Raw genomic sequence first — 56989 nt, 5'->3', positions numbered from 1 at the left:
ATCTCCTTGAAACTGGTTATACCCGCTCTGGTAAGTGCCTCTACCCTTGATGCAGAATACTTGCTGATGGTAAAACCGCAGTTTGAGGTAGGGCGCGAGAAACTAGGAGCCGGGGGCGTAGTGCGTGACCTGGAAGATCATTTTAGGACTGTTATGGGGGTAATCCTCTCAGCGTCAGAAAACGGGTTAGGGTTGAAAAGGGTGGCTGCCTCACCATTGCCTGGTCCATCTGGGAATGTTGAATACTTTATATATTTAGGGCGCGGGGTGGCTATGCCTAGTAATCTAAAGATTAAAGACATGGTAAAGGCTGCGATTGCCGCGGGACCTGCTGGTAAACCAGGCAATAATCTAGATGAACAGGTAAAGGAGGAAACCAATGAGTGAACGCCACGTAATGGTGATTCGGCATCTTTCACGACCTGAGTTGGCTGAAACTGCTGATAAAGTGGCAGCCGAGCTTCGCAACCATGGGATTACTCCGGTAGATGAAGACTATGATGGCTCCGTTGAAATTGTTATTGCCCTCGGCGGAGATGGTACTTTGCTGGGAGCTGCCCGCCCCGCCCGCACGCAAGCAGTACCCCTAATTGGAATTAATCTGGGGCATACCGGGTTTTTAACCGAAGTAGAACCGGATAAAATCTCAGAAGTCATTAACCATATAGTTGCCGGCTCCTACACGGTGCAACCACGGATGACAGTAGAGGTAACCGTAACTCTTCCTGACGGCAGTAAAATCAGTGATTGGGCGCTTAATGAAGCTGCGATTATGTCTACTGACCGTGCCCATCCTTCGCACTTAGGATTAGGAATTGATCAGCGCGGTATAACCACCTATGGGGCTGATGGTCTCATTGTCGCCACCCCTACCGGTTCAACCGCCTATAACTTTTCTGCTGGCGGTCCCATTGTCTGGCCTGATGTAGATGCGATGGTGGTTTCTCCCTTGGGGGCGCACGGTCTATTTACTCGTCCTTTAGTGGTTTCTCCTGATTCCACTCTGGAAATATCGGTACTACCCGATCAGCGCAGTTCCATGGAGCTGTGGCTAGATGGTCTCCACTGTCACAAAGTGCCTCCTGCTTCAATAGTGCACGCCACTAAAGGCAAAGCTCCGGTGTTGTTAGCCCGGATCCTTGATACCCCATTTTCCGGGCGTTTAGTGCATAAATTCCAACTTCCAGTTAAAGGCTGGCGTTCACTGGGGTAAGCCATGATTGACCAGCTATCTATCACTAATTTAGGGGTAATATCCCAGGCCGAGTTACGGTTTTCACCTGGTTTTACGGCGCTAACCGGAGAAACAGGGGCGGGGAAGACCATGGTACTTTCCTCAATTGAACTATTGTTAGGACAAAAGTCTAACCCTAACCTGGTTCGCTATGGGGAAACCGAGTTAGCGGTAGAGGGGATTTTTACCTCAGCCCTAGCGTCTGCACCGGCACAGGCGGTAATTGAGGCGGGCGGAATCGTTGAAGAGGACGAGATTATTTTAGCGCGTACGGTGCGAGCTAAAGGGCGTTCTCGCTCTCACGCAGGAGGACGCACGATTCCCAGCGCAATACTGAGCAAAATCGGAGGAGAGCTGGTTACTATCCATGGGCAAGCCGAGCAGCTCAACTTACGGACAGGCTCTAGGCAATTAGCTCTGCTGGACTCTTATGGTCAAGATGGTCATCGGGAACTGTTAAAACAGTTCCGGGAAAAGTATCACTCATGGCAACAACTGAAAGCAGACCTTGAGCAGTGGGAAAATCAGCAGCAGGCACGAGAAATGGAAGTGTCTAGGCTGCGAGAGGGGCTTGGTCTGCAAGAAAAGCTGCAACCCTATCTTGGGGAAGAAGACGAACTGTTACGGATAATTGAACGGCTAGGCAACATAGAGGAATTGCGGGAAGCTGCCGGTCGTGCCTACAGTTATCTTTCCGGCTCTGATGGCGATGGAAAAGATGCTGCCAGCCTGGTAGGGGCGGCAGTTCAGGCTCTAGAGCGCGGCGGTCAAAGCGATGAAGAACTATTACAGTTCGCGCAAGGAATTCGCGATGCTTCCGCCATTATTATGGATATATCTGCCGAGGTAGGTGCGTATCTGATTGATTTAGAGGCAGATCCTGGCGAATTAAATAGCTCCCAATCTCGACTCTCTCAGTTGCGTAATGCCTATCGTCCTTACGCTAAAGATTTAGATAGTTGGCTTAGCTGGGCTGAAATGGCGCGTCAGAAACTGACTGAATTATCCGGTCCAAATAATCAGGGCACGCGTTTGCGAGAAGAGTTGGAAAAAACTGGCAGCGAGCTGCAAACATTAGGCAGTGAACTTACCAGAAATCGCCAGAGCCTGGCAGAAGAACTACAAAAGAAAGTTGCAACGGAACTGGGCGGATTGCAAATGCAAAATGCCGGTTTTGAAATCCTGGTTGAAAGCTCTCCAAATCCCAGCATAAATGGCTATGACCAGGTGATATTTGGGCTTCGGCAAGCTAAAGGAGCGCCGGTTAGACCGGTATCCCAAGGAGCTTCCGGGGGAGAGCTATCGCGAATTATGCTTGCCTTAGAAGTAAGTTTAGCTACGCGTTGTCTATCCCAAGACACTCCAACTTTTATTTTTGATGAGGTCGATGCCGGAATCGGAGGGCAAACCGCGCTGGCTGTTGGAGAACGCCTGGCTCGCCTAGCGCAGCATACTCAGGTAATAGTGGTAACTCATCTGCCGCAAGTGGCAGCTTGGGCTGATAAACAGCTGGTAGTTACGAAAACAGGCAACCAGGCTGGGGTCAGGGAAGTAACCGGCGAGGAACGGGAAGCAGAAATTGCGAGGATGCTTGCCGGGAAAGCTCAGTCTAAATCTGCCCTTGACCATGCACGGGAACTGATTAGTAGCTGTCGCCTGGGGTAGTGTTATTGCGTGGGTATTTTTAAGCGATGCAAATTGCGAGAGGCAACATTAGCCTCTAGTTCGCGGGTGCGAGTTGATAAGAAAACAAAGCATCTAACTCAGCGACTCCAAGCCGGTGAAATCGCGGTTATTGACCATGCGGATATTGACCGGATAGCTGCGGAAACCCTGGTAGCAGCGGCTCCTAGTGCAGTGCTTAATGCTGCCAAGTCCACTACTGGGCGCTACCCCAATATGGGTCCTTCCATCATCGTTGATGCCGGAATAACCCTAATTGATGATTTAGGTTCCAGAATTATGAATCTTAAGGAAGGAACCAAGGTAACTATCGAGGGCAATTCGGTATTCCAAAACGGACAGTTAGTTGCCGAGGGGGTTCAACAAACTCCCGGCACTATTGCCGCCGATTTAGAAGAAGCTCGAAAAGGAGTATCCACTCAGATAGAGGCGTTCGCAGCTAATACGATGGAATATCTACGCCGAGAACGAGATTTACTACTAGACGGGGTGGGGGTTCCCGAGGTAAAAACCAAGTTTGCCGGTAAACACGCCCTAATCGTAGTGCGGGGATACCATTATCAAGAAGATTTGCGTTCTTTGCGGCCCTATATTCGTGAATATAAACCGGTGCTTGTGGGGGTAGATGGGGGAGCCGATGCCATCTTGGAACAGGGATACACCCCCGATATGATTATTGGCGATATGGATTCTGTGTCTGACCAGGCGCTACGTTGTGGTGCGGAAATCGTGGTGCATGCCTACCGGAATGGTAAAGCTCCCGGTACGGAACGATTAAAAAGAGAAGGAATCCCCCATGTGGTTTTTCCGGCTACCGGAACTTCCGAGGACGTAGCTATGCTGCTTGCCGATGATAAAGATGCGGAAATGATTGTGGCGTTGGGAACCCATGCGAGCTTGGTAGAGTTCCTGGATAAGGGACGTTCCGGAATGGCATCTACCTTCCTAACGCGCCTTCGGGTGGAGTCAAAACTGGTCGATGCCAAGGGAGTGTCCCAGTTATATCAACCGCGGGTGTCTACTTGGCAAACTTTGCTACTCGCCCTAGTAGGAGTGGGGGCTGTGGCAATTTCTTTGGCAGTTACTCCGGTAGGACAGACTTTTTACGGCATTGTCGCTATCTATTTTAATGATTTGATTGACTTTTTCCGTCAGCTTTTCGGGATTGCTCCCTCACTAAAGGGCTAACCAAGGTAGGAGAATAATGATTGATTTTCGCTATCACTTAGTGTCACTTATGGCTGTGCTGGTAGCCCTTACTATGGGGGTGGTACTGGGAGCCGGACCCTTACAAGGTAAAATATCCGATACCTTGTCGGGGCGGGTGGAAGCGCTTTCAAAGCAGCAAGCTGAACTGCGTCAGGTCAATGAAGATTTGGTGAAACAGGCAAATAGCGCTAGCGAATATATTGGGGTATTAGGACGTAAAGTTACTCCCGGTCAGCTGACGGGCAAGAAAGTCGCAGTAGTGAGAATGCCGGGGGTAAGTGACGAAGCATTTAATGGAATAAATGAGCAATTGAAAATAGCTGCCGGAACGATTGTGAACTCTGTGACCATAAAAGACAGTTGGTTCAGCGAAGAATTGCTATCTTATCGGGACACTTTAGCCTCAACTTTAGCCGGTAAACTCGCAGATAAAGTTGATGCTAAAGTTTCTAGCCAGCAGGTATTGGCAACTGCTTTGGGTATGGGGCTAACTAGCGCCGACAAAGAGATACAAGCGCTAGTAAGTAACCTTTCGGCTGGAGATACTCCTTTGATTTCTAAGGAAACGGTAACTGACCCGGCGCAGATGATTTTAGTGTTAAGCCCCATTTCTAGCGAAAAGGATACAAAGGCTGGGGGCAGTCAAATCGATTTAGACTTCGTTAAAGGTATTGATGGAGCCCTTCCCAAAGGAACAGTGATTGTTGGGAGCGCTAAGAATGAGACAGATTATTTAACGAAGATTCGCGCAGAAAAACTAGAAGTTACCACCGTAGATGGTATTGGTTCGGTTATGAGTAATACTTCGATTCCCTTTGCGCTTTTAGCAGATGAATCTGGAAATAACCAAGCCTATGGCAATGAGCATTATGCTAGCCAGCTTATTCCGCCCTTTCCCGATGCAGAAAAGGAGGAAAATAAATGACACGGGCAGCCCAGGGGGTATTACTGGCAAGTGCCGGGTTTTTCCTAGCCAGGAAGTATCTGGTGCAGCACCTTTCTCCTGAGCAGCTTCGCCGCTATGAACGCCAGAATTTTCATGGCAAAACCGTAAACCTTAGCGGGGGAATCAAAGTTGCAGCTGGCTGTTTGACCAGCGCCCTGGCACTTTCTGGCAATAGCGCCGCAAAATTTGGGGCAATAGTGCCGGTGGCAGCAGGAGCAGCCCTGGGATATATTGATGACACCCAGGCGCAAACGCCTTTTGATACGCGACCAGAAAACGCTGATTCCCAAGAAGTAACCATCAATAATGCTGAGGCTAATCCGGGACAGAAAACTGGCGTTAATACTGCTGCGAAGGGATTTCACGGGCATTTGCGAGCCTTAGCTCAGGGAAAAGTTACTACCGGTGCTTTGAAGATTGCCGGTATCGGAATCGGAGCCGGTATAGGCGCGGTTGGAATTGGTCGTTCCCGAGGTAGCGGTTTGCCCTCCTGGGCGCTAGATACAGTGCTAATTGCCGGTAGTGCGAATCTGGCTAACCTATTTGACCTGCGTCCAGGGCGTTGCTTAAAACTAGGGACTCTGATTAGCCTGCTACTTAGGGGCAATAAAGGTGCTGCCAAAATCTTAGGAAGCGGGGCGCTGACGGTTTGCCTCCTAGAACTACCTAAAGACCTAGGAGAAAAGGAAATGCTGGGGGATACCGGTGCTAACGCCCTCGGGGCGCTACTGGGGGTAGCGTTAGCGCAAAAAACTAAGCTACCTGGGAAACTATTGGCTGTCCTGGCGGTAGTTACCTTAAACGCCGCCAGCGAGAAAATATCCTTTTCCCAGGTAATCTCGGGTAATGCGGTATTACGGGCTATAGATAACCTAGGGCGCAGGTGTTGAAAAAACCGGGATTAGGCAACCGGCTGCCCGCCTTAGCGTCGGCTGTCGGGCTAATTTCTGTCCTCACTTTACTCTCGAGATTTTTTGGTTTTGGGCGTTGGCTGACCCAATCTGCTTGGGTAGGCACGGGCGCCTTCGCGAACGCCTACGCTACCGCTAATCAGCTGCCAACAGTTCTATTTGAGGTGGTCGCCGGGGGAGCGCTCGCGGGAGTAACTATTCCGATTCTTGCCGGTCCGATTGCCGATGAGTTAAGAGCCGAGGTGCAACGTATATCTTCGGCTCTCATTTCGTGGGCGTTGTTACTGCTCACGCCGATAGGGGTGATGGTTTATTTTCTAGTACCTTGGATAGGTCAGGTAATGCCTTGTCCCCAAGGGGCTGACCCGCAGCTGCAAGCCCATTTAATTAGCGTCTTTTTGCAAATGTTTGCGCTGCAAGTGCCCCTTTATGGATTGTGTGTAGTCGGCACCGGTATTTTGCAAGCCCATGAAAAGTTTTTACTGCCCGCTTTAGGTCCATTGCTTAATTCCCTGGTGGTAATCAGCACTTACGCGATTTTTGGTTACCTTACTCCCTCGGTTGCAGATCCTGAGCAGGTGGCTCATAACGCTATTTTGATTTTGGGGTGGGGGACTACCGCTGGGGTAGCGGCCATGAGTCTACCGCTATTTATTCCGATTTACCGTCTGGGGATTCGTTGGCGTCCCACTTTACGTTTGGGACAAGGGCGAGGACGGAAAGCTATGCAGCTAGCGGGGGCAGGGGTGGGGTCTCTAATTGCGCAACAGTTCTCAGTGCTGGTAATCATTTTGGTTACCCGCAGCTATGGCGTGGAAGGCTCTTTGCCTATCTACCAGTACTCGCAATCGGTATATATGTTGCCCTATGCGGTATTGGCGGTTCCGATTGCTACTGCGATGTTTCCCAGGTTATCTTGGCTTATCCATCGAGGCGATAAGGGGGCATTCAACCTGGAATGTGCATCTTCAACGCGATTTGTAACCGGAATCGGTCTTTTCGGGTCGGCGCTGCTGGTGTCGGTGGCTCGTCCGGTAACTGATATTTTTGCGCGAATTAATCCCGTTCCAGGAATGTTATGGGCACTGGTGGCAATGGCACCTGCCGTGGTGGGCTACGGATTGGTCTATCATCTTTCACGGGTTCTCTACGCTTTAGGAGGAGCGAAACAGGCGGTGATAGCAGCCTCTGCTGGGTGGCTGACGGTAGCGGCTCTTTCCTGGGGGTTGAGTGCCTGTTTATCTAGTATTTGCGCTAATCGCGCTAATGCTATTTTGCTTGCCTTGGGGTTGGCGCAATCGGTAGGTATGAGCGTGGGGGCGCTGGGACTGCTAATCGGTCTGCGGCAGATTGCGGGAAAACCAGCCTTAAGGGGCGTTGCCCCGGCTGCTGGTTATGGCTTTTTTCTAGCGTTAGGGGCAGGGGTGTCTGGTTGGTTTATTTCTGGTTATTTGATGAAGTTATGGGTGAATATATTTGGTACTTTTTTTGCGGCCGCCCTTGCGGGGATTGTGACCGTGGCTATTATGAGCCCGCTGCTAGTGCGCCAGTTGCGCGAGCGTAAAAATGATTTATCTACTTCCGGCAATAAATAGGCAGCTAGGTGCAGAAATAACCAAGGGGGGATAGGTTAGGAAGTGGGCGTGGTAATGGTCGAACCCTACCTAGATGATAAATCTGAACAGTAATCGAATAGCTTGATAGAAACTGAAAGTGAAACTATGCAACTGCGTGATGAAACCTATAAGTATCCGGTAGAAAAACAAGAACTGATTTACCACGGACAGGTGTTTGATTTTCAAAGTGACCAAGTGCGTCTGCATAAAGATGAGCCTGTGGTGCGTCGAGATTATCTTTCTCACCCCGGAGCAGTCGCGATTGCAGCGGTGCGCCCGGTTCAGGGAGCTGATGAATCTTCAAAGGAACTTGCTGATTGGGAGATTCTTTTGCTCCGTCAATATCGTCATCCGGTGCGTGCTTTCCTGTGGGAGATTCCGGCGGGTTTATTGGATAAACCGGGCGAAGATCGTTTGAGCGCTGCCCGCCGAGAGCTTTGGGAGGAAGCTAATCTTCAGGCAGCAAATTGGAAAGTGCTGGTAGATTTCTTCACTTCTCCCGGTGGTAGCAGTGAACATTTACGGATATTTTTAGCGCGCGGAATCTCTCCTGTGAGCGGTCAGCCTTTCGATAGGCGTGAAGAAGAACGAGATATGTGCCTTGCCTGGTTTCCTCTAGACCAAGCAAGAGATGCCCTACTCAGCGGCAGTCTACATAATCCATCGGCTCTGGCTGCGGTATTGGCGAGTATTGAGTCCTTGAGAAATGGTTGGCGTTCTTTGCGTAGCCCCTCTGCGCCCTTCATAGCTGATCCGCTTCTGCTTGAGCGCTAAAACGCGCGTCAGCTAGCCGTCTCCATTGGGGTTTTTGTTAAACCAACCGGTTTGTTGAGGGCGAATTCAACTTCATTTGTGTGTTGTACCCGCCACACTTCCCTTTAGTAGACATTTTTGCAAGTAACCTGTTTCTAAAATGCGTTAAAATAGCTAAGGTCTATTTTTAAGGAGGGGAAACGTGAGCGACACGGAACCGACTCGGCAAACAGTTCTAGATTTGATAGTCGAAAAAGGCCCCGTTACCGCCGCCCACCTGGCGAAAATCCTCCGGCTTACTACCGCGGCTATTCGTCGCCACATTACTGCTCTAGAATCCGCCCAGATGATTGCAGTATACGAAAGTGGACAACAGACCAAACGGGGGCGTGGTCGGCCGGCGCGTCACTACATCGCTACCGGTAAAGGACGGGAAGGGCTTAGCGAGGATTACTCAAAACTTGCAAGTCGGGCTCTGGGATTTATTGAGCAAGTCGCCGGTCCGGATGGAATAGACAGTTTCGCTGCTGCTCATTCGCGCGATATTGAACGTCGTTACGCGCCTTTGATAAAAGAAGCTGGTACAGACCCGAGGTCGCGTGCCCGCGCCCTCGCCGATGCCTTAACCGCCGATGGGTATGCCGCTACGGTGCGCGAGGTAGGCAATGGCGGTTTTGCAGTACAGCTTTGCCAAGGAAACTGCCCGGTGCAAGAAGTTGCGGGTGAGTTTCCGCAACTATGTGAGGCGGAAACTCAAGCGTTTTCCCGTCTTTTGGACGTACATGTGCAACGCTTGGCGACTTTGGCGGATGGGGAGCATGTATGTACCACCTCGGTGCCAATAGCTCTGCCCACTCCTAAATTCCCTATTAACCGCTAAACATGACACAGTAGAGCACAAGGAAACAACAAAAGAGGGATTGACACACAAATGACATCATCACCACCGGTGATTGCCACTAAAGAACAAAAAGAAGCTGCTGACCAGCAGGTTATAGACTCGATTGGCACTCAATACGAGTACGGATGGCATGATTCAGACGCAGCTGGTCAAAGCGCTAGGCGTGGTCTTGACGAGGAAGTAGTACGGTTCATCTCTGCCGAGAAAAACGAACCCGAATGGATGCTTAAACGCCGACTAAAAGCCCTCAAAGTTTTTGAACGTAAGCCGATGCCTACCTGGGGGCCTGATTTATCTGATTTGCAAATGGATCAGATTAAATATTTCGTGCGCTCGACCGATCGGGTAGCTAGCTCCTGGGAAGATTTGCCCGAGGACATCAAGAAAACCTATGACCGGCTAGGGATTCCGGAAGCAGAACGCGAAAGCCTGGTTTCTGGGGTGGCGGCTCAATATGAATCCGAAGTGGTTTACAACCAGATTCGCGGCGATTTGGAAGAACAAGGAGTTATCTTCCTAGATACCGACACCGCGCTGCGCGAACACGAAGACCTGTTCAAACGATTCTTCGGGAAAGCCGTTCCTGCTGGTGACAACAAATTTGCGGCTCTAAATACCGCGGTGTGGTCGGGGGGATCTTTTATCTATGTTCCCAAGGGCGTGCAGGTCGAAATCCCCCTGCAAGCATATTTTAGGATTAACACCGAAAACATGGGGCAGTTCGAGCGCACTCTGATCATTGCTGACGAGGGTTCTTACGTTCACTACGTGGAAGGGTGCACCGCCCCGATTTATAAATCGGATTCGCTACACTCTGCGATTGTAGAAATTTTCTGTCTTAAAGATGCCCGGGTACGCTACACCACCATTCAAAACTGGTCTACAAACGTCTATAACCTGGTAACCCAGCGCGCCATCTGCGAAGAGGGCGCCACTATGGAATGGGTAGACGGAAATATGGGGTCAAAAACTAATATGAAGTACCCCTCGGTCTATTTGAACGGGAAAAATGCGCGCGGAGAGGCGCTATCAGTGGCATTCTCGGGCGAGGGGCAAAATCAAGATACCGGTGCAAAAATGTTGCATCTAGCGCCCAATACGTCCTCTTCAATTGTCTCGAAATCTATTTCCCGTAACGGCGGGCGTTCGTCTTATCGGGGGCTGGTACACGTTGCTCCGCAGGCTAAACATTCCAAAGCATCAGTGGTTTGTGATGCGCTGCTGGTAGACCAAATTTCGCGTACTGACACCTATCCTTATGTGGATATTCAAACCGATGATGTCGAGATGGGACACGAGGCTACGGTGTCTAAAGTTAGTGCCGACCAGCTATTTTATCTGATGAGTCGGGGGCTTAGCGAAACGGAAGCAATGGCGATGATTGTGCGTGGCTTTATTGAACCAATCGCGCGGGAACTACCCATGGAATACGCCCTGGAGCTTAATCGCCTAATCGAACTACAAATGGAAGGATCGGTGGGGTAATGGCAAAGATGCTAAAACAGGCAGACCATAAAGTAGTCGCAGCTTCCTCCCGAGCTGACCGTCCTACCTCTTTTAATCTTGCTGATATTCCTATGCCGACCGGGCGGGAAGAAGATTGGCGCTTTACTCCGCTAGAGCGGATAAAGATGCTGCTTACAGAGACTTTAGAGGGAAGTTCTCCTACAGTTGAGGTTGAGGGGCAGGTTTTAAACTCAGGTAAACGCCTAAATCTGGGCGCGTCCTCGTATATCGAAATAGCTACCGACAGCGATATTCACGGTAAAATCGGGGCTCCCGGAGACCGGGCGAGCGTTGTCGAATGGAATAACCACCAGGAAATAGTAAACCTAGTTATTGCTGACCAGTTTCCCGAAGCATTGCGAATCAAAATAATTGGGGAAAACCCGACTCCGGCTGCCCAACATATCTGCATAGATGTGAAACCACAGGCTAAAGCCCTGCTAATTTTGGAACACAGCGGTGATGCCCAACTCAACCAGGGGGTTGAGATAAATGTTGAAAGCGGAGCCGAGCTAGAAATAGTTTCGATTCAGCAATGGGAACGCTCGGCAGTACACGCGGCTAATCACCGCATGAACGTGGAAAAAGACGCAAAGCTGAAACATATCGTAGTCACCCTGGGGGGCGATTTGGTACGAATCTGCCCCGATATCGATTTAGATAAACCGGGCGGGGAAGTCGAAATGTTAGGTGTCTACTTTACCGACACTGACCAGCATCAAGAACACCGCCTTTTCGTCAATCACATTGCTGAAAATTGCCGTTCCGATGTGCACTATAAAGGAGCGCTGCAAGGAACGCAGGCACATGCGGTCTGGATTGGGGATGTGCTGATTGGCAAACAGGCTTTCAATACCGATTCCTATGAGCAAAACCGTAACCTGGTGTTAAACCCGGGAGCAAAAGCTGATTCGGTACCCAACCTAGAGATTGAAAACGGAGAAATCGCGGGAGCTGGACATGCTTCTGCCACCGGGCGTTTTGATGACGAACAGCTCTTCTATTTGCTGTCGCGCGGTATTCCGGAAGATACCGCCCGAAAAATGGTGGTACATGGATTTTTTGCTGAACTTATCCGCCAGATTGGAATCAACGAGATTGAAGAACGCCTATTACAGGTGATTGACGCGCGGTTAGAACAAGGCTCGGGTGCGCTATGAGCCTAGAAAAAGTCTGTGAAGTGGACGCGCTAGAAGCCGGACAAGCACTACGCGCAGAAATAACCGATGAAAAGGGTAAAAGGATTCCAATCGCCGTTGTGCGTGACGAGGAAGGCGGCTGGCACGCGATAGATGCCCTGTGTACTCACGGGGACATAGCTTTAGACGAGGGCGAGGTAGAAGGGTGCGCAATTGAGTGCTGGGGGCACGGTGCCCAGTTCGATTTGAACACCGGGCAGCCTACCTTGCCTGCTACCCAGCCAGTTAAGTGTTATCAGCTTGAAATCAAAGGACAGGCGGTTTATGTTTCTGCCTGTAGCCGCAGTAAAGGAAATGAATAAATGGGGAAACTAGAAGTTAAAGACCTACAGGTTTCGGTAGAAACTCCCGACGGGATAAAGCAGATTCTGAAAGGCACCTCCCTAACGGTGAATTCCGGGGAAAAGCACGCGATTATGGGGCCGAATGGTTCGGGTAAATCTACTTTGGCCTATTCGATTGCCGGTCACCCCGGTTACCATATCGAGGGCGGGGAAGTGCTCCTAGATGGGGTTAATATCTTGGAATCTTCCCCAGATGAAAGGGCACGCGCCGGTCTTTTTCTGGCTATGCAATACCCAGTAGAAGTCCCAGGAGTCACCGTATCTAACTTCTTGCGTACTGCCCGGACTGCGGTTGATGGGCAAGCTCCGCCGGTACGTACTTGGGTAAAGGAACTAAAAGCCGCCATGGAGGATTTAAAAGTAGATCCAAAGTTCGCTAGTCGCGACCTCAATGCCGGTTTTTCTGGTGGGGAAAAGAAACGCCTAGAGATTTTGCAGATGCAAATCCTTCACCCCAAGTTCGCTATTCTTGACGAAACTGACTCTGGTCTAGATATTGACGCTTTGCGCACCGTATCGGCGGGGGTAAATCATGCTCACGAGAATCTTGGTTGCGGGCTGCTGGTAATCACGCACTACTCGCGGATTTTGAACTACATTAAGCCGGACTTCGTGCACGTATTTGCCAAAGGACGGATTGTGGACTCTGGGGGGAGCGAGCTGGCTGACAAGCTGGAGACCAGCGGATACGACTCCTATCTGTAAACAATCTCCGACCATAAAGCCCTGTTTCATTAGTTATTGAGAGGATGCTGCCAGTGCAATCGCCATTTTCCGATACGGAACTGGCGCGTTTGCGCGCCGATTTTCCGATTCTTTCCCGCACCGGACGGGGAGGAAAACCGATTGTCTATTTAGATGCGGCCGCGACCTCTCAAAAACCGCGTTCAGTTATCGAGGCGGAGAACTGCTTTTATGGAAACTCTAACGGGGCAGTGCATCGCGGTACTCACCTGCTGGCCGATGAATCTAGCCAGTATTTCGAGGATGCGCGTTGCGTCCTCGCCTCCTTTATCGGAGCAAATCCCAGCGAAATTGTCTGGACCAAGAATGCCACCGAGGCGCTAAATCTGGTGGCCTATGGCCTGTCTAACCCCGGGATGGATGGCGGGGCTCCCCTGATCGGTAAAGGTGATCGGGTAGTTACTACACGGGCAGAGCATCACGCCAACTTGGTGCCGTGGCAGTTACTTAGCCAGCGCACCGGCTGCGAGTTCGCCTATCTGGATTTGGATGATGAAGGTCGGATTGACCTGGAAACCCTGGATGCGATCACCGCGAACACCAAGGTAGTGGCAGTAACTCATGCCTCGAATGTATCGGGGGCGATTACTGATATAGCACCTATTATCCAGGCGGCTCACGCGGTGGGGGCTTGGGTAGTGTTAGATACCTGCCAGTCCAGCGCTCATATGCCCTTAGATATTAAAATCCTGGGCGCGGATTTTGCTTGCTTTTCCGGGCATAAAATGGCAGGTCCCACCGGTATTGGGGCGCTATATGGCCGGGGGGAATTGCTAGAGCAATTGCCGCCTTTCCTGGCAGGTGGCTCCATGATTGCCGATGTAAACATGGACAAAACCACTTTCCAACCTGTCCCCGAGCGATTCGAGGCCGGCTCGCAAGCGGTAGCCCAGATTCACGCTTGGGCGGTGGCACTTGATTATTTACAGAAAGTGGGAATGGAACGGATACGTCAGCATGAACTGTTCCTAACTCAGTATCTATTGGAGGGCTTAACGAGCGTTAAAGGTCTGCGGCTGCTAGGGCCTACAGATTACCGCGAACGGGTAGGACTCGCGGCTTTCGATTTCTTTGGTATCCATCCCCATGACGTGGGGCAGGTATTAGATGCCGCGGACGTGGCGATTCGGGTAGGGCATCACTGCGCCCTCCCGCTGCACGCCCACTATGGTTTACGTTCCTCTTGTCGGGCATCTCTTTCGCTTACTTCTTCGCGCGAAGATATTGATCGCCTAATTGATGGTTTAGAAACCGTACGTAGTTTCTTTAAAAGGGGGGAATAATGGTTTCGGCTCTTGATCAGCTATATCAGCAGGTGATTATGGATCATGCCGCGGAAAAACACGGCAGCTCTCCAGTAACGCCTTCAGATACCTCGTCCTATCAAGTTAATCCTACCTGCGGGGATGAAGTTACTTTAGCAGTTACTTTAGAGGGCGATACTCTGGCCGATCTTGCCTGGCAGGGGCAGGGCTGTTCCATTTCCCAGGCATCACTATCAATGATGAATGACTTGGTAGCGGGAAAATCTTTGGCGGAAGTGGAACAGCTTTGGAATGATTTCGACCAAATGATGCATTCGCGGGGACTGGAACTTCCTGACGAAGTGCTAGATTCCCTAGAAGATGCCGCCAGTCTGCAAGGAACCTACAAGTTTCCCAACCGAGTTAAATGCGCCCTCTTAGGGTGGATGGCGCTGAGAGAGTCAATCGCCAAAACGCAAGCGAGGCAAGAACATGAGTGAAGAACGTCCTTGGGAAAATACCTCGGAAGTGCCCCAGCGCTTTCAGGAAGTGGCTGCCGGTAATGAAAATGCCGGTCCCTATCTCCCCTCGAAAACCCATGTCCATGGGCATGATAGCGAAAACGGACGCTTAGATACCGATAAATCGGGCAGAGCGACAAGGTCCGGAGCAGCCCCTCAGCATTCCCCACAAGAGTTTGCCGAGCCTTCCCCGCTCACCCCGCAAAATGCGCTCCCTACCAAAGAGGAAATACTGGAAGCACTGAAAGATGTTATTGACCCCGAACTGGGGATTAATATCGTGGATTTAGGGCTGATTTATGGGGTTGAGCTGCAAGAAGATGGGACAGTGGTTCTCGAAATGACACTTACCTCAGCCGCCTGTCCACTCACCGATGTGTTGGAAGAGCAAACTCAGTGGGTGCTTTCGGCGATGGCGTCTCGGGTTCAAATCAACTGGGTGTGGATGCCACCTTGGGGACCAGATCGCATTAGCGAGGACGGACGTGAACAGCTGCGGGCTCTCGGCTTTAACGTTTAATGAGGTAACATAGGCTGTTAGAGAAATCTAGCAGGGGGAAGTCTATGACACTTGGGGTCTGGTCTGAAGTTGGTAGATTGCAGAGAGTTTTAGTACATCGCCCAGGTAAAGAGCTCAATCGCCTCACCCCCTCTAATCGAGACGAACTGCTGTTCGACGATATTTTATGGCTAGAAAAGGCGCGTGAAGATCACGATACTTTCACCGCTATTCTTAGCGCCGAAAATGCCGAGGTGGTTTACTTAGCGGATTTATTGGCGGAAACTTTAGATATAGAGGCAGCGCGTAAATGGTTGCTGGCGGAAACAATTAATGAGCGTCATTTCGGAGTTTCGCTTAGCGAAGGGTTACGCCAGTATTTGGATACGCAAGAAAGCTCACGTTTAGCACAGATTTTGCTCTGTGGACTTACGCGCCAAGAAATTGAGGAACAGCTGGGAAAAGTTTCCTCAGTGGTTTTAGCCCGGGTTAGTGTTGAGGATTTGGTTTTGGGGGCATTACCTAACCATTTATTTACCCGCGATACTTCTGCTTGGATTGGCGGGGGAGTTATGCTCTCGGCCATGAAAAAGACTGCCCGTCGCCGTGAAACCTTAAACTTGCAGGCTATCTACCGGTTCCATCCAGATTTTAGCGATAATCTTACCCAGTTTGGCGCAGGCGTAGCTGACAGCCCCGCCTCCACCGAGGGCGGGGATGTAGAAATACTCTCGGAACACTCGGTACTGGTAGGGATTTCGGAACGTACCAGCCCGGCAGGTTTCGAGCGCCTTGCTTCCCGCCTGCTCCGGGACTCGTCCTCATCAATAAATATGGTTACCGGGTTGTTGATGCCGATGGAGCGAGCCCAAATGCATTTAGATACGGTTCTGACGATGATTAACCGGGATACTTTCTATAAATACAAAAATTTGGGGATGTTGGAGAGCGTTACTGCTCGCCGGGGCGCAGACGGTCAAATCTGTTGGCAGATGCATCCGGAAGCCGAAATGCATGAGATTCTTGCTCAGGCGGCCGGAGTGAGCGCGGTTAATATTCTGCAAACCCCGCAATCTGATAGTGGCGCCGAACGCGGGCAATGGAATGATGCCTGTAACCTGCTGGCACTTCGTGAAAACGTGGTGACTTCCTATGACCGCAACTGGCAAACCATCGACTACTTGCGCTCCCAAGGGGTAAAAGTTTTAGAAGTTCCCAGTGCAGAGCTGGGGCGTGGGCGCGGAGGGCCGCGCTGTATGACCTGTCCGTTATCGCGAGCAGCTGTTGAATAAATAGCGGGGTCTGAATCGGGGAAACAGATTTAGCTCAATAGTAAGAAAAAAAATAGAAAGGTTAAACTGTGGCATTACTATCTGGTCGCCATTTTCTAAAAGAACTCGATTTCACCGCCGAGGAATGGCGGTATCTGCTGGATTTGGCGGCGCAGCTAAAAGCAGCCAAACGGGCGGGAAGTGAACAGCCTTATTTGAAAGGTAAAAATATCGCCCTGATTTTTGAAAAAACTTCTACCCGCACGCGCTGCTCTTTTGAAGTAGCTGCCTACGACCAGGGTGCCCATGTAACTTTTCTCGACCCGGTGGCCTCCCAGATTGGGCATAAGGAATCTATGGCGGACACGGCGCAAGTATTGGGGCGCTTCTATGATGGCATTGAGTTTCGAGGACGGCGTCAAGAGGACGTAGAGACTTTAGCGCGCCTATCGGGGGTGCCGGTTTGGAATGGTCTGACCGATGAGTGGCATCCCACGCAAATGCTTTGTGACCAGCTAACTATGATGGAACATTCCGGACGCGACTTGCAGGATATTTCCTTTGCCTATCTGGGTGATGCCCGCAATAATATGTCGAATTCGCTGCTGATTTCCGGGGCAATGATGGGCATGGATGTGCGAATTATCGGGCCAAAGCAGCTGTGGAATGAACAATGCTGGATTGATAAAGCCCATGAAATTGCGGCTCTAACCGGCGCGAGAATCACCCACACTGATGATCCGGCTGCTGGGGTTAAGGGTGCGGATTTCTTGTATACCGATGTATGGGTTTCGATGGGGGAGCCGAAAGAAGTCTGGGATGAGCGGATTAAGCTGCTCTTGCCCTACCAGGTTAATGCCCAGCTAATGGCGGAAGCCGGACAGCAAGCAAAGTTTTTGCACTGCCTACCGGCGTTCCATGACCGCGCGACCACCGTGGGGGAGGATATTTACCAAAAAACTGGTCTCGATGCCTTAGAAGTTACCGATGAGGTGTTCTGTGGGGAACGCTCAGTAGTGTTTGACCAAGCAGAAAACCGGATGCACACCATTAAAGCCGTGATGGTAGCTACTTTGGGGACGCTAACTGACTAGAATAATCAGGTACTGAAAGGGGAGGCGCCCGGCCAGTGACCGGGCGCCTCCCCTAATGATTTAACAGTCAGCTAAGTGTACTAACCAGACTATCCAAGTAGGGGTAGTAGATCCCCGATTCCGTTGAACACTGCCTTGGGGCGGTAGGGGAACTTCTGGATGTCCTCGCGGGAAGTTGAACCTGATAACACTAGGTAGGAATCCATACCGCTTTCTACCCCGGCGTGAATATCAGTGTCCATGCGGTCGCCGACCATGGCCGCGTCCTCGGAGTGGGCGCCCAGCTTATTGAGTCCCGCCCGGAACATTACCGGATTCGGTTTACCCACGAAATAGGGCCTCCGCCCGGTAGCCTTGGTAATCATCGCGGCTACTGACCCCACCGCGGGCAGGGTTCCGTCCTCGGAAGGACCGGTAGTGTCCGGGTTGGTGCAAATGAACTTCGCGCCCTTTTCGATTAGTCGAATCGCTTTGGTAATATTGACGAAATCGTAGAAGCGAGTTTCACCTAGAACCACATATTCCGGATTGGTTTCAGTCATAATATAACCGGTTTCATGGATTGCGGTGGTAAGTCCCGCTTCTCCAATGACGAACGCGGTCGAGTTAGGGGACTGGCTATTTAAGAATTCGGCAGTAGCGTTAGCCGAAGTCCAGATGCGGTCTTCGGGAACCTCTAATCCCGAGGTTTTTAATCGTGCAGCTAAATCACGGTTAGTAAAGATAGAGTTATTAGTTAGTACCAGGAACGGGATATTTTTCTTTTTCAGGGTTTCAATAAACTCGCATGCTCCTGGTAGCGCCACGGATTCGTGCACCAGCACTCCATCCATATCGGTCATCCAGGCTTTGGGTTTACGCAATTCACTAATATCGCTCATATCCTTATTTTAACGGGCAAAGACATCTATTTCTGGTCTGTTAAATCTGTAATCTAGCTATTTCATATCTGAGGTTCGGTATCTGCTTCGACCTACTCCTATCCTCGAAAATACGGGATAGTAGCGGACCAAGCAATAGCCGTATCGGTTTTAACTACGGTCAGCTCCTGGGTAGAATCGCGGGGTGATTAATGCGCAAGATATGGAAGTGCGGATCGGGCAGCGGCTCTTGGTCTCCCGCACCAATTTGCGGATTGATAAAGGGATGCGGATCGGTCTAGTGGGGCGCAATGGCGCTGGTAAAACCACTACTATGCGCCTAATCGCGGCGCTAGTTGCTCTCGGTAAACATCGCTCCAGCGGCTCTCTTAGCGAGGACGAGGCTCAAGAACTAATCGACAATATCGATTTTCAAGGCAAAGTTACTTCCTCCGGGTCAGTAGGGTATCTGTCACAGGACCCGGCGGTAGGGGTAAAGCAAAAGGACGGGATTTCCCGGATCATGGCGGTGCGGGATTTGGATCGCACTTTGCGGGCAATCGAGAACGCTCAAGAAAAAATGTCTACCACCAGCGGGGAAACCCAGGCCAGGGCGATAGAAAGATACGCCCGGCTGGATGAAGAATTTACTCGCCTAGGAGGTTATGCCGCCCGCTCTGAGGCTATGCAGATTGCCCATAACCTGGGGCTAGAGCAAGGCGCGCTCACGCAGCCACTAGCGACCCTTTCCGGAGGGCAGCGCCGCCGGGTAGAACTGGCGCGGGTACTTTTTTCCCAACCGGACGTACTGCTTTTAGATGAGCCCACCAACCACTTAGATCATGACTCCATTATTTGGCTCCGCGATTTTCTGCGCACCTATGTCGGCGGCTTTGTCATGGTCACCCACTCTACGGCGCTACTACAAGACACGGTAAACCAGGTGTGGTACTTGGATGCCTCCCGGGCGGTGATTGACCAATATAAACTCGGCTGGGACGCCTACCTGAAGCAGCGCGCTCAAGATGAGGCGCGGCGGCGCCGGGAGCGCCAAAATGCCCTGGCGAAAGCGCAGGCATTGCGTGAGCAAGGTGAAAAAATGCGGGCTAAAGCCACTAAGGCAGTCGCAGCGCAGCAAATGCTGCGCCGAGCCGAGGAACTGGTTAAAGAGGCCGGAAGCGAAACCAAGGCCGAAAAGGTTGCCCGCCTACGTTTTCCTACTCCACTAGCTTGCGGCAAAGTACCGCTTAATGCGCGCAGCCTCGCGAAATCCTATGGCAGCCTAGAGGTATTTTCCGGTCTAGATTTATCAATCGATCGCGGCAGCAAAGTGGTGGTTTTGGGGGAAAACGGCGCCGGTAAAACCACGTTGCTGCGCCTATTAAACGGGATTGAAGAACTAGATTCGGGGGAAGTTGTCCCCGGTCACGGCCTAAAACTGGGCTACTATGCCCAGGAGCATGAAACCTTGGATCCTGCCCGCACGGTTTATGAAAATATGACTGCGGCGGCTCCCGACCTGGATGAAACCCATGTGCGCAACATTTTGGGACAGTTCTTATTTTCGGGTGAGGACGCTTTCAAACCGGCCAGCGTGCTTTCGGGGGGAGAAAAAACCCGGCTAGCTTTAGCCACCCTGGTGGTAAGTGGCGCCAATGTGCTGCTGCTTGATGAACCTACCAATAACCTAGATCCGGCGTCCCGAGAAGAAATCTTGCACGCCCTCGACCAATACGAGGGGGCAGTGGTGCTGGTCACCCACGATCCGGGGGCCGTGGAGGCACTAAATCCGCAGCGGGTGTTGCTGCTCCCTGATGGGGACGAGGATTTATGGAGCGATGATTACCTGGATCTGGTGGAACTGACTTAGCTAGCAGCCGGCCTTACTCGTAATCTTGCTGGGGCTAGTGGGTAATTCGGGGACTAATCCAAAGTTGCCGTCTCGATCTCGCTAAAGGGAACTACCTTGGTGGGAAAAGAGCGATACGCCAGATATTGCCGCAAAAAATCAGCGTGTTCATCGCAAGTCAGCCAGGTTTTATGTACGGGGCGGGGAATCTTGGGGTTGCGCCACAATACCGCTTTGGTTGCCGGGTTTTCGCACCGGCGGGCTGAACAGATATTGTCTTCTGGTCCTTTAGCTAAAGCCATGTTCCTCCTTGTCCTTAGTTTTCATTCTAGAGGCTTAGCTAGGATGGAAGTATGAGCTACAAATTAACCCTGGTACGACACGCGCAGGCTGGTTACGGCCACGGCGACCACTCTCGTCCTTTAACCCCGGCTGGGGTGCGGCAGGCGCGAGAGCTGGGGACGTTATTGGTTAAAGAGGGCGTTGAAGCCGAGCTGATATTGCATTCTACGGCGACTCGCGCCACTCAAACTGCGAGGCAGCTGGGACAATTCTACCAAGGCGTTCAACTACTGGCAGAGGACGAGCTGTACCATTGCTCCCCGGAGCGGCTGCTGCGCCTAGTGGAAGAGTATGGACCGACAGGCGGTAAAACCATTTTGGTAGTGGGACATGAACCGATTATCTCGATGACTGCCCAACTGTTAACCCCAGACAACGCCAGCGTTCCCTATGGAGTATCCACCGCTACCGCTATTGCATTTCACGTTCGCTCCTTTAATAATCTTGGCTCTGGTAGCGGGCAGATAACCGGGGTTTTCCACGCCCCGCTGCGCCAATAGTCTTGGGTTTAATTGGGAAGTATTAGAGAATTGAAGAAATTATTTAGCAGTTAGAGGTGCTGAAAGCGGTACAGAGGACTTGAAAGAAGCGTCTTCAGTACTGGAATAAATTTCTGTATCAAAATTCAGTCAAGCCTAAAATTTGCTAGTTGTCCGGGTTTTACAGGAAAATAATTCTGAGTTTTCTATCTAAAGGATGAATAATAATGAGTCAATTTAACCCCAATCCCAATCCAAATAATAGCTCTAATCCCTACCCGCCAAGCTCGCCGACGCAGCCTCAGGTGGGGCAGCAACCTAGCTACGGGCAGCCCCTGCCACAAGCTCCTATACAGGGTTATCAAAGTGGGGGAGTAGCAAGTCCGAATGCCGAAGACACCGGTAGTTTCGGCTGGGCAGTTCTGGGGTTCTTTATTCCCATTGCAGGGTTGGTTCTTTGGTTGGTGTGGAAAAATACCAAGCCTAAGACGGCAACCCAATGCCGTAACGGTTTTATCGCTGGTCTGGTTCTAACCGTAGCTTTCTATATTTTCAGTTTTGCAATTATCGGCTCTTTGAGCAGTGGTATCTAAGCTAAAAATCGGCTAACTATCTGGCAAGAAAACGGGCAATAGCCTGGGTATTAGCCCTAAAATCTGGTAGACCAATCAAAAATGGGTGGGGCAGATATGAAACCATATCTGCCCCACCCATTAGCTATTGCTAGCGTTAAATGGGCTATTCGTTTACCACTGTTCCCTTGGGGACTACCGTGATTCCGCCCTCGGAAACAATAAAGCCCCGCTCGCGGTCTCTATCGTGATCGACACCGATTTGTACCCCCGGTCCGACTCGAACATTCTTATCTAAAATAGCGTTGTGAATCACAGCGGAGCGTTCAATATCAACCCCATGCATTAGTACCGAACCATCAACATGTGAGTAGGAATGTAAATGCACCATCGGGGAAAGCATGGAACGTTCCACCAGAGCACCCGAAATGATAACCCCAGGAGACACAATAGAATCTAGCGCCTCACCGCGCCGACTCTCATCATTAAAAGTGCTTTTAGCAGGAGGTAACCAGGCATCTAGTTTGGTAAAAGTTGGCCATTCATAGTTGTAGAGGTTAAAAACTGGCGACACCGAGAGTAAGTCTTGATGAGCGTCATAAAAGGCGTCAATCGTACCCACATCCCGCCAGTAATCCCGGTCGCGGTCAGTAGCGCCTGGAACCTGGTTCTTTATAAAGTCATAGCAATTAACCCCGCCATGCTCAACGAAATAGGGAACTAAATCTCCACCCATGTCGTGTTTAGAATCTTCGTTTTGCGCATCTGCTTGCAGCGCGGCTACTAAATCTTTAGTAGTGAAAACATAATTCCCCATAGAGGCCAAGAACTTAGTTGGGTCATCCGGCAGTCCCTCGCAGGTGTCCGGCTTTTCTAGGAAACGCTTGACCGTGCCACCGTCCTGGTCTATTACCCCGAAACTGCTTGAGAGTTCGATTGGCTGACGGATACCGGCAACCGTGCAAGGCAAACCAGATTTAATATGGTCATCTACCATTTGGGAAAAATCCATCCGATAGATGTTATCTGCACCGATAATAACCAGGTATTTCGGATCTTCATCGCGAACGATGTTGAGAGACTGGTAAACAGCGTCTGCACTGCCTAAATACCAGTGTTTTCCTCGCCTTTGCTGGGCTGGTACCGGGGCTATATAGTTGCTGAGCAAATCCGACATTCTCCAGGTGGTCGCCAAGTGGCGGTCTAAAGAATGGGATTTATATTGAGTTAGCACTACCGAGCGTAAATACCCCGAATTGACCACATTGGAAAGGGCAAAATCGATGAGACGATAGATTCCCCCAAAAGGAACCGCGGGTTTCGCGCGATCTAAGGTTAGTGGCATCAGTCTTTTACCTTCACCACCGGCTAGAATCATGACCAGTACATTGTTCTTACGCATATTTTTAGGATAGGACACATTATTTCTTTTGGGGGCGGGTTTGGAATCAAAACTTCGTTCCCGCCCCTATAAATGTTGATTCTATTAATCTAGTAAATAACTCTTAAATCGTTTTTTAGAAAGGCGTTCCCATGCGTGTCGATTTGCTAAGTCGCGAGTATCCCCCTCATGTCTATGGTGGGGCTGGTGTTCACGTTACTGAGCTAGCGAAAGTGTTAGCTGAACGAATCGAAGTGGGGGTGCATTGTTTTGAGGGAGCGCGTCCTACAGATGAGCAGAAAATAATAGTTAATGGATATGAGTATTGCTCCGAGCAAGAGGGGGCTAATCCGGCGCTTAGAACCTTGGGGATTGATTTGCAGATGGCGCAGCATTGCGACCAGGCTGATTTGGTGCATTCCCATACCTGGTATGCCAATATGGCTGGTCATTGGGCCAAAAATCTCTATGAAATCCCCCATGTGGTGACCGCTCATTCCTTAGAGCCGCTGCGTCCTTGGAAACGAGAACAATTAGGTGGCGGTTATAACCTCTCCTCCTGGGCAGAAAAGACTGCCTATCTGGCGGCGGATGCGGTAATCGGGGTTTCTCATGGGATGAAGGATGATATTTTGCGCTCCTACCCGCAAATAGACCCAGATAAGGTGCATGTAATCCATAATGGGCTGGATTTGGCGGACTGGCAGTTGCCCAGTGATTCTCAGCTGGTTTCCCACACCCTAGCTAAATATGGAATCGACCCGGATTTACCTACTGTGGTATTTGTAGGTCGGATAACCAGACAAAAGGGACTGCCTCACTTTTTGCAGGCAGTGAAACAGATTCCGGATAGCACCCAAGTAGTGCTTTGCGCGGGTGCGCCTGATACTAAAGAGATAGAAAAAGAGGTACGGCAGCTGGTAGACCAGCTTAGTGGGCAACGTTCGGGGATAGTGTGGATTGAAAACATGATGCCACACGATGACCTGGTACATATTTTGTCCTCCGCTGATGTTTTCGTCACCCCTTCGATTTACGAGCCGATGGGGATTGTTAATTTAGAGGCCGCCGCCATGGAACTTCCGGTAGTGGGAACCGCTACCGGGGGGATTCCGGATTGTATTGCCGAGGGCGAGACCGGATATTTAGTGCCTATTGACCAGCTAACTGATGGCAGTGGTACTCCCACTAATCCCGCTAAGTTCCACCGAGATATGGCCGAGAGAATCACCGATTTGATTGAGCACCCAGATCGGGCAAAACAGATGGGTAAAGCGGGACGGGTTCGAGTAGAGCAGAAGTTTTCTTGGCAATCGGTAGCCGATAAAACCGTAGCGCTTTATCGTTCGCTTTTGTAGTTTTCAGCTGCGGGACGGTTTTAAGCAGGGCGAGCATTTGGGGAAGATGCTCGCTCTTGCCCCTTAAATGCCTCCTCCAATAGTTAGGATTAGGTTATGGATACTCTGCTGCGATTAAAACACGTGGATTTTATGCGTGGGAGAAATCAGATACTTGATGATATTTCCTTTCAAACTAAAGAGGGCGAAAACTGGGTAATCCTAGGTCCTAATGGGGCGGGCAAAACCTCTTTGGTTTCTATTCTGGCAGCTCGTAACTATCCCTCGCGGGGGACAGCGAAAATCTTGGGGCATCACTTAGGTAACGTGCCGGTACAAGAGTTACATGAACGGGTAGGGTATTGCTCTTCTGATGTTCTGCGTCTGATTCCCGGACAACAAACGGTAAAGGCACTGATTCTATCGGCGGCTTACGGCACTATAGTCCGGGGACGCGATCACGATTTCGAGGACATTGATTATCAGCGCCGCGCTAATTTGATGGAACTATTTGGGGTAGATAATCTGCAAGATCGCTGTCTATCTACTCTTTCTGATGGGGAAAGAGGGCGGGTTTTGATTGCTCGTGCTTTGATGGCAGACCCAGAAATCTTGATATTAGATGAACCGGTAGCTGGAGTTGATTTACAGGCTCGCGAACTGTTGCTATGCGCCCTAGATGAACTTAGTTCCGATCCAAAATCTCCCCAAATTGTGATGGTCACGCATCATTTAGAGGAAATCCCAGCTTCTTTTAACCGGGCAGCCTTGATGAAAGCGGGAAGAATCATTGATGCGGGTGCAATAGATGAGGTACTGACCAGTGAGCAGCTTTCTAAGGCATTCTCCTTGCCTTTAAAATGTGGACGTGGAGATAATAACCGCTGGTGGGCGCACGCTCGGTGAAGAGATAAGCAGGGCGTCAAATATGAAACTCCAGCAGGAAATAAACCGACTAAATAGCAAACGAAAAGGTTAAAAATAATGGATTCAGCACAAGAGGATGTATTACAAAAAATTGCTGAACTGGGCGTAAAGTTCATACGCCTGTGGTTTACCGATGTGTCTGGCTCGTTAAAATCGGTAGCGATTGATCCGGCAGAACTTGAGGATGCCTTTATAGAGGGTATCGGGTTTGATGGTTCCGCTATCGAGGGATTCACCCGGGTTTACGAATCTGATATGTTGCTACGCCCCGATGCCTCTACCTTCCAAATCTTGCCTTGGCGCGGGGACGATGGTGAAGTCGGACGAATGTTTTGCGATGTTTATACCCCTGATTTGCGCCCTGCCCGCTCAGATCCGCGCCGGGTATTAGAACGCCAACTTGAGCGTGCAGCCGATTTAGGATTTACCTTTCGCATTCACCCGGAAATCGAGTTTTACCTGTTTAAACCACTCACTTCGCTAGATGAGCCCCTGCGTCCTATCGATAATGCCTCCTATTTTGATCATGTGCCTAACGGGGGAGACAACTCTTTTCGCCGCCGGGCAGTGGCGATGCTGGAAGAAATGGGGATTTCGGTCGAGTTTTCCCATCATGAAAACGGTCCGGGACAAAATGAAATCGACTTGCGTGCCTGTGATGCGCTCACCGGTTCCGATAACATCATGACTTTTAGGATTCTGATTGAAGAAATCGCGATGCAAGAAAACCTGCTGGCTACCTTTATGCCGAAGCCGATGGCGGGGCAGGCGGGCAGTGGAATGCATATCCATATGTCTTTATTCGAGGGCGAAGAAAACGCTTTTTATAACGCGGGCAGCGATATTTATCAGCTTTCCGATACTGGGCAAGCCTTTACGGCTGGTTTACTTGCTCATGCTCGCGAGTACTCGGCGATAGTGAATCAACACGTTAATTCCTATAAGCGTTTGTGGGGAGGTTCCGAGGCGCCCTCCTATATCTGTTGGGGGCATAATAACCGTTCTGCCCTGGTGCGCGTCCCCCTATATAAACCAGAAAAAGCTGGTGATGCCCGCATCGAGTATCGCGCAACCGATCCGGCCGCTAACCCTTATCTGGCTTGTGCCTGTCTGCTAGCTGCCGGGTTAGACGGGATTGAAAAAGAGATGAAGCTTCCTTTAGAAGCAGAAGATGATGTGTGGCGACTTTCGGACGCGGAACGGCGCGCCCAGGGAATCCCGACTTTGCCTTTGACTTTAGAGGAAGCCATCGGGGAACTGCGTCAATCTGAGTTTATGGCGAAGGTGCTGGGGGAGGAAGTTTTCGCGTATGTACTGCGAAATAAAGAGCGGGAATGGCGTGAATACTCGGCGCAGATAACTCGTGGAGAGTTGGCAAAGTTCTTGCGGGTGTAAAGCGGGCAGCTATGGTCAGGGAAGTTACTTTAGCCTCAAGGCTGCGAGCTAGCGGGGTCAGCGAGGTCGAACGCGCTGAAAAGTGGCTTGCTAGCGACGGATTGGCTCCTCTAGTCGAGCGCGAAGATTTCTGGCGCGACCTGGCTGCCTGTGCGCAACCTGACCAGGTGTTACTTTGTTTAATCAACCTGTTCGAGGCAGTAGATTCAGCGAAAAGCCTCTTGGACGATAACCCTCAGCAGCTTTCCCTAGTTATTGCTTTATCTGGTTTATCTAGGTTTTGCGCAGACTACCTGATTGCGCACCCCTCGCTGCTGGAGCAGCTTCAAGTCAAATCCTTGCAGAGCTATTGGGACGGGGAACGATACCTGGTAGACCAAGAGCTTGCTATGGTGTTTCGGTTCCGCGAGATAGCCCGAGAATATATTTTGCGCGCGATTGGGGCTAGAGAAATCCGGGAGGATACTTGGGTAGCGCAAGGCGACCTTAATGATTTACGGCGGGCTTATCGCTTTCAGCTGCTACAAATTGTTGCCGAGGACGCGCTACACCCTGACCCATTAGCTTTCTTTTCAGTGGTCGCCGCTAAACTTGCCGCCCTTACTGACGCTACCTTAGAGGGGGCTCTGGCACTTTCGCGTACCCAATACGATCCGCAGGGAGAGGTAGATTTTGCGGTGATTGCCCTGGGGAAAACTGGGGCGGGGGAGCTTAATTATCACAGCGATATTGACCTGATTTATGTTGCCGAACCGGCTGCTGGCAGCAATCTGAACGAAGAGGAAGCGCTTCGGGTTGCGTCTCGTCTGGCGATTGGGATTTCGGCTGCCTGTTGCGGCCCGGGAATCGAGATGCCACTGTGGCCAATCGATTTAGCGTTGCGTCCCGAGGGGCAGGATGGGGCTACTTGCCGCACGGTAGCTGCCCACGCTAAATACTATAAAAAATGGGCTAAGACCTGGGAGTTTCAGGCACTACTGAAAGCTAGAGCGGCCGCCGGGGATAAAAGAGTGGGGAAAGCCTATATCGACACGGTGTGGCCAATGGTGTGGAGCGCCGTGGAACGGGAAGGTTTCTTTACCGACACTCGAGCAATGAGACGCCGAGTTGAAGAATCTATTCCTGCCGAAACTGCTGGTCGGGAAATAAAATTAGGTCCTGGCGGGCTGCGAGATATAGAGTTCTCGGTGCAGCTGATGCAAATGGTTCATGGGAGAACTGATGAGAGCCTACGGGTTCGCCCCACTTTGCAAGCCTTAGATGCTCTTGCCCAGGGGGGATATATCGGCAGGGATTCTGCGCGCAAGCTAGCAGATGCCTACCGTTTCTTACGGGTAGTAGAGCATCGAATGCAGATGCAGAGAATGAGCCGTACCCATTTATTTCCCCAAAACCCACAGGATGAACGCCGAGTGGGCAGGTCTTTGGGAATAGACCGCTTCGGTAAACGGGGGCAATTGCGCAAGTATTGGGAAAAGTTGAAACCGCAAATACGTGCTTTGCAGCAAGACATTTTTTATCGCCCTTTACTGCCGGCAACTGCTGGTTTATCTAAAGAGGAAGCTGCTTTGAATCCACAAGCGGCCACCGATCGTCTACGGCTTGCCGGTTATCTAGATCCGCGGGGCGCTCTGGGGCATATTGGGGCGCTCACCTGTGGGGTTTCGCGACGTAGTCAAATCCAACGACACATTTTGCCGGTGTTGCTTGGTTGGTTGGCGGAAGGTCCTTCTCCTGATGCCGGATTGCTTCGGTTTCGCCGTCTTTCGGAATCTATTGGGGAATCTCACTGGTATATGCGTCTTTTGCGTGACTCTTCCCGAGTTGCCCACCGCTTGTGTATCATTTTGTCACTCAGTCCTTATATTGCCGAGCGTCTGGAACATGTTCCGGAAGCGGTGCAGTGGCTAGATGATGATGAAAAGCTCACTCCGCGCACTTTTAGCCAGCTTTTCACCGAGATGGAGGCACTATCCCGCCGTCACCAAGCTACTGGTGAGGCGATTGATCGGATTAGGCAAGCTCGGGGACGGGAATTGTTGCGTTGTGCCCTTAGAGATGTTGTGGATTGTCTAGATCCGATTTCTTCCCAGGCAGCGATTACTGACATTAACGATGCCACTATCGCTACCGCCAGTGAAGTTATTTTGCGAGAGCTGGCGGAAAAAGAAAAGCTATTGCCTCGCATTGCCCTGGTGGCGATGGGGCGCGGGGGAGGACGCGAATGTGCCTATGCCTCAGATGCTGATCTTTTGGTGGTTCATTCCCCTCTGATTGATTCGCGTTGGAGTAGCCCTGGGGCGGTGACTTCTACTTTGGCTCCTATTTTGACCCCAGGGGCATCTCCCACTGTCTTGCGGTCAAATGCTAAACTTCCTGCTCCGGAGGCTGCTAGGATTGCAGCTTTGTTTGCTACCCGTTTGCAAGAGGAGATGAATCGCTCATCTACTTCTCCCAGTCTAAAAGTTGATTATTCGCTGCGCCCCGAGGGAGCAGATGGGGCGTTATCTCGTTCTTTGGATGCTTTGCGTGACTATTATGAACGTTGGGCTGAGCCCTGGGAGTTGCAAGCCTTGCTGCGAGCTCGGGTATTTTGCGGGGATCGGGATTTAATGGATAGCTTCACCAAAACTATTAATCCGATTCGCTACGGAACGGCAATAGACGAGGGTGGCATTCGGCAGATTCGCCTACTCAAGGCACGTATGGAAAATGAACGGGTTCCGGGAGGGCAAGACGCTTCTTTACATGTGAAACTCGGCCCGGGAGGGCTTAGTGATGTGGAGTGGATTGCCCAATTATTACAGTTGCAAAACGCAGCTTCTTGCCCCAGCTTGCAGGTAACCGGTACTTTGCAGGCACTAGAAGCGGCCAGGGCGCAAGGTTTAATATCTGAGTCTGCCGGTTCTTATTTGCGGGATGCTTGGATGATGGCGTGCCGAGTTCGCTGCGGTAATGTGCTGGTAACTAACCGCATCAGCGGCAATAAACTTGATTATTTACCTACGGCAGCCGGATATGCTCATGCTTTGGCTCGGCTGCTCGGATATTGTCCGGGAACCGAAAATGATTTACGGGAAGATTATTTACGCCGGGCGCGCCGGGCTCGCGCGGTAATGGAAAGAGTGTTTTACAACTCGTAAAGGAGCGGTTATGAAACTGGTGTTAATGCGTCATGGGCAAACTAACGCCAATATTACTGGTGCGCTTGATACTGCCGAGCCAGGTTCTCCACTTAACGCGGAGGGGGAGCGGCAGGTGCAAGCAGCAGTAAAGACTTGGGAAGAACTCGGTCTGCCAGACCCTCAACTTATTGTGACTTCTAATCTGATTCGCACCCATCAAAGCGCAATCCCCTTTGAAGAACATTTCGGTCTTGTCCATGTGGAAAGCGCAGATGTGAACGAGATCCAGGCGGGGCGCTTGGAAATGGCTACCGATATGGAATCGGTTGAGAAATATGTGCGCACGATTGGCTCCTGGATGCAGGGGCAGACCGAGTTACAAATGGAGGGGGCACAAACCGGTGTTCAAACTTTGACTCGCTTTAATCGGGTAATTGCTAAGGTCGCGCAGCAGGTAGCTAGTGATGGCTGTGCGCTAGTTATTGCGCACGGGGCTATTATTCGTTACTGGGCTTATATGAATACCTCGGAGATTACTTTTGCCCTTGCGGCTACGAAACCGGTTTCTAATGCGTCTTTATCTGTTTTCGAGGGCGAGCCGGGGCGCTTTTCTGCTCGGATTTGGTCTTCGCGTCCGGTAGAGCAGTGGCAGGTAGATGAGAACCTTACGCAGCTGCGAACTTCAAAAGAACTATTGGATAAACTGCTGGGCAGCCCCAAAACGCCTGGAAAATAGGTAAGACCAGTTGGGGCTGCCCAGTTTTTCAGTTCTTGATTTAGCGGGCAGATATGCGACTATTAATTTCGCGCGAAAAGCCTATTTAGCTTATTTTCCGCGCAGCATTCTCCGGTTTATCTTAGTTTTTGCCGGATCAACCCCACCAGGTAGGCGATATGCCTTGTTCTGTAAGGATTGAAGCCTTTGGGCAACGACCGGCACTTCGTCCTTACTGATTTCTTTCTTTAGGCGATTAATAGTTTTTAGCAGTTTAGCTAGAGGAACTTGGTTTTTGCCCGAGCCGGATTGGACTTTATGAATCGGTACGGAGGGGGCTACCCGGTGGCATTTGCGTTCTTGCTCATTTAGCAGTTCACTGGCACGCGAGGAGGGACCTTCCGAAATTAATACGATACCCGGTCTGCCTACTAATCGATATACCAGGTCTTGTTTACGGTTAAAGGCTACCGGTTCTTCCTCTACAATCCAGCCGCGTTTAATGGAACGTAAAATCGCATAAACGTTGCCTTTTACTCCCTCTAGCTGTTTGTACATGGCGCTATTAGCTAGCCGGGTGAGCAGGGTAGTAGCTAGCAGCATTCCCAGCGACAGGGCGATAACCATATAAAAAATGGTGCGACCGACGCTTAGTGAGCTGATTAGACAGATTACCAGCACTATTAGGGGTACTGACACAATTATGGCGAGCAGTGCCCAGCCAATCCAGGAATAGGAACGTTTAGTTACGCGGTAAATGTCCGCGAGGTTATTCCACCAGTGTTTCTTTTTCTGCGGGTTATTTTGTGTAGTCATGATGGTCTAAGCCTATCGAAAAAATTGGGAATTCTGGTATTAGCGAAGTAATCCCCAGGCACTGATTGCTGTGAGCGCTACTGGAGCCTGTGGAAAACAAGGTGAAAGCAGGAATCGAATCTGCTGGGGTGAGGGTATGGAAACTAGATGCATACTCAAAAATGCCGCTAACCCCAAAGTTAGGGAACAAGAAATTAGGACGGATAAATCGGGCAGACAATGGCTTGCCATTTCCGTCGATACTAATGCCTTATCGATTTTGCAACAGATAGTGCCGAGCGGAAAACCGCATTTTCCCTGTCCGCATCTCATAGAAGACGCGCAAGGAAAGAACTGGCTGCTGCGACCAGTTTTAAGAACTGGAAAGGGAGGAGGCGAGGACGCAATTGCGAAACCTCCTTCCAAGGGCAGGGAGATAGAAAAGTCTATGTTTTTGGCATCGGGTTCTGCTCGGAAAGAAAGCACTGCTAACGTTTTAGACTCTACTGTTTTGGTGGGTGATAGTTCTTCTCCAAGATTACGGGAGAATCTCCAGGATTTACCCGCTCAGGGTGCGCTTGAAAAAGATGCCGCAAACCTTTTAGAGCCAGCTGCTATACCCAAAACTTTCTCCTTTGTGCCCGCTAAACCTAGTAATAGCCCGTTTTCTGAAGCTAAAAAAGCACTTCCTGACCCAAGGGGGAATCCTGGCGCTTTGAGGGGGAAAAATTCGCTATTGCATAGGGCGGGTAATCCCCTGGTCATTCAGACGGAAAAGCCCTCACTTTTCGGGGCGTCTCCTGCGGGTAGTAAACGACCATCTTCGTTTGCTCCCCAAGTCGCAGTAAATGAAGCGGGGGCGATAGCTCCGGCAAGTTCTAAAAAGAAACCGGTTGTGGGACTGGGTTTTACCGATTCTTCAAATTTGGAGGATGACTGTTCAGTAAATGCCGCTGAAACCTATCTAGTTAAACCTGCTTGGGAGCGCCTGAAAACAAAAGCGAGTGGGAAAGCATCCAGTAAAGCAGCTGGTATAGGCGGGGGCGATAAGGTGGCAATAGTTGCTGAACCCCTAGAAGCCTGGAAACTGTGGATGCGTCCTTTCCTTGCCTTTATATCGGTAGTTTTAGTGCTAGCGGGTTCTTGGCAGCTAGCAGGAGGTCTATAACCAAACCTCCCGCTAACTGTGAATTTTTTTAGGTAATATCCGGCATTATTCCCCTTGACCAGCAGCTTTTATACCTGCGACTAGAGAGTTACGGATTTCTTCCATAGTGTTAGTAACTCCATTTGGATTGGAGGGCAACATCAAGGTTTGGGACTTGGAGTATTTTGCGACCTCAGCCAAGGTGTCGAAGTATTGTGTCATTAACAGGATTTGCTGCGCCTGATCCCCAATGCCGGCATCACGCAAGGATTCATACTGTTCAACCAAGCCTTCTACGATAGCGCGCCTTTGTAGGGCGATTCCTTCACCTTGGAGACGTTTCGATTCGGCGTCCGCTTCTGCTTGTTTAACCAGTTTGATTTTATCGGCTTCTGCTAGTTGGATAGCCGCTTCCCGTTCACGCTGTGCCGCGTTGATAGAGTTCATAGATTCCCGAACCCGTTGATCGGGATTTATGTCGGTAACCAGTGAGTTTACGATTTTGAATCCGTAACGTGCCATCTGCTCTCCCAAAGAAATCTCAATCTCTTGGGCAATCGTGTCTTTAGAGGAAAATGCTTCATCTAAGTTCAGCTGGGAGAGGGAGGAACGTACCCGGTCGAAAACGTAGGAAGTAATCTGTTGGTTAGGGTTGGATAAGGAATAGAACGAGGCCGCCGAATCTTGCACCTGGAACTGTACTGATACCGGAATAGACACAAACACGTTGTCTTTGGTTTTGGTTTCCACCACCAAATCAAGTTGCTGGATTCTCCGTTCTACTTTCTTTGCGATTCGGTCAATAACTGGGATTTTGATATGAAGCCCAGGGCTGCAAACTCGTTTGAATTTTCCGAACCGCTCGATTATGGCTTCGGTTTGTTGCTTAACGATGAAAATAGCTGAGAACAATAGGCAGACCAGCAGGAGAAGAACAAGGATCATAATGATTGTGTGCGTACTGCTCTGAGCAAAGATTGCATTTAATGTTTGGAACAAACGAGTTCTCCTTTAAAACGAGTTTTCATACGGACAATTGCAGAATATCAAACTAGGTTCTTTTTCCCGCGTGCAGTTTCACTACGGTAGTTTCTCCCAGGCTCAGTCGGTATTGAATGATAATAGGTGAATAATCCAAGGTAAGGGCGGCTGTGAGCAGCCCCACGCAAAGTCAGTTTGGCAAATCTAAGGTCTTTGTAGATATACTTTCATACGCAACGCGGATGTAGCTCAGTTGGTAGAGCATCACCTTGCCAAGGTGAGGGTCGCGAGTTCGAGTCTCGTCATCCGCTCGTTTTAAAGGGCGTCGCCAAGCGCGGCGCTCTTTGATTATGGTGGGTTGGTCGAGTGGTTAGGCAGCGGCCTGCAAAGCCGTGTACACGGGTTCGAATCCCGTACCCACCTCGGGCGATTGGCGCAGCTGGTTAGCGCGTTTCCTTGACACGGAAGAGGTCGCTGGTTCGAGTCCAGTATCGCCCACCAAGGCTGGTTATTACCGGCTATCTATCTGCTCTCCGCCCTCTTTTAGGTGGATTAGCTCTAGAGACCTAGAGGCGGGGGTAGCGTTTTAAGCAGGGTCAAGATCTAAAACCAGGATTGCTTACTTAGAGTAATCAGCTCCTTCAACGGTGTCTCCTGGTTTTGGGGAGACGCTGTTTTTTAGGGCTTGCCCGGAATCGCTAGCAGCTTGTGTCCAGGCATCTAGTTCTTCCTGTATGGTTTGACGAATCATTTGCTTGGGGTTGTAGCGAGAAAAATTGATATTGCGCAGCATTTTTAGGTTTTCTAAATCTTCAGGGGTGAGTGCGCTAAAGTCTCCAGAAGACTCCCGTCGCATTTTTGCTGACCAGGCTTGTATAGAGGCTAATAAATGTCGTAGCCCTGTCAGAGCTTGCGCAACATTTTTCGGTCCTAAAACCAAAGCGGCAATCACCGCCAGTACCAAGAACTCGCTACCACTGATGCCAAACATTACGCATTCACTCCGCTAGCAATATGCATAAAACTACTCTAGGTTAGTTAAGAGATTTTTTACCAATAGAAAATACTGATTTTGAACTAAAACCGATATTTATAAACATCCGCAATAGATATAGATAACGAAACCTGTCTCGGGTCACCCCAAAAGTGCGCGGGAAGGGACTTGAACCCTCACGACCGTTAAGTTGGTCACTAGCACCTCAAGCTAGCGCGTCTACCGATTCCGCCACCCGCGCTCAAGGACACCAGAGAGATTAGCACACCTTGTAGCTTGCATGAAAAATGAAACCTAAAATATGAGCTGGGACACTATATGGAAAAGCGCTTTACTGAGCCTTTGTGAATTGCGTAAGCACAAAAATGCCTACAATAGGGCAGGGAGTCACGTTCTAGAGCTATTTACCTCGGGATAGAAACGGAAAAGCGGATGGAAAAGCATACTTTCGACACTGTGGTGTTCGATATGGACGGTACTTTGACCGATTCGGTTCCCCTTATTACCCAGGGAATTAGAGAAGTTATTTCCCACTATAATCTTCCCAGTCAAAGCCCTCAGCAGCTAAAACGGTTCGTAGGTCCGCCGCTGCGTCTAGGATTTAAAACCTATCTAGATTTAGAAGAAGACCGACTTGATGAAGCTGTTGAAATATACAGGCGTTTTTACCGTCCTCGGATGAGGCAGACTCCGCTCTTTGCGGGGATTAAAAAAATGCTTGCGCAACTGCACTCGGCAGGTCTAAAAACGGCGATTGCGTCCTCTAAACTTGAGGAACTGGTAATCGAGATAGCTCGCGCTAGTGGGATAAGTCCCTACCTGGATGTGATTGCCGGAACCAGGGAAACCCCCGGCACTAGCGCTGAAAATCCTAGTGATGTTGCTAATCCGCTAACTCGGCGCGGCAAAGAAGGGGTTATTCGCTATGCCCTGTCCCAGCTGGGCAATACTTCCCAGCTGGAAAAGACAGTGCTGGTTGGAGATCGCCAGGACGATTATCGGGCTGCAAAGAATATCGGCATTGAGGTAATCGGGGTTTCTTGGGGCGCTGGAACCGCCGCGGAGTTCCCGGGAGCTACCTGGGTTAAGTCTGTGGAAGAGCTTACGGACATTTTGCTTTCGGGAAATAATAAAGAAAGGGATAATTTTGATTAACGAGGACGAAGAACGAACCTCAGCGAATGCGGCTAACTTGGGGCTAAACCTGCCTGATTCGCACCGCCCCGAGGATTTGGTGCGCCAATTCCACGAGGTTTACGGACTGCCGATTCAGCACGGGCCGGCCAGTATAAATCACGAGCGGGTTCATATGCGGATGCGTCTCATTTTTGAGGAAGTGTGTGAATTAACCGGGGCTGTCTATGGGGATAAGGCTCGCGCCCTCCTAGAGGAGGCTATTTCTTCCCTACCTGATGACAATACTCGCGACACTATCGAGGCCGCGGATGCTCTGGCTGACCTTACCTACGTTATTTATGGAATGGCGCTTGAATGTGGGATTTCACTGCCAGCGGTACTTCGGGAAGTGCAGGCTTCCAACCTGTCAAAGCTAGATGGTGCGGGCAAACCGATTTACCGTGAGGACGGAAAAGTTCTAAAGGGCGAGAATTTTTTTCCTCCGGACATCAAAAAGGCGCTAAAACACCAGATTCCCTAGTAGGATTAAGACCAAAAGAATATTTCTTTTTGATAGCGTAAGATAGACTAAAACCGAAGGAACGATTTTTAGATTGCTAACCTCTTCTCTCGCTGCCGGTAGGGTGGCATCTGACAGGTTACGGTCTAATCCGGCTCGCATCTGCTTCATGGGGATACTTGAAGCGGGCAAAGGGAGGTAACGTGGCTAAAGTAGTAGTCATTGGCGGCGGTTATGGTGGTATAACCGTAGCGGGTGGGCTAGATGACGTAGCCGATGTCACGTTGGTCGAACAGAAAGACCAGTTTGTTCATCACGCCGCCGCGCTCAGGGCGGCAGTAGATTCCGTGTGGGGACACACCGTATTTATGCCCTACAGCCGGCTACTTGAACGGGGGCGGGTCGTTCACGGAACCTGTATGCGGGTGGATGGTCGCACGGTTTATGTAGCTGGACATGACCCTATCGAAGCTGATTTTTTGGTGTTAGCAACCGGAACTACCTACCCATTCCCTGCAAAACACATGGTTTCCCAAGCTTCGGTTGCAAAGGCTCGTCTTGATCAAACGCGCGATAACTTAGCGCGTGCCAAACGAGTAATGCTGGTCGGAGCGGGTACTGTCGGCGTAGAATTCGCGGGCGAGCTAACCTCCACCTACCCCAATATGAAAATCATTATGGTGGATAAAGAACCCTATATCCTGGGCACTCCTGGATATTTAGATTCTTTGCGCGAAACCATGACCAAGCAACTAGAAGCACGCGGTATTGAACTGGTACTCGGCGCGCCTTTGGCCTATATGCCTCCCACCGATGTGGGTATACTTTCCACATTCCAGGTGGAAACCCTCGCGGGACAATCCGTAGAAGCCGATATGTGGTTCTTGTGCTATGGCGCTCAAACGTCCTCCGGCTACCTACACGGATCCTATTCCCAGGTTATGCATGCTAATGGCACCGTTATGGTAGATGAACATCTGCGGGTTAAAGACATGGAGAATGTCTATGCAGTTGGTGACATCACCGATGTGCCAGAATCAAAGCGCGCAGATGCTGCCCGCGCTCACGCCCGCGTGGTAATCGCGAATATTCGCGATCAGCTATCGGGGCGTACTCCTTCGACAACCTATGCTCCGGGTAAGGAGTGGGTCATTTTGCCGTTAGGTCCTGATGGCGGGGCCTCACAGCTGGTTGATCCGGACGGTACAACTAGGATTGTTGGACCGGAAGAAACCGCCGAAATCAAGGGTACCGATTTGATGGTAACCATGATTCGCGGGCAACTTCACCTACCCTAAGCAGGAAGGTTGTATAGAAGCTAAGGGGGTAGTCTATCGTGGCTGACCATTTACAGGTGACCTTTGATAGTTTTGTTGCAGCGTTGCAAGCGCATTTAGAAGCTGCCCGGCGAGCAGCTGACCCAGATTCTGACCCACAGGTAGCTAAAGCGAGCCAGGCATTAGAATCAGCCTTTTCTACCTATGATGAAGCGCTCTATTCGCAGCTTGGCTGTGATCTTCCCCTAGATGTGTTTGAATACGAAGATATTGATTCCGACACTCTTTTCGAACATATTAACCGAGTTTTAGATGATGAAGAATCTGATGACTATGACTCAGATTTTGATGATGAAGAATACGACTACGAGGACGAAGACGACTCGGATAAACAGCTAGATGAAGCTGAAGCAGCCCTCCTTGAAGACTACGACTTTGACGAAGAGGACGAGGAAAACGAAGATTAGTTAGCTTTACCGCGCTTAGCTTACCGCGCCTTCCCGCTAACCCTTCCTGGCTCTTGCTTTAGAAGTTTCCGCTATTATTTCAAGTTCGCCAGTTATCTGCTTTGGCTTAGGCACTAACCTCATCGAGTGCCACCCGGATTTGGTGAGGAACATGGGCATCAGCTGCTTTAAGTACCGCCGCAAATTGCCCAGCGCTACGTGCTCCGGTCAATGCGCTGGTAACTCCCGGTGCGTCCTTTACCCAGGCTAAGGCCAATTTTAGGGGCTCCCATTCTAGTCCCTCAGCCCCGGCTAATACCGCTTGGGTTATCGGTTCGTACTCTTTTGAGAGGTAGGGGGCAACGAAGCCTTGTAAATGCTGAGACGCAGCCCGCGAATCGGGGGGAACGCTGGTTTGATATTTACCGGTCAATACTCCTCGCCCTAACGGTGACCAAGCGATAAAACCAGAATCAAAATGAGTGCTTGCCGGCAGAATCTCGTCCTCAACTTGACGATTAAGTAAAGAGTATTCCCCTTGGACAGCAGCAACCTCGTAGCGGTCTTGCCCCAGCAATACTGCCAGTTCTGCCATTGCCCAGGCCGGATAGTTAGACACCCCTACGTAGCGGGCACGCCCAGAACGCAGTGCCATCTCCAGAGCGGTAAGGGTTTCCTCTACCCGCACAAACGGGTCATAGTGGTGTACAAACCAAACATCAAGATAAGAGACTCCTAAACGCTCTAAGGATTGATCTAGTCCGCGCAATAAATTTGCGCGGGAGGCATCAACACTGGGAGGATCTCCTGGTCGCACCCCTGCCTTTGAACAAATAACCAAATCATCGCGGGAAAATTTCTCCTCAAGGAGATTGCCGATGAGTTTTTCTGACTCGCCCTCACCATAGGTGGCGGCGGTATCAATCAGGTTACCCCCGGCATCTAGGAACATTTGAAGCTGCTGACTTGCTTGCTCAAAATCGGTGTCTCGTCCCCAGGTCAGGGTGCCAAGCCCCAGGGTGGAAACCATCAGTCCGGTACGTCCTAGTCTTCTCTTTTCCATATCCCCAGGTTAAGGGGAATCAGTCTTAGATGTTTTAGGCACGGCGACTAAACTTAAAAACTGTTAGCTACCGAGCTGATTTTTATAGGGATAACCGGTGGCTTAAGGGATTTTGCTGCCCAAACAATGTTGCTAAATACCCCGATTTTTGCCGAAAACTGCCAGGGGTGAGAGAAAACACCCACAGTGGCTGCCACTATTTAATCTCTAGGCTATAGGCTTGGTGGACGTGGGTATTTTTGAAGCCATAATTATGGGGCTAGTTCAAGGTTTAACCGAGTTTTTGCCGATTTCTTCCTCGGCGCATCTTAGGATTGTAGGGGCATTATTTGGTGATGATCCTGGCGCAGCCTTCACCGCGATTACCCAAATCGGTACAGAAAGCGCAGTTCTTATCTATTTTTGGAAAGATATCAGCCGGATAGTTTGTAAATGGTTTCAAGCTTTCGTCCCAAAGCGTAGCGGGGTAACTCAAGCTGATTCGGATGTGCGCATGGGGTGGATGATTATTGTAGGCTCCCTCCCGATTGGCATTTTGGGGTTGCTAGGCCAAGATTTTATCGAAAGTCAGCTTCGCAATATGTGGATTACGGTTTCTATGCTGGTCATATTTGCTTTAATTTTGGGGGCAGCGGATCGCTACGGCAAGAAAGAAAAAACTTTAGAGCATCTGTCGTGGCTGCAAGCTATCCTTTTTGGTTTCGCGCAAGCCCTAGCCTTAATCCCGGGAGTTTCCCGTTCCGGTGGGACTATTACTGCTGGTCGGCTAATGGGCTTTACTCGGGTGGCGGCGGCTCGCTATTCGTTTCTGCTGGCGATGCCGGCGGTTTTCGCTTCCGGGTTTTTCGAGGCTGCTAAATCAGTAGGGAATAATCCTGCCGGTTGGGGCGCAACCATTCTTGCTACCGCAGTTGCTTTCGCGGTGGGATATGCGGTTATTGTTTGGTTTATGCGTCTTTTGGAAACCAAGACCTTTACGCCTTTCGTTATTTATCGTCTGCTTTTAGGGATTGCGGTTGCTGTGGCGCTGGCTACTGGCGCTTTATCGGCATTGGCATAAGCAAATACGGGATTTTCAGCTATGGGCGCGGTTCTTTTTGATATGGACGGAACTTTGATTGATTCCGAACCGCTGTGGCATCGTGCAGAAGCACAGATTGTTGCGGGTTTCAATCAGGAATGGAGTGTAGAGGACGGGCAGGCTTTAACTGGTAACTCACTGTTTGATAGTGCCTGTATTATGATTCAACGCAAGAATCTGCCGTTAGCGCCGCAGGCGGTGATTGAGATGATGGTCTCGGCAATGCACCAGTTCTATGTTACTCAGGGGATACCTTGGATAGAGGGAGCCAAGTCGTTATTAAGCGAGTTGGCATCGGCAAATATTGCTACCGCCTTGGTTTCGGCTTCCTATGACATTTTGGTTCAGGATGTGTGTCGTAGTGCCCCGAAAGGTTCCTTGAGCATCATGGTGACTGGTTCTGAAGCCGATATCCGGCAAAAACCGTTCGGAGATCCCTATCTGCTCGCAGCTAAACGACTGGGAGTGCCGATAAACGAGTGTTTAGTGGTGGAAGATTCTACTCCCGGACTGAAAGCTGGAAAAGACGCGGGGGCGCGCCTGGCTTTGGTAGGGCAGCGGGAAGTTAGCGGAATTGAGGCGGCGCGTTTTAGCTCGGTAGGTCAAATGACGCTAAGCGATGTGCAGCGTTTGTTAGCTTAAAGCAGACCTGCGTCCTTAGATGTTAGCTAGCGTCAGTTTACCTGCGTAGATAATAGTTTTTGGACGCCCTCTTCAGAGATTTCGGGCGGGTTTGCCCCCAGGAGTGGACAGTGTGCCCGGTAGTCACACCAGTTACAAAGGGGCGAGCGACGCGGTGGAAAATCCCCGGAGCGCGCTTGGGAAGAAATCTGTTCCCATACAGCCAATATTTCCGCGTTGGTGGCATCTATATCTGCAATCGTGGGGGTATAGGTGTAAACCTGCCGGTCTTTGAGGAATAACAATTGTAAGCGAGCCGGTAAGTCTCCTTGGGTTAAATACCAGATTAGCGCGTAAAATCGGATTTGAAACTGGTAGGGACCGATATAGCGTTCGGCGGGTGCTTTGCCGGTTTTGTAGTCCACAATCCTAACTAACCCGGTGGGGGATATATCTACCCGGTCGATATATCCATGCAGCCTCAGATGGTCTTTATTGGTTACCCGCAAGTATTTTTCCCGGTGAGCCGGGTTCAACCTATCGGGGTTTTCCATTAAAAAATAGTTGGCAAGCAGCTCGCGGCATGATTCTAGGAATTGATTTTCTTCGCTTTTGTCACCCTTAAATAGTTCGGCATACAGCTCGGGATTTTCATCTATAGTGTCCTCCCAGATTTCATAAATCTTCTGGTCAGCGCTTTCAAATCTGCGTTCCTTTGCGGGCAAGTCAAACAGGTTTTCTAGAACTGAATGAACCAAAGTTCCTCGCCGGCGAACTGGGCTTTCTTTGGTGGGAAGTTTATCTATCACTTGGAATCGGAACTGCAAGGGACAGTTGCGGAAAGTACCGATACGGGAGGGTGAGAGGGCGGCGGAGTGATCAGCGGAAGTCATACCCTTATTCTAGGACGTTCTGGCGCGCGGTCTGGATAGTTAATAACAGATAGAATAGGGAAAATGAGCTTTAAACTACCAGCAGAGGGTGGCAAAATCCCTCATTCTGTAGCTGAGGGGACAACCCCCAGCCGTTCGCGAGGGGTTTTCCGCCTCGGAGATCGGGTACAGCTGCAAGGAGCGGCGGGGGATTTATATACAGTCACTGTCACCGAGAAAGGTTGGTTTAATACCGCTAAAGCTTCATTTGCCCTGGCACAGTTAATAGGACGTGAAGAGGGGAGCCTGGTTCGCTCCCGGGAGGGGCGGGAGTTTTTAGCTTTCCGTCCTCGCCGTTTGGATTACACCTTATCCATGCCGCGAGGGGCGGCGATTATTTACCCGAAAGACGCGGCTCAAATTCTCCAATCTGCGGATATATTTGCTGGTGCCCGCGTTTTTGAATGTGGGGCTGGTTCGGGGGCTCTCAGTATATCTTTGCTGGAGATGATTGGAGATAGCGGTCAGCTAGTTTCGTTGGAGGCGCGGGAAGATTTTGCCGATATTGCCCAGGCAAATGTGGATTTGTGGTTTGGTACCTCTCACCCGGCGTGGCAGCTTCAGCGCGGCAGGCTCGGTCAGCTTGATTTAGTGAGCCTTTACGGAAAGCACTATTTTGATCGGGCAGTCATTGATTTGTTGGATCCTTGGCAGTATCTGGATATTTTGCATCAAATATTGGTTCCCGGTGGGGTGCTTTGTTGCTATGTAACCACCGTTACCCAGATGTCTACCCTGGTAGAGTCCTTAAGGGAACATGGGGGTTTCGGGTTTACTCAAAGTGAGGAAACTATGCAGCGTCTGTGGCACACCGAGGGTCTAGCGCTGCGTCCGGAACATCACATGGTTGGTCACACCGGGTTTTTAGTTACTACCCGCAGTTTATCTGCGGGTGCTAGACGTCCGAAAAAACTTGGTTCTACCCCAAAAGAAGCCAAAATTAATGGTGGGCAGTGGGGAGTGGAAGCTAACTGGTCAGAGGTTGAGCTGGGGCAGCGCCGACCTTCTGAACGTAAAACCCGCCGGGTGCGCCGCGATGTGGTTAGGCGCGCCGATTATTGGGTGCGGGGAAACCAGGGCGAGGACGGTTGCCCGCCTCCGGAACCGTCCTCTAGTTCTCATGCGCCCTCTTAAGGTGTTAAACAGCGTATTTATGATGGTTTACGGGTTTTTTATAGGCTGGAGAGGCTTTGGGGGAAAGGAAAATAATGCCTAGGGATAGCGCTGAGGATATACAGGCGCTGAAAAGGGAAGTTACTTCCCTTAAGGGGAAGAATAAGCGACTTTCCTCAGCTTTGAGCGCGGCTCGCGAGCAGGTAGTGCAGTTGCATCAACAATTGTCACTTTTAGCTAAACCTCCCGCAAGCGTGGCATTAGTGGCGCAAGCGCCTAGTGTTAAGGGCGAAGTTAGGGTTTTTCTGGGTGGTAAACCGATGGTTCTTCCGCTGCATCCGCAGATTAACCCCACCCAGCTGCAAATAGGTTTAGAGGTGCTGGTAAATGCGGAAATGGTGGTCACTAAAATCCTGTCTTACCCCACTAGCGGCACTTTGGCACAGGTAAGAGAGGTTCTGCCTAATGGGCGTGCCTTGGTGCAATTAGGTAATACTGATACCGAGGTGGTGCCACTGGCCGCACCCCTAAGGGGAGCGCTTCAGGTGGGGGATTCAATTCTGCTTACCCCTCGCAGCCGGATAGGCATCCAAAAGATTCAAAGAGGAGAAGTCGAACAGCTCTTAGCTCCCCAAATCCCCAATGTTTCCTATCGCCAAATTGGGGGATTGGACAAGCAGATTGAAACTATCCGGGACGCGGTGGAATTACCGTTTCTCCACCCGGAGCTTTACCACCAATATGGACTTCGCGCCCCGAAAGGTATTTTGCTATATGGACCGCCTGGTTGCGGGAAAACTCTAATCGCGAAAGCGGTAGCCACTTCCCTGGGGAGCAGCGCTAATGGAAAATCTTCCTATTTTTTGTCGATTAAAGGGTCCGAGTTGCTCTCTAAGTTTGTGGGAGAAACTGAACGGCAGATTCGCGCTATTTTTTCGAGGGCGCGTCAGCTTGCCAGCAATGAGCATCCGGTAGTTATTTTCTTTGACGAAATGGAAGCGCTTTTCCGCACCCGTGGATCGGGTATTTCTTCCGATGTGGAAACGATGATTGTTCCGCAGCTGCTCGCAGAAATTGACGGGGTAGACACCCTATCTAATGTGATTGTTATTGGGGCTTCCAACCGTGAGGACATGATTGACCCGGCGGTGCTTCGTCCGGGCCGACTGGATGTGCGGGTACGGATTGGCCGCCCCCATCTGGTTCAGGCGGGAGAAATCTTTGATATCCATTTAGGGGACTCGGTTCCGCTGCAAAGCGGTGAAGAAACTTCGCCAAGCAGCACCCGCCAGCAGCTTCGCGAGAAACTGGTGGCGCTGCTGGGGGAGGAATCTAGTCGTACCCAGCTTTACGAGGTCGCCTATGAAGATGGGGGACGCGAAATCATTTATGCGGCGTCCTTGCTTTCAGGGGCAATGATTGCCTCTATTGTTGAACGGGCAAAGAAAGCAGCTATTAAAGACTCTTTGCAAGGACGCAAGGCAGTTAGCGGCTTGAGCTGGGCTCATGTTGAATGGGCTGCCTTAGAGGAAATCCGAGAAACCGCCGCTTTGGGCACTTCTAATGACCCGGGAGAGTGGGCTAGAACCCTCGGGGTTAGGGGAGGACGAATCGTTGATGTACGCAGCTTGCAATAGGAGAATCGGATGATAGTTAGTGCTGTTAAACGCCCGATGGGAACCGAAACCGAGTTTGGGATTATCCAGGCAGGGAACATTTATGCTAATCCGGTAGCGATTTCTAGCCAAATCGTTTGTGCCTACCGTGACCATTCGCGTCCAGGCGAAGCCGTTAGCTGGGATTACGACGGAGAAAATCCCCTGCAAGATATGCGGGGTTTTTCGATTAGTCCCCGGGAAGCTGATCCCTCGCAACTGACCAATAATCCCGAGCAGCTGGCGCCTTCCGGTCGCGAACTTAGGGCAGTAGCGCGTCCAAGTCAGCAAGAAGCCGCAATGCCTAAGCCAAGCGCCTGTGTACTTACTAATGGCGCGCGCCTCTACGTTGATCACGCGCACCCAGAATATTCCTCGCCCGAAACCCTAAATCCTCGCCAAGGCGCGCTCTATGATGCGGCCGGGGACGAGATTGCTCGTCGCGCGATGGAGCTGGCAGAGCAAAATGGCGAAAACATTCAGCTTTTTAAAAACAATGTTGATGGCAAAGGAGCAGCCTATGGCACTCACGAAAACTATCTGGTACGCCGTGACCTCGATTTTCATAAACTAGCGCAGTATTTGATTCCGTTCCTAGTGACCCGTCCAGTTATTTGCGGAGCAGGGAGGGTTGGTATCGGGCAGCGTTCGCAAATCCCCGGGTTTCAAATCTCTCAACGCGCCGATTATGTAGAAAACGATATTGGTTTAGAAACCACGTTTAACCGTCCGATTGTTAATACCCGGGACGAACCGCACGCTGATGCGAGCCGGTGGCGGCGGCTTCATATTATTGGCGGGGACGCGAACCGTTTCCACTATTCGACTTATATCCGTTTAGGTACTACCGCTGCTTTTCTTTGGTTAATCGAAAACGCCGATGCTGCCCAAATAGGCGCCCTAGAAAACCTGAGAATCGTTTCTGACCCGGTGGAAGAAACTTGGGCGGTATCTCATGATTTGACGCTAACCCACCGTATCCAGACCGCTTCCGGCCAGCTCACCGCTTTAGAGATTCAAAATGCTATTTTAGAGACGGTCGATACGATGGTTGCTCAAGCTGGCGGCGCTGATGAGGACACCAGTGCCCTTCTTAATAGCTGGCGCGCCCTCTTGAAATCCTTAGGAACAGATCGCCAGCTAGCTGCTCGCCAAATAGAGTGGGTAGCAAAATACCAGTTGCTTTCCCGAATGCGTGAACGTTTAGGGTGCGGGTGGGATAACCCTAAAATCCAGGCATTAGATTTACAGTGGGCAGCGCTGCGGACGGGAATATTTGAACAGCTTTGCGCAGCCGGAATGGTTGAGCAACTGTTTAGCGCCAAAGAAATATCGCAAGCGGTTTCAGAGCCTCCTTCGGTCGGAAGAGCCTGGGTGCGTGGTATGGCAGTAGCGAAACTTCCGCAGGTAAAGAAAGGATCTTGGCAATCACTGCTTCTAGATTTAGGGGGCGAACACCTTTTACGTTTTCCCTTAGGAGACCCCGACCGAGAAGCAAGCCAAGAGCAAAGAGAGGCCTTGCGCCGCGCCGATGCACTGGCATTTGTTAAAACCGCCGGTCAAAAGGCTTGATAGGAAAAAATCGCAGAAAAATCGTAGGCTTAACCCATATTAGGAGGACAAAATGGTTCAGGAACAAATAAATGCCCCCGGCGGGAATGGTGAAAACAGCGAGCAAGATTCGCTAAATGGTCAAGCACAGATAAACGTACCCGCTATTGACGCCCTATTAGAGCAGATAGATACGGTACTACAAACCGATGCTCAAGCCTTCGTAGAGGGCTTTGTACAAAAGGGCGGACAGTAACCTTGCGAAGAATTTTCGGGATTGAAACCGAGTACGGTATTACCTGCGCTGCCTCCAAAGGACACGCTCCTTTAGATGCGGAACAGGCAGCCCGCCGCCTCTTCAAACCGGTAGTTAATCGCCACCGCTCCTCCAATGTATTTTTAGGAAATGGAGGTCGCCTCTACCTGGATGTAGGATCACACCCCGAATATGCCACTGCCGAATGCGACAATCTACGCGACCTCTTGGCACAGGACAGCGCCGGTCAGGCACTTTTTGCGGATTTGCTGGCAAAAGTAAACCAAGAACTCAAAACCGAGGGAATCGATGGGCGCATTCATCTTTTCAAAAACAATCTCGACTCCCAAGGCAATTCCTGTGGGTGTCATGAAAACTATCTTTTGCATCGCTCCGCTGATTTTATGGGCATGGCCGATGGACTAATTACCTTTTTTATAACCCGGCAAATACTGGTGGGAGCAGGGCAGATAGACGAAAATGGCGACTATCATTTTTCCCAGCGCGCCAATCAAATCTACGACCCGATTTCGGCTGCCACCACCAGGGCACGCCCTATTATTAACACCAGAGATGAACCGCTCGCGGACTCGAACCAGTATCGCCGGATGCACGTAATCGTTGGGGACTCCAATATCTGTCAAGCCACCACTGCCCTGAAAGTGGGGATGACTGTAGCTTTACTTGATGCGCTTGATTGTTCATTGACATTGAACGATTTGGCGGTGTCTGACCCGATGAACGCGATTCGCGATATTAACGCTGATTTATCGGGGATGACTGTGTTACAGCTGAAACAGGGGGGTTCTTCCAGCGCAGTTCAGATTCAAAACTCCATTTATCAGCGAGTAATGAATACTTTAAGTGATGCGGGGGAGTTGGAAGCCACCCGTGAACGGATAACGGTCGCGGGTCTTGATCCTTTAGAACTATGGGGTAGGGCGCTCAAATGTTTTGAAACCCAAGACTTCAGCCAGGTAAATACCGAGCTTGATTGGGTTATAAAGAAGAATCTTTTGGAGCAAAACGCTAAGCGCCTGCAAGTAGCTATGAATTCTCCGGTAATTTCCCGCCTGGATTTGGCCTATCACGATATTGGTTCTAAAGGTTTATCGCCGGTCTTAGAAACTGCCGGTTTGATGCGTCAGTTAATCCCACTCAAAGAGATTGAGACTGCCCAAAGCTGTCCTCCGACTACTACCAGGGCAAATATCCGGGGCACGATTTTGCAGGCGGCAGCCAAACAGCGCAAAGATGTTTCTGTAGACTGGCTGCACGTACGAATTAACGAATCTAAACTTCCTACTGTCACCTTGGGCGATCCTTTTGCCAGTGAGGGGGAAGTTTTAGATAAGCTGCTGGGAGAGCTGCAGGAATGAATATGGACAATCAACCGCCGGTTAAGGATTCTACGTACCTTACCGAGGAAGAATCTAAAGCTTCCCAGACCCCTGAAACTATTTTTGGCTCCCCACTTCCGCAACCAACCCCGCTGACTCCGCCTAAACATCCTCATCTATCCCCAATTAAGGTGAGCTATCGACGTTTTCCCTCTAGAAAAGCTGAGGTAACCGCAAAAAAACCCTCCGCGTCCTTACATATTTTGAAATGGTGGTCAGCTTTAGTGGCGATAGCTGTGGTAGCGGCAGTGGTAATTTCCGGGTTTTACCTGTGGGAAGCATATCGCCTAGAGGCTACGAGCGGGGTATCTACCGAGTTAAAAATCAGCGGGAATCTGGGAGAGCAACCGGTACTTGAACTGGAAGGACAGTTGCCTTTTACTTTACCGAAATCTCACGCCGTGATTACTGGTACCGGTCCGCTTGTACAGCAAAGTGGCGACGTGCGGGTAATGGTCAGTGTCTTTGAGGGCGATACCGGCAAGTTTGCTTGCAAGAACGGGAAACCGCATCTGTATGCTGGTAAAGCTAATGCCCAGACTCTGCCGGGAGGACTTTTATCGGAGGTAGTAGACAAACGAGAAGGAACTCGTTTAGTTCTGCGCCGTCCAGCTAGTAATAGCAACGGGAAAACAGCAATGGAAATTGATGTTATCGATATTTTGCCGACCGCGGTTTACGCTACCGACATCAAAATTCCACAGCCTGCGGGGGTTAGTTTTAGCTTCCCGCAAGGGCTACCCAAATTTGAGGCAGCCGCGCAAACTCGTCCTAAAGAAGCTGCTACTTACGTATTGGTTCCCGGTAACGCCGAGCAGCTAAATCCAAAGAAAAAAGTGATAGCCCAATACGGGGTGTGGGAACTGGATTCTGGTAAGAATCGGGTCTACACCTGGGGAAAGACTGGTCCACAGGAAATCTTGGGGGACAGCGTTTACCAGTCGCTTGCCGAGCAGCTCACCGATTTGCGCGTAAATTCGCGGATTTTGGCGATTATTCCTGCCGATCAGGCCACGGGAGATAGTGCGTTAGCGGTGGTGATGGATGTTTTGGCAGCTGGGGAATGACGGCGTTTAATATCTTTTCTGCGCCGTCTATTGCGCTTTAAGTCCAAGATAAGACGCTTTTTGCTGCCTGAGGTAAGAGTTTTTTACACTGAAAACATAGAGTTGGCAAGGAGGGAAAATGGCGGTAGCGATTCGGGTTATTCCCTGCCTGGATGTAGACCATTCTCGGGTGGTTAAAGGGGTAAATTTTCAAAATTTGCGTGACGCTGGTGACCCGGTGGAACTCGCTGCGCATTACACTGTCAAGGGCGCAGACGAAATCACTTTCCTAGATGTTTCGGCTTCCAAAGAGGGACGCGCAACTATGGTGCAGACGGTGCAGCGCTGCGCCGAGCAAGTTTTTGTACCCCTGACTGTGGGCGGGGGAGTGCGTTCAGTGGCAGATGTGGAACAGCTCCTGGGTGCGGGTGCCGACAAAGTAGGGGTTAATACCGCCGCGATTGCCGACCCGAATATTGTCGATAGAATTGCGAAGCGTTTCGGTAATCAAGTCTTGGTTATTTCCGTTGATGCTCGGCGCTGCCCTGACGGAGTGGAAACCGCTAGCGGATTTGAACTTACTACTCATGGGGGAACCCGTTCTACCGGCATCGATGCCTTGCAGTGGTGCAGTGAAGTCACCTCCCGTGGAGCCGGAGAAATCCTGCTGAACTCAATGGACGCTGATGGGGTGAGGACGGGATTTGATTTAGAAATGTTGGGGCAGGTGCGCTCGCGGGTATCCGTTCCTTTAATCGCTTCGGGGGGAGCGGGCAAGGTGGAACATTTTGTCGAAGCGGCGCGCGCCGGGGCGGATGCGGTGTTGGCGGCCAGTGTTTTCCATTTCGGTCATTTAACCATAGCGCAGGTTAAATCGGCGTTAAGGGAAGCGGGGTACGAGGTTCGATGAATGGGCAGGGTTTAGATCCCCAGCTGGCTGCTCGTTTGAAACGTGATGCGGCGGGGCTTATATGTGCGGTGATTCAAGACCATCAAAATGGGCAGGTTTTGATGGTGGGTTATATGGATGATGAGGCGTTAAGTCGCACTCTCAGCAGCGGTCGGGTGACTTTCTGGTCGCGTTCTCGCCGTGAGTATTGGCGCAAAGGTGATACCTCAGGTCACGCGCAGTATGTTAAAGGAGTTCAGATTGATTGTGACGGCGATGCGTTGCTAGTGCAGGTAGAACAAGTTGGTGCCGCCTGTCATACCGGCAAGCGGAGCTGTTTTGAATCCGGGGGGAGCTTGCCCGCACGGATTGGCAAGCGCCCAGATACTAGATAGGGTTTTGGCTTCGGGAGGCAAAAACGTACCATGACCTTAGAGGTGATGCTCTAATGAACGCTCTTGAACGCCTATTGGCGGGGGTGCGCAAAGAGGTTGCGCGACGTGAATCTGAGGTCAGTTTTACCGAAATTAAAAAGCTGGCTGCTCAACGTCCTACTCCCAAAGATGGGGTGCGGGCGTTACGTACCGAGGGCGCAGTTTCGGTAATCGCAGAGATAAAACGGGCTACCCCAGGGGAGGGTTTTCTTAGGGACTTGCCCGATGTGGCAGCTCTGGCGCGTGCCTATCAGGCAGGGGGAGCCTCCGTAATCTCGGTTTCGACTGAAAAGAACTTTTTTTGTGGCTCTATCGAGGATTTAGTGCAGGTTCGGGGCGCAGTTGAAGTCCCGGTTCTCTATAAGGATTTTGTGCTAACTCCCTATCAGGTGCACGAAGCCCGCGCCCTAGGGGCTGATTTGGTTTTGATTCTGCAAACTTTAGCAGAACAAAATGTGGTAACTTCCCTGGTAGAGCGGGCTCATTCTTTGGGACTCACCGCTATTGTCGAGGTGCATTCGCGTTTAGAGGCTTTCCGCGCCCTTGACGCGGGAGCACGGGTAATTGGGGTTAATGCCCAAGACCTTAGAACGCTTGATTTCAATATGGAGAATTTTGCCCAAATAGTTGATGTAATCCCCGAACAGGTGGTTGCGGTGGCAGAATCCGGGGTGGCGAGGCCGCATGACGTGTTTAATTATGCCCAGCAGGGTGCAGATGCAGTATTAATTGGTTCGGCATTGGTAAAGTCGAATGACCCGCAATCTTTGGTGGCAGAAATGGTGGCTGCCGGTTCTCATCCGGCCTTGGCTATTTCTCGCAAATCGCGGGTTAGCAAAGATTATCAGCGCGACTAGAAAGTTTTGGAATGAATCCGTTTTTTATTCCGTCCCCCTCCCAGGGAGTTTGGTATTTAGGTACCCTCCCTATCCGTGCCTATGCATTGGCTATTTTGTTGGGGATTTTTTTGGCTTGTCTATGGGCATCTCGGCGCTATCAGGCACGGGGTGGAAATCCGGATATGATTGTAGATTTGGCGCTGTGGGTTATTCCAATTGGGATTGTTGGGGCACGTATCTATCATGTATGTACCAAGTGGCAGGACTATTTTGGTCCGCACGGCAACCCCAGTGAGATTCCTTTGATTTGGCATGGAGGCCTAGGGATTTGGGGTGGCGTATTGGCTGGGAGCCTCACTGCCTGCCTGGTGCTTCGCTATCGGGGTCTAAAGATTGCTCCGGTGGCGGATGCGATTGCCCCAACTATTTTGTTGGGACAGGTTTTTGGTCGTCTCGGTAACTATTTCAACCAGGAGCTTTTTGGTCGCCCCACCACTTTGCCCTGGGGGTTAGAAATTGATTTATCGCATCGACCTTTTGGTTTTGAACAATACGCGACTTTTCACCCCACTTTTCTCTATGAAATGTTGTGGAATCTGGCAGCTATAGCGGCACTTATCTGGATAGAGAGACGTTTTCGCCCTCGGGGGGGAATGATGATGGGATTCTATCTGTGTGCCTACAGTATGGGGCGCTTTTGGGTAGAGAACTTGCGTATTGATCAGGCGAATCAGTTCTTAGGTTTGCGCCTTAACGTCTGGACTTCGCTACTGGTGTTTGGTTTGGGGATTCTCCTTATCATCTGGTGCAATCGGAAAAATTTTGATCGTATAGAGCCCTCGTCCTCGCAAGAAGGGAAGGGATTTACTGGGGCAGGTAAAACCGAAAACGCGGAGAGTGCGGGGCTATAAAACTCTCAGATTGTCCCGGTAGCAAGGGGCTAACTGAGATTTTTATCTGCTCTAGGTGGAAAGGACGCAGGAACTAGATAGGATAGAGGTATGCGCAGAGCGAAGATTGTTTGTACTTTAGGACCGGCGACGAATTCTCCGTCTCAAATCAAAAAACTGGCTGAGGCCGGTATGAACGTGGCTCGGATTAACCGATCCCATGGTTCTCAAGAGGAAGCGGAAGAAACTATTTCCAATATTCGACAGATGGCGTTGCAAAGCGGGAATGCCATCGCGGTTTTGGTTGATTTACAAGGTCCCAAGATTCGTTTAGAGACTTTCGCTGCTGGTCCGCAAACTTTAGAAAAGGGCGATACTTTCACGATTACCACTCGCGAGGTTCCCGGGGATAAAGAAATCGTGGGGACCACCTTCAAAGGTTTACCTGGCGATTGCAGCCCTGGTGACACCTTGTTAATTGATGATGGAAATGTGCAAGTTCGGGTTAAAGAAGTAACCGAGACTGATGTAATTACCCAGGTAGAAGTACCGGGAGTGGTTTCTGACCACAAGGGATTGAACTTGCCAGGGGTCGCGGTTTCGGTTCCGGCATTATCGCCTAAAGATGAAGATGATTTGCGCTGGGCTCTTAAACAGGGAGCCGATATTATTGCCTTGTCTTTTGTGCGCAGTGCCGATGATTTTGCTGATGTGAAGCGGATTATGGACGAAGAGGGGATTCATATTCCGGTTATCGCCAAGATTGAAAAACCACAAGCAGTCGAACATCTAGTTGAAATTATTCAAGCTTTTGATGGCATTATGGTTGCGCGCGGTGACTTGGGGGTTGAAATGCCCCTCGAGGCAGTACCGCTGGTTCAAAAAAGGGCGATTGAACTGGCTCGGCGCTACGCGAAGCCAGTTATTGTTGCCACTCAGGTTTTTGACTCTATGATTCACAATCCTCGTCCTACCCGTGCTGAGGCCTCTGACTGCGCTAACGCTATCCTTGATGGGGCAGACGCGGTAATGCTTTCGGGGGAAACTTCAGTGGGGGCTTACCCGATTGAGGCGGTTCGTTTGATGGCTTCCGTGATTTGTAATGTAGAAGAAAACGGTGGTGACCGGATTGCACCGCTTAGCACCTATACTCATGATCGTGCTGGAGTGTTATCGGTTTCGGCGGCTAGAGCAGCTGAAATGTTGGATTTGAAGTTCATGATTGCTTTTACGCAATACGGAAAAACTGCACGTACTATGTCGCGTTTGCGTTCTCCTATTCCCATGTTGGCTTTTACTCCTCTAGAATCCACCCGTAACCAGTTAGCTGTTTCTTGGGGAATTAACACTTATCGAGTGCCTAATGTTTCCCATACTGATGATATGGTATGGCAGGTTGACCAGGTATTACAGGCTCAGAATCTTGCAGAGCGGGGAGATAAAGTAATAATCATTGGCGGGATGCCTCCCGGGGTACCCGGGTCTACTAACTTTATGCGGATTCACACGGTAGGGTTAGAGGCTGATTATCGTCAAGCTACTACCCCCAGCGTTTAGTTTTTTCTACAGTCAGCTATACTAGGTCTTGACAGGTCTATAGTCCCGGTAATAGGGTTTAGGACTTGTCCAGCTTTTTGCAGTTTGTTAAAAGCTGGGTTTCTGGGCTGTGTTTCGGCATTATCCAGATAACTGAAATATAGGGTTTTTAACCCCGGGGTTACCGGTGCGAACAATGTGCCAACCCCGTGAGAAGAAGAAGTGAATGGAGTATCAAAAATGGAAAAAATTAACATTGTTGAGATTGGCACTGGTCGTCAAGCAAATAATCTGCTGGTGAATTCGATATCTGATGCCATCAGTCCTTGGTTTGCAGATGTTTACCAGGATTGCCAGGTTCGTGAAGCGATTGCAGGTTTAGCAGATGAGGCTTTACGTCCGCGTGCTGCCCAGTATTTGGGTTTGCAACTTGACCAGGCTGCCTAGAGCATTGCTGGTTATCGGGGCAAGGAAGTATCTTGCCCTCTATTTCTAGCAAAAGGTTTCCCGCCAGGGATTTATCCTAGCGGGAAACCTGCTTTTTCTTTGTCCCTAATTGCATTGGGCATTTACCCATTGCTTTCCTACCTAGCTCTTTTAGGGGCTAAGAGACTTCGGTTTCGGGGCGCTAGGGTTTGGCATTTAGGTGTTATTGCTAATACTCAGTGTCATCGCCCAGATGCTATTTGCTAGTATGGGGCGGTAACTGTTTACGCAAAACTATGATGAGTTTTCTTAGTCAGAAAGGTTGACATGACCCGAAATAGTTTTATTAGCCGGTCAGGAGCGGGCTTCCTGCGGGGCGTTAGCGCCCTGTTCGGTTTGACTTTAGCTCTGGCGCTAATTCCGGCTGCTAGCTTGGCTTATGCCGCCCCCAGTGCAAAATATGCCGGATATAGCTCCCATGTTCCTAGCGTAGTTATCGTAGAGGGTAAAACTACGAAAACCAAGGTAACGGAACGCGCTGGCAAGACTTACCCCGCAGGCATGACATTTAGTTATGTAAAACGGTTTAAAGATTTTTGGGCTCCCATTAATGCCAGCACTGGCGAAATCACTATTGATACCACTAAGACTACTCATGCTTTCACTAATGGAAAAGCCGAGTACACGCCGCGTTTGGATGTTATTTATCCCGACCATGCGCAGTCTAATCCCTCTTTTGAAACTATCGACGCTGGTAAAATAACGGTTTTGCAAGACAGCGATAAAGATGGAGTTCCGGACAGGGACGAAACTGGGGCTGTTAAAGATCAGTGCGCCAATACTCCGGCGGGAGTCAAAATTGATGAGACTAACGGTTGCCCGGTTCCGCCTACCCTAAAAGCTGCAACCGTAACTGGTAAGGTGGGAACGCAAATCGCCAACACCAAGATGGCAATTACTAACGAGGGCAAACTAGCCTTAAAGGCTTGCGAATTTGTTGATGCAGCTAAAAGCGCTGGTCTAAGTGTGGGACTCGGGGTTGATGATGATGCTTGCGTGATTAGTGGTACCCCTACTAAAGCCGGACAAAGCGAGGTAGACGTTAAGCTAAGCTACACAGATGGCAAGAACGCTATTGTTTCGGTTACCGCTAAAGCAACTATCGATATCGCGGATAAAGACAGTGACGGTGACGGTTATCCAGATGCCAAGGATGAATGTCCCCAGAGTCCGCAAGGCGCAACTACCGATAATAAAGGCTGCGCAGTTCCCCCCCGGATGGAAAATGCTACGGTTACCGGAACCGCTGATACCGCGATTAACGAGGTTTCTTTACCAATCGAGAACTTAGGTAATTTGAACTTGATGGAATGCACTGGCACCTTGCCGGAAGGCTTGTCGCTAGCTTTGAACCAAGACCAGAACGCTTGTATAGTCTCTGGCACTCCGAAAGCTGCCAGTGATCAAACCGTTCCGGTTACCTTGAAGTACACCAGTGACAAGGGAACTGAAGAAACGGTCAGCGCTGAGCTGACCCTAAAGATTGCCGAAAAACCGGTCGTAACCCCGAAAGATAACGAAACCTACCAGGACTTGGCTTACGCTGATGCAGCGGTTATGGCCGGGGAAAGCGGTAAGGTAGCTTCCCCTACGGCAAAGGCAGGTAAACTACCACCGAACACTACTTTCCAGCTGACGGCAGATAGTAAAACCAAATTCCCCTGGATTAGTGAAGATGCCGATAATCCCGGCGGATGGAAATTGAATCCCGACGAGGCAGTGCCCGCCGGTGAATACCATCCGCAGGTAACCGTGACTTTCCCAGACCAGTCTACTTTGACTTTGGATATGAAAATTACGGTGACTGCTAAAGATCCGGGTAACCCTGATCCGGGTACTCCCGATCCGGGACAACCAGATCCAGGTAACCCCAATCCAGGGCAGCCTGATCCGGAGAAGCCAGGTACTGATAAGCCGATGAAGCCGGGAACTAATCCTGCGCAGACTGATTCCGATAAAGATGGCATTATTGATGCTAAGGATAAATGTCCCAATACGGCTGCTGGAGTCAAAGTAGATGCTAAAGGATGCCCGATAGCACCTGCTGATAACGCAAAATCTAAGACTGGCGGAAAACAAACCGCTAAGCCAATGCCCATAACTGGTGGCGTTGCCGGTTCTTTGGCGGCGCTATCGCTGCTAGTAACCGTGGCGGGCGTGGCTCTAGTTGCACGGCGGTACGCCAAATAGCATTATTTATCCTTTGAATTTTTGGATAAATAGTGCTGGTTAATTCACACGGGTTGGTCGGGGATAATAATCCCCGACCAACCCGTAACTATTTCTAAACGATGTTCCAGCTGAATTGAGCAACGCTCAGTAAATCGTGGTAATCCTCTAAGTATGGAGCTTTCAGAAGACTTTAAAACTGCCGATAAAATGACCGCAGATGAACTGAATGCCATACTTGCACGCAGCTATTTGCAGTCCTTATCTGGTGGGGGACGGGACTATAACTCGGTATTTGATGAGTGCGAGGCCTCGCTCTAAAGGCTTAATCCTGGTGGTTTTCCCACAGTAATTGTTCCAAGGGTTTGCGTTCCCGCTCTTTAGTCAGGCCAGCTGGTTCTTTACCCACGCTGCACATAGTAAACGCTGTGTAGGGAGCGGAAATCTGGAACTGCCGGCTAACTAGCTCCCGGTCAAAAGTGGCAAAGGGGCGCATATGCAGCCCCATGACTTCTGCTTGTAACAACATATTTTGTACCGCACTACCCAAATCATAAGGGCCAAAATCTAGACCGTGACGAGAGGGATACTCCCGATGGATATTGAGAATCAGCCCGGAAGCATCAAGTGCCCAATCGGAAAAACCGGCTACTGCCCGGCGTAACACTTCATAGTTTTTATCGCCGCGAATTCCCGGCACAAACCACCATTCCTGAGCATTCATGGCGCTAGGAGCCCAACGCGCCGCCTCTAAAAGCTGATTCATTTGCTCGTTACTAATCGAAAAGTCCGGATCGTATGCGCGCGGACTCCAGCGGTCGCTAATGATTTTAGAAATTTCAGTCATGTTTCTATCATAACCAGCTGCCCAGAAAATGGAACTAGCAGCGAAAATAAATGGTCGGGCTGACAGTGTGTGGTTTCAGGAGATGTGTCCGTTTTTCTTGGGGTTGTGGTTTTAAGGTCTTTCAGGACTTGTGTCCGCTTGTAATAAGGAAAAACTCTTTTAATGTCCCAGGTCATTTGTCCGAAAACCTGTAATCTCAAGCATGTCATATTCAAAGAATCGTGCCATTGTCCTTGCAGTGACGGAAG

Annotated in this window: 56 protein-coding genes, 4 tRNA genes and 1 pseudogene (1 of these 61 cut by a window edge); 50 read left to right on the top strand and 11 right to left on the bottom strand. The window is 50.4% G+C overall.

Translation table 11 applies throughout. The annotated features are described in order from the left end of the window. The 18 genes and pseudogenes from QZT94_RS06695 to argF form a co-directional block, all read left to right on the top strand. A protein-coding gene (locus QZT94_RS06695; RefSeq protein WP_296761040.1) for a TlyA family RNA methyltransferase crosses the window boundary here: on the top strand, window positions 1-387 show its 3' portion. The gene continues 480 nt to the left of window position 1, outside the view; only the last 387 of its 867 coding nucleotides appear in the window; the start codon falls outside the window, past its left edge; the stop codon is at window positions 385-387. Continuing rightward, window positions 380-1213, top strand: a complete 834-nt coding sequence (locus QZT94_RS06690; RefSeq protein ID WP_072509421.1) for an NAD kinase — start codon at window positions 380-382, stop codon at window positions 1211-1213. Before QZT94_RS06695 ends, QZT94_RS06690 begins: the two co-directional genes overlap by 8 nt. 3 nt (window positions 1214-1216) lie before the next feature. Further along, complete coding sequence (recN, locus tag QZT94_RS06685) at window positions 1217-2899, top strand: DNA repair protein RecN (protein ID WP_296761038.1); 1683 nt, start codon at window positions 1217-1219, stop codon at window positions 2897-2899. A 33-nt stretch (window positions 2900-2932) separates the two neighbouring features. Beyond that, entirely contained in the window at window positions 2933-4105 is a 1173-nt protein-coding gene (steA, locus tag QZT94_RS06680) for a putative cytokinetic ring protein SteA (RefSeq protein ID WP_296761036.1), read from the top strand. Between the two features lie 16 nt (window positions 4106-4121). After that, entirely contained in the window at window positions 4122-5051 is a 930-nt protein-coding gene (locus tag QZT94_RS06675) for a copper transporter (RefSeq protein WP_296761035.1), read from the top strand. Further along, a complete protein-coding gene (locus QZT94_RS06670) occupies window positions 5048-5962 on the top strand; it encodes a hypothetical protein (protein ID WP_296761033.1) in 915 nt (304 codons plus the stop codon). Before QZT94_RS06675 ends, QZT94_RS06670 begins: the two co-directional genes overlap by 4 nt. Then, complete coding sequence (locus QZT94_RS06665) at window positions 5956-7578, top strand: lipid II flippase MurJ (RefSeq protein WP_296773306.1); 1623 nt, start codon at window positions 5956-5958, stop codon at window positions 7576-7578. The genes QZT94_RS06670 and QZT94_RS06665 overlap by 7 nt, the downstream gene beginning before the upstream one ends. A gap of 126 nt (window positions 7579-7704) precedes the next feature. Then, window positions 7705-8373 (top strand): NUDIX hydrolase, encoded by a 669-nt coding sequence (locus QZT94_RS06660; RefSeq protein WP_296761030.1) that lies wholly within the window; start codon window positions 7705-7707, stop codon window positions 8371-8373. Between the two features lie 181 nt (window positions 8374-8554). Next, the gene (locus tag QZT94_RS06655) at window positions 8555-9232 is read left to right on the top strand and encodes an HTH domain-containing protein (RefSeq protein WP_072509427.1); all 678 of its coding nucleotides are present in this window, start codon (window positions 8555-8557) and stop codon (window positions 9230-9232) included. A 51-nt stretch (window positions 9233-9283) separates the two neighbouring features. Beyond that, entirely contained in the window at window positions 9284-10738 is a 1455-nt protein-coding gene (gene sufB / locus QZT94_RS06650) for a Fe-S cluster assembly protein SufB (RefSeq protein ID WP_296761028.1), read from the top strand. Continuing rightward, on the top strand, window positions 10738-11919 hold the full coding sequence (gene sufD / locus QZT94_RS06645) for a Fe-S cluster assembly protein SufD (RefSeq protein ID WP_296761026.1): 1182 nt from the start codon (window positions 10738-10740) through the stop codon (window positions 11917-11919). The genes sufB and sufD overlap by 1 nt, the downstream gene beginning before the upstream one ends. After that, complete coding sequence (locus QZT94_RS06640; RefSeq protein ID WP_072509430.1) at window positions 11916-12260, top strand: non-heme iron oxygenase ferredoxin subunit; 345 nt, start codon at window positions 11916-11918, stop codon at window positions 12258-12260. The genes sufD and QZT94_RS06640 overlap by 4 nt, the downstream gene beginning before the upstream one ends. Next, window positions 12261-13007, top strand: a complete 747-nt coding sequence (gene sufC, locus QZT94_RS06635; protein ID WP_072509431.1) for a Fe-S cluster assembly ATPase SufC — start codon at window positions 12261-12263, stop codon at window positions 13005-13007. A 53-nt stretch (window positions 13008-13060) separates the two neighbouring features. Next, window positions 13061-14329: a SufS family cysteine desulfurase gene (locus tag QZT94_RS06630; RefSeq protein WP_296761024.1), complete on the top strand. Its 1269-nt coding sequence runs from the start codon at window positions 13061-13063 to the stop codon at window positions 14327-14329. Beyond that, the gene (gene sufU / locus QZT94_RS06625; RefSeq protein WP_296773304.1) at window positions 14329-14790 is read left to right on the top strand and encodes a Fe-S cluster assembly sulfur transfer protein SufU; all 462 of its coding nucleotides are present in this window, start codon (window positions 14329-14331) and stop codon (window positions 14788-14790) included. The genes QZT94_RS06630 and sufU overlap by 1 nt, the downstream gene beginning before the upstream one ends. Window positions 14791-15034: 244 nt before the next feature. Then, window positions 15035-15331 (top strand): annotated as a pseudogene (locus QZT94_RS06620) (metal-sulfur cluster assembly factor); the annotation flags it as partial. Between the two features lie 44 nt (window positions 15332-15375). Next, window positions 15376-16602 (top strand): arginine deiminase, encoded by a 1227-nt coding sequence (locus QZT94_RS06615; protein WP_296761021.1) that lies wholly within the window; start codon window positions 15376-15378, stop codon window positions 16600-16602. 68 nt (window positions 16603-16670) lie between these two features. After that, a complete protein-coding gene (gene argF / locus QZT94_RS06610; RefSeq protein WP_270625615.1) occupies window positions 16671-17675 on the top strand; it encodes an ornithine carbamoyltransferase in 1005 nt (334 codons plus the stop codon). An 89-nt stretch (window positions 17676-17764) separates the two neighbouring features. Here the strand turns inward: argF and QZT94_RS06605 are convergent, their stop codons facing one another. Then, the gene (locus QZT94_RS06605) at window positions 17765-18556 is read right to left on the bottom strand and encodes an HAD-IIA family hydrolase (RefSeq protein ID WP_072509436.1); all 792 of its coding nucleotides are present in this window, start codon (window positions 18554-18556) and stop codon (window positions 17765-17767) included. A gap of 184 nt (window positions 18557-18740) precedes the next feature. Here QZT94_RS06605 and QZT94_RS06600 point away from each other — a divergent pair, with 184 nt between their 5' ends. Further along, window positions 18741-20405: an ABC-F family ATP-binding cassette domain-containing protein gene (locus tag QZT94_RS06600; protein WP_296761019.1), complete on the top strand. Its 1665-nt coding sequence runs from the start codon at window positions 18741-18743 to the stop codon at window positions 20403-20405. Between the two features lie 53 nt (window positions 20406-20458). On the opposite strand, the gene QZT94_RS06595 is transcribed toward QZT94_RS06600, so the two are convergent. Then, window positions 20459-20686 (bottom strand): hypothetical protein, encoded by a 228-nt coding sequence (locus QZT94_RS06595; RefSeq protein WP_270625617.1) that lies wholly within the window; start codon window positions 20684-20686, stop codon window positions 20459-20461. A gap of 51 nt (window positions 20687-20737) precedes the next feature. Here QZT94_RS06595 and QZT94_RS06590 point away from each other — a divergent pair, with 51 nt between their 5' ends. Both QZT94_RS06590 and QZT94_RS06585 read left to right on the top strand, forming a co-directional pair. Next, window positions 20738-21226 (top strand): histidine phosphatase family protein, encoded by a 489-nt coding sequence (locus tag QZT94_RS06590; RefSeq protein WP_072509439.1) that lies wholly within the window; start codon window positions 20738-20740, stop codon window positions 21224-21226. A gap of 206 nt (window positions 21227-21432) precedes the next feature. Further along, entirely contained in the window at window positions 21433-21798 is a 366-nt protein-coding gene (locus QZT94_RS06585) for a hypothetical protein (protein WP_270625618.1), read from the top strand. A 145-nt stretch (window positions 21799-21943) separates the two neighbouring features. Here QZT94_RS06585 and QZT94_RS06580 read toward each other — a convergent pair whose 3' ends face one another. Beyond that, a complete protein-coding gene (locus QZT94_RS06580; RefSeq protein ID WP_296761067.1) occupies window positions 21944-23179 on the bottom strand; it encodes a glucose-1-phosphate adenylyltransferase in 1236 nt (411 codons plus the stop codon). Between the two features lie 131 nt (window positions 23180-23310). Here QZT94_RS06580 and glgA point away from each other — a divergent pair, with 131 nt between their 5' ends. From glgA to QZT94_RS06555, 5 genes are all read left to right on the top strand, one after another. After that, complete coding sequence (gene glgA, locus QZT94_RS06575) at window positions 23311-24516, top strand: glycogen synthase (protein ID WP_296761017.1); 1206 nt, start codon at window positions 23311-23313, stop codon at window positions 24514-24516. 96 nt (window positions 24517-24612) lie between these two features. Next, window positions 24613-25401, top strand: coding sequence for an ATP-binding cassette domain-containing protein (locus QZT94_RS06570; protein WP_296761015.1), 789 nt, complete (start codon window positions 24613-24615; stop codon window positions 25399-25401). Window positions 25402-25479: 78 nt separating this feature from the next. Further along, window positions 25480-26817 (top strand): glutamine synthetase family protein, encoded by a 1338-nt coding sequence (locus QZT94_RS06565; RefSeq protein ID WP_296761014.1) that lies wholly within the window; start codon window positions 25480-25482, stop codon window positions 26815-26817. A gap of 11 nt (window positions 26818-26828) precedes the next feature. After that, on the top strand, window positions 26829-29960 hold the full coding sequence (locus QZT94_RS06560) for a bifunctional [glutamine synthetase] adenylyltransferase/[glutamine synthetase]-adenylyl-L-tyrosine phosphorylase (protein WP_296761012.1): 3132 nt from the start codon (window positions 26829-26831) through the stop codon (window positions 29958-29960). A gap of 10 nt (window positions 29961-29970) precedes the next feature. Continuing rightward, the gene (locus QZT94_RS06555; protein ID WP_296761010.1) at window positions 29971-30678 is read left to right on the top strand and encodes a histidine phosphatase family protein; all 708 of its coding nucleotides are present in this window, start codon (window positions 29971-29973) and stop codon (window positions 30676-30678) included. Window positions 30679-30768: 90 nt separating this feature from the next. Here the strand turns inward: QZT94_RS06555 and QZT94_RS06550 are convergent, their stop codons facing one another. After that, window positions 30769-31473 (bottom strand): DUF4191 domain-containing protein, encoded by a 705-nt coding sequence (locus tag QZT94_RS06550; RefSeq protein ID WP_072509445.1) that lies wholly within the window; start codon window positions 31471-31473, stop codon window positions 30769-30771. Between the two features lie 136 nt (window positions 31474-31609). On the opposite strand from QZT94_RS06550, the gene QZT94_RS06545 reads away from it, so the two are divergent. Next, window positions 31610-32620, top strand: a complete 1011-nt coding sequence (locus tag QZT94_RS06545; protein ID WP_296761008.1) for a hypothetical protein — start codon at window positions 31610-31612, stop codon at window positions 32618-32620. A gap of 45 nt (window positions 32621-32665) precedes the next feature. Here QZT94_RS06545 and QZT94_RS06540 read toward each other — a convergent pair whose 3' ends face one another. Continuing rightward, complete coding sequence (locus QZT94_RS06540) at window positions 32666-33598, bottom strand: SPFH domain-containing protein (RefSeq protein ID WP_296773302.1); 933 nt, start codon at window positions 33596-33598, stop codon at window positions 32666-32668. Between the two features lie 220 nt (window positions 33599-33818). On the opposite strand from QZT94_RS06540, the gene QZT94_RS06535 reads away from it, so the two are divergent. From QZT94_RS06535 to QZT94_RS06525, 3 genes are all read left to right on the top strand, one after another. Further along, window positions 33819-33891, top strand: a tRNA-Gly gene (locus QZT94_RS06535). A gap of 41 nt (window positions 33892-33932) precedes the next feature. Beyond that, window positions 33933-34003: transfer RNA gene (locus tag QZT94_RS06530), tRNA-Cys, on the top strand. Window position 34004: 1 nt separating this feature from the next. Continuing rightward, a tRNA-Val gene (locus QZT94_RS06525) sits at window positions 34005-34081 on the top strand. 118 nt (window positions 34082-34199) lie between these two features. On the opposite strand, the gene QZT94_RS06520 is transcribed toward QZT94_RS06525, so the two are convergent. Together QZT94_RS06520 and QZT94_RS06515 are read right to left on the bottom strand one after the other, a co-directional pair. Continuing rightward, on the bottom strand, window positions 34200-34571 hold the full coding sequence (locus QZT94_RS06520) for a hypothetical protein (RefSeq protein WP_296761005.1): 372 nt from the start codon (window positions 34569-34571) through the stop codon (window positions 34200-34202). A gap of 156 nt (window positions 34572-34727) precedes the next feature. Then, window positions 34728-34815: transfer RNA gene (locus QZT94_RS06515), tRNA-Leu, on the bottom strand. Between the two features lie 191 nt (window positions 34816-35006). Here QZT94_RS06515 and QZT94_RS06510 point away from each other — a divergent pair. The 4 genes from QZT94_RS06510 to QZT94_RS06495 all read left to right on the top strand — a co-directional run bounded on the left by QZT94_RS06510 (window position 35007) and on the right by QZT94_RS06495 (window position 37954). Further along, entirely contained in the window at window positions 35007-35729 is a 723-nt protein-coding gene (locus QZT94_RS06510; RefSeq protein WP_072509448.1) for an HAD hydrolase-like protein, read from the top strand. Next, window positions 35722-36231: a nucleoside triphosphate pyrophosphohydrolase family protein gene (locus tag QZT94_RS06505; RefSeq protein ID WP_270625624.1), complete on the top strand. Its 510-nt coding sequence runs from the start codon at window positions 35722-35724 to the stop codon at window positions 36229-36231. The genes QZT94_RS06510 and QZT94_RS06505 overlap by 8 nt, the downstream gene beginning before the upstream one ends. A gap of 182 nt (window positions 36232-36413) precedes the next feature. Continuing rightward, a complete protein-coding gene (locus QZT94_RS06500; RefSeq protein ID WP_296761002.1) occupies window positions 36414-37508 on the top strand; it encodes an FAD-dependent oxidoreductase in 1095 nt (364 codons plus the stop codon). Window positions 37509-37546: 38 nt separating this feature from the next. Further along, complete coding sequence (locus QZT94_RS06495) at window positions 37547-37954, top strand: hypothetical protein (RefSeq protein WP_079985834.1); 408 nt, start codon at window positions 37547-37549, stop codon at window positions 37952-37954. A 106-nt stretch (window positions 37955-38060) separates the two neighbouring features. Here the strand turns inward: QZT94_RS06495 and QZT94_RS06490 are convergent, their stop codons facing one another. Continuing rightward, window positions 38061-38996, bottom strand: coding sequence for an aldo/keto reductase (locus QZT94_RS06490; protein WP_072509450.1), 936 nt, complete (start codon window positions 38994-38996; stop codon window positions 38061-38063). A gap of 229 nt (window positions 38997-39225) precedes the next feature. Between QZT94_RS06490 and QZT94_RS06485 the strand changes: the two genes are divergently transcribed. Both QZT94_RS06485 and QZT94_RS06480 read left to right on the top strand, forming a co-directional pair. Then, window positions 39226-40056, top strand: a complete 831-nt coding sequence (locus QZT94_RS06485) for an undecaprenyl-diphosphate phosphatase (protein ID WP_296761066.1) — start codon at window positions 39226-39228, stop codon at window positions 40054-40056. A 21-nt stretch (window positions 40057-40077) separates the two neighbouring features. Further along, window positions 40078-40719, top strand: coding sequence for an HAD family phosphatase (locus tag QZT94_RS06480; RefSeq protein ID WP_296760999.1), 642 nt, complete (start codon window positions 40078-40080; stop codon window positions 40717-40719). A gap of 32 nt (window positions 40720-40751) precedes the next feature. On the opposite strand, the gene QZT94_RS06475 is transcribed toward QZT94_RS06480, so the two are convergent. Next, window positions 40752-41591: a PD-(D/E)XK nuclease family protein gene (locus tag QZT94_RS06475; RefSeq protein ID WP_296760998.1), complete on the bottom strand. Its 840-nt coding sequence runs from the start codon at window positions 41589-41591 to the stop codon at window positions 40752-40754. 63 nt (window positions 41592-41654) lie between these two features. Between QZT94_RS06475 and QZT94_RS06470 the strand changes: the two genes are divergently transcribed. From QZT94_RS06470 to QZT94_RS06405, 14 genes are all read left to right on the top strand, one after another. Further along, window positions 41655-42764: a tRNA (adenine-N1)-methyltransferase gene (locus QZT94_RS06470; RefSeq protein WP_296760996.1), complete on the top strand. Its 1110-nt coding sequence runs from the start codon at window positions 41655-41657 to the stop codon at window positions 42762-42764. A 74-nt stretch (window positions 42765-42838) separates the two neighbouring features. Then, window positions 42839-44380 (top strand): proteasome ATPase, encoded by a 1542-nt coding sequence (gene arc / locus QZT94_RS06465; protein WP_296760995.1) that lies wholly within the window; start codon window positions 42839-42841, stop codon window positions 44378-44380. 9 nt (window positions 44381-44389) lie between these two features. Next, window positions 44390-45970 (top strand): depupylase/deamidase Dop, encoded by a 1581-nt coding sequence (gene dop / locus QZT94_RS06460; protein ID WP_296760993.1) that lies wholly within the window; start codon window positions 44390-44392, stop codon window positions 45968-45970. Window positions 45971-46022: 52 nt separating this feature from the next. Next, window positions 46023-46205, top strand: a complete 183-nt coding sequence (locus QZT94_RS06455; RefSeq protein ID WP_296760992.1) for a ubiquitin-like protein Pup — start codon at window positions 46023-46025, stop codon at window positions 46203-46205. A 2-nt stretch (window positions 46206-46207) separates the two neighbouring features. After that, window positions 46208-47584: a Pup--protein ligase gene (gene pafA, locus QZT94_RS06450; protein WP_296760990.1), complete on the top strand. Its 1377-nt coding sequence runs from the start codon at window positions 46208-46210 to the stop codon at window positions 47582-47584. Window positions 47585-47586: 2 nt separating this feature from the next. After that, a complete protein-coding gene (locus QZT94_RS06445; RefSeq protein WP_296760989.1) occupies window positions 47587-48672 on the top strand; it encodes a hypothetical protein in 1086 nt (361 codons plus the stop codon). A gap of 118 nt (window positions 48673-48790) precedes the next feature. Further along, window positions 48791-49561 (top strand): imidazole glycerol phosphate synthase subunit HisF, encoded by a 771-nt coding sequence (gene hisF, locus QZT94_RS06440; protein WP_296760987.1) that lies wholly within the window; start codon window positions 48791-48793, stop codon window positions 49559-49561. Then, entirely contained in the window at window positions 49558-49935 is a 378-nt protein-coding gene (gene hisI / locus QZT94_RS06435) for a phosphoribosyl-AMP cyclohydrolase (RefSeq protein WP_270625647.1), read from the top strand. The genes hisF and hisI overlap by 4 nt, the downstream gene beginning before the upstream one ends. 53 nt (window positions 49936-49988) lie before the next feature. Continuing rightward, on the top strand, window positions 49989-50831 hold the full coding sequence (gene trpC / locus QZT94_RS06430; protein ID WP_296760985.1) for an indole-3-glycerol phosphate synthase TrpC: 843 nt from the start codon (window positions 49989-49991) through the stop codon (window positions 50829-50831). A gap of 11 nt (window positions 50832-50842) precedes the next feature. Next, the gene (gene lgt, locus QZT94_RS06425; protein WP_296760983.1) at window positions 50843-51724 is read left to right on the top strand and encodes a prolipoprotein diacylglyceryl transferase; all 882 of its coding nucleotides are present in this window, start codon (window positions 50843-50845) and stop codon (window positions 51722-51724) included. A 90-nt stretch (window positions 51725-51814) separates the two neighbouring features. Then, window positions 51815-53260: a pyruvate kinase gene (pyk, locus tag QZT94_RS06420; RefSeq protein ID WP_296760982.1), complete on the top strand. Its 1446-nt coding sequence runs from the start codon at window positions 51815-51817 to the stop codon at window positions 53258-53260. 219 nt (window positions 53261-53479) lie between these two features. Then, window positions 53480-53686 (top strand): hypothetical protein, encoded by a 207-nt coding sequence (locus QZT94_RS06415; protein WP_079985835.1) that lies wholly within the window; start codon window positions 53480-53482, stop codon window positions 53684-53686. 306 nt (window positions 53687-53992) lie between these two features. Further along, window positions 53993-55915: a Rib/alpha-like domain-containing protein gene (locus tag QZT94_RS06410; RefSeq protein WP_296760979.1), complete on the top strand. Its 1923-nt coding sequence runs from the start codon at window positions 53993-53995 to the stop codon at window positions 55913-55915. 153 nt (window positions 55916-56068) lie between these two features. Then, window positions 56069-56215: a hypothetical protein gene (locus QZT94_RS06405; RefSeq protein WP_296760977.1), complete on the top strand. Its 147-nt coding sequence runs from the start codon at window positions 56069-56071 to the stop codon at window positions 56213-56215. Window positions 56216-56219: 4 nt separating this feature from the next. Here QZT94_RS06405 and QZT94_RS06400 read toward each other — a convergent pair whose 3' ends face one another. Continuing rightward, window positions 56220-56741 carry a nitroreductase family protein gene (locus tag QZT94_RS06400; protein ID WP_296760976.1) on the bottom strand — a complete coding sequence of 174 codons (522 nt, stop codon included), beginning with the start codon at window positions 56739-56741 and terminating at the stop codon, window positions 56220-56222. After that, a partial coding sequence (locus tag QZT94_RS06395) for a hypothetical protein (protein WP_296773300.1) occupies window positions 56738-56989 on the bottom strand: 252 nt, incomplete at its 5' end. The genes QZT94_RS06395 and QZT94_RS06400, both read right to left, overlap by 4 nt.

Origin of the sequence: Varibaculum sp. (assembly GCF_008661855.1) — a bacterium.
GTDB classification, from domain to species: Bacteria; Actinomycetota; Actinomycetes; order Actinomycetales; family Actinomycetaceae; genus Varibaculum; species Varibaculum timonense_A.
This window is presented reverse-complemented; position numbering and strand designations above follow the sequence as displayed.

What these genes read in the sequence shown, in the direction of transcription:
- QZT94_RS06690 (WP_072509421.1), top strand. Translation starts at nt 380, where the DNA reads ATGAGTGAACGCCACGTAATGGTGATTCGGCATCTTTCACGACCTGAG.
- QZT94_RS06640 (WP_072509430.1), top strand. Translation starts at nt 11,916, where the DNA reads ATGAGCCTAGAAAAAGTCTGTGAAGTGGACGCGCTAGAAGCCGGACAA.
- QZT94_RS06455 (WP_296760992.1), top strand. Translation starts at nt 46,023, where the DNA reads ATGGTTCAGGAACAAATAAATGCCCCCGGCGGGAATGGTGAAAACAGC.
- glgA (WP_296761017.1), top strand. Translation starts at nt 23,311, where the DNA reads ATGCGTGTCGATTTGCTAAGTCGCGAGTATCCCCCTCATGTCTATGGT.
- sufB (WP_296761028.1), top strand. Translation starts at nt 9,284, where the DNA reads ATGACATCATCACCACCGGTGATTGCCACTAAAGAACAAAAAGAAGCT.
- sufU (WP_296773304.1), top strand. Translation starts at nt 14,329, where the DNA reads ATGGTTTCGGCTCTTGATCAGCTATATCAGCAGGTGATTATGGATCAT.
- QZT94_RS06510 (WP_072509448.1), top strand. Translation starts at nt 35,007, where the DNA reads ATGGAAAAGCATACTTTCGACACTGTGGTGTTCGATATGGACGGTACT.
- QZT94_RS06480 (WP_296760999.1), top strand. Translation starts at nt 40,078, where the DNA reads ATGGGCGCGGTTCTTTTTGATATGGACGGAACTTTGATTGATTCCGAA.
- recN (WP_296761038.1), top strand. Translation starts at nt 1,217, where the DNA reads ATGATTGACCAGCTATCTATCACTAATTTAGGGGTAATATCCCAGGCC.
- QZT94_RS06470 (WP_296760996.1), top strand. Translation starts at nt 41,655, where the DNA reads ATGAGCTTTAAACTACCAGCAGAGGGTGGCAAAATCCCTCATTCTGTA.
- QZT94_RS06615 (WP_296761021.1), top strand. Translation starts at nt 15,376, where the DNA reads ATGACACTTGGGGTCTGGTCTGAAGTTGGTAGATTGCAGAGAGTTTTA.
- dop (WP_296760993.1), top strand. Translation starts at nt 44,390, where the DNA reads ATGATAGTTAGTGCTGTTAAACGCCCGATGGGAACCGAAACCGAGTTT.
- hisI (WP_270625647.1), top strand. Translation starts at nt 49,558, where the DNA reads ATGAATGGGCAGGGTTTAGATCCCCAGCTGGCTGCTCGTTTGAAACGT.
- QZT94_RS06570 (WP_296761015.1), top strand. Translation starts at nt 24,613, where the DNA reads ATGGATACTCTGCTGCGATTAAAACACGTGGATTTTATGCGTGGGAGA.
- arc (WP_296760995.1), top strand. Translation starts at nt 42,839, where the DNA reads ATGCCTAGGGATAGCGCTGAGGATATACAGGCGCTGAAAAGGGAAGTT.
- QZT94_RS06400 (WP_296760976.1), bottom strand. Translation starts at nt 56,741, where the DNA reads ATGACTGAAATTTCTAAAATCATTAGCGACCGCTGGAGTCCGCGCGCA.
- QZT94_RS06565 (WP_296761014.1), top strand. Translation starts at nt 25,480, where the DNA reads ATGGATTCAGCACAAGAGGATGTATTACAAAAAATTGCTGAACTGGGC.
- QZT94_RS06555 (WP_296761010.1), top strand. Translation starts at nt 29,971, where the DNA reads ATGAAACTGGTGTTAATGCGTCATGGGCAAACTAACGCCAATATTACT.
- QZT94_RS06670 (WP_296761033.1), top strand. Translation starts at nt 5,048, where the DNA reads ATGACACGGGCAGCCCAGGGGGTATTACTGGCAAGTGCCGGGTTTTTC.
- hisF (WP_296760987.1), top strand. Translation starts at nt 48,791, where the DNA reads ATGGCGGTAGCGATTCGGGTTATTCCCTGCCTGGATGTAGACCATTCT.
- QZT94_RS06475 (WP_296760998.1), bottom strand. Translation starts at nt 41,591, where the DNA reads ATGACTTCCGCTGATCACTCCGCCGCCCTCTCACCCTCCCGTATCGGT.
- QZT94_RS06590 (WP_072509439.1), top strand. Translation starts at nt 20,738, where the DNA reads ATGAGCTACAAATTAACCCTGGTACGACACGCGCAGGCTGGTTACGGC.
- sufC (WP_072509431.1), top strand. Translation starts at nt 12,261, where the DNA reads ATGGGGAAACTAGAAGTTAAAGACCTACAGGTTTCGGTAGAAACTCCC.
- QZT94_RS06545 (WP_296761008.1), top strand. Translation starts at nt 31,610, where the DNA reads ATGGAAACTAGATGCATACTCAAAAATGCCGCTAACCCCAAAGTTAGG.
- QZT94_RS06445 (WP_296760989.1), top strand. Translation starts at nt 47,587, where the DNA reads ATGGACAATCAACCGCCGGTTAAGGATTCTACGTACCTTACCGAGGAA.
- QZT94_RS06595 (WP_270625617.1), bottom strand. Translation starts at nt 20,686, where the DNA reads ATGGCTTTAGCTAAAGGACCAGAAGACAATATCTGTTCAGCCCGCCGG.
- trpC (WP_296760985.1), top strand. Translation starts at nt 49,989, where the DNA reads ATGAACGCTCTTGAACGCCTATTGGCGGGGGTGCGCAAAGAGGTTGCG.
- QZT94_RS06660 (WP_296761030.1), top strand. Translation starts at nt 7,705, where the DNA reads ATGCAACTGCGTGATGAAACCTATAAGTATCCGGTAGAAAAACAAGAA.
- QZT94_RS06605 (WP_072509436.1), bottom strand. Translation starts at nt 18,556, where the DNA reads ATGAGCGATATTAGTGAATTGCGTAAACCCAAAGCCTGGATGACCGAT.
- lgt (WP_296760983.1), top strand. Translation starts at nt 50,843, where the DNA reads ATGAATCCGTTTTTTATTCCGTCCCCCTCCCAGGGAGTTTGGTATTTA.
- QZT94_RS06520 (WP_296761005.1), bottom strand. Translation starts at nt 34,571, where the DNA reads ATGTTTGGCATCAGTGGTAGCGAGTTCTTGGTACTGGCGGTGATTGCC.
- QZT94_RS06550 (WP_072509445.1), bottom strand. Translation starts at nt 31,473, where the DNA reads ATGACTACACAAAATAACCCGCAGAAAAAGAAACACTGGTGGAATAAC.
- QZT94_RS06560 (WP_296761012.1), top strand. Translation starts at nt 26,829, where the DNA reads ATGGTCAGGGAAGTTACTTTAGCCTCAAGGCTGCGAGCTAGCGGGGTC.
- QZT94_RS06585 (WP_270625618.1), top strand. Translation starts at nt 21,433, where the DNA reads ATGAGTCAATTTAACCCCAATCCCAATCCAAATAATAGCTCTAATCCC.
- sufD (WP_296761026.1), top strand. Translation starts at nt 10,738, where the DNA reads ATGGCAAAGATGCTAAAACAGGCAGACCATAAAGTAGTCGCAGCTTCC.
- QZT94_RS06410 (WP_296760979.1), top strand. Translation starts at nt 53,993, where the DNA reads ATGACCCGAAATAGTTTTATTAGCCGGTCAGGAGCGGGCTTCCTGCGG.
- QZT94_RS06490 (WP_072509450.1), bottom strand. Translation starts at nt 38,996, where the DNA reads ATGGAAAAGAGAAGACTAGGACGTACCGGACTGATGGTTTCCACCCTG.
- QZT94_RS06675 (WP_296761035.1), top strand. Translation starts at nt 4,122, where the DNA reads ATGATTGATTTTCGCTATCACTTAGTGTCACTTATGGCTGTGCTGGTA.
- QZT94_RS06580 (WP_296761067.1), bottom strand. Translation starts at nt 23,179, where the DNA reads ATGCGTAAGAACAATGTACTGGTCATGATTCTAGCCGGTGGTGAAGGT.
- pyk (WP_296760982.1), top strand. Translation starts at nt 51,815, where the DNA reads ATGCGCAGAGCGAAGATTGTTTGTACTTTAGGACCGGCGACGAATTCT.
- QZT94_RS06415 (WP_079985835.1), top strand. Translation starts at nt 53,480, where the DNA reads ATGGAAAAAATTAACATTGTTGAGATTGGCACTGGTCGTCAAGCAAAT.
- QZT94_RS06405 (WP_296760977.1), top strand. Translation starts at nt 56,069, where the DNA reads ATGGAGCTTTCAGAAGACTTTAAAACTGCCGATAAAATGACCGCAGAT.